The organism is Halopiger djelfimassiliensis (genome assembly GCF_000455365.1).
GTDB classification, from domain to species: domain Archaea; phylum Halobacteriota; class Halobacteria; order Halobacteriales; family Natrialbaceae; genus Halopiger_B; species Halopiger_B djelfimassiliensis.
In genome coordinates this window covers 175,514-230,170 of record NZ_HG315685.1, presented here as the reverse complement: position 1 = coordinate 230,170, position 54,657 = coordinate 175,514, and the positions used below count along the sequence as shown (strand labels likewise).

58 protein-coding genes, 5 tRNA genes, 1 other RNA gene and 2 pseudogenes are annotated in these 54,657 nt (G+C 64.8%); 28 read left to right on the top strand and 38 right to left on the bottom strand.

Going from position 1 to position 54,657, the window contains the following annotated elements; genetic code table 11:
• Positions 1–76: 76 nt before the first annotated feature.
• Both TX80_RS07020 and TX80_RS07015 read left to right on the top strand, forming a co-directional pair.
• Positions 77–619, top strand: coding sequence for a DUF5813 family protein (locus tag TX80_RS07020; RefSeq protein WP_049922409.1), 543 nt, complete (start codon positions 77–79; stop codon positions 617–619).
• Between the two features lie 157 nt (positions 620–776).
• Positions 777–1,589, top strand: coding sequence for a DUF4097 family beta strand repeat-containing protein (locus TX80_RS07015; protein ID WP_049922408.1), 813 nt, complete (start codon positions 777–779; stop codon positions 1,587–1,589).
• A 52-nt stretch (positions 1,590–1,641) separates the two neighbouring features.
• Here the strand turns inward: TX80_RS07015 and TX80_RS07010 are convergent, their stop codons facing one another.
• From TX80_RS07010 to TX80_RS06995, 4 genes are all read right to left on the bottom strand, one after another.
• Complete coding sequence (locus TX80_RS07010; protein ID WP_049922407.1) at positions 1,642–1,872, bottom strand: Lrp/AsnC family transcriptional regulator; 231 nt, start codon at positions 1,870–1,872, stop codon at positions 1,642–1,644.
• A complete protein-coding gene (locus TX80_RS07005) occupies positions 1,872–2,585 on the bottom strand; it encodes a potassium channel family protein (RefSeq protein WP_049922406.1) in 714 nt (237 codons plus the stop codon). The genes TX80_RS07010 and TX80_RS07005 overlap by 1 nt, the downstream gene beginning before the upstream one ends.
• 113 nt (positions 2,586–2,698) lie before the next feature.
• Positions 2,699–2,974 carry a helix-turn-helix transcriptional regulator gene (locus tag TX80_RS07000; RefSeq protein WP_049922405.1) on the bottom strand — a complete coding sequence of 92 codons (276 nt, stop codon included), beginning with the start codon at positions 2,972–2,974 and terminating at the stop codon, positions 2,699–2,701.
• Between the two features lie 218 nt (positions 2,975–3,192).
• Positions 3,193–3,387: a cold-shock protein gene (locus TX80_RS06995; RefSeq protein ID WP_049922404.1), complete on the bottom strand. Its 195-nt coding sequence runs from the start codon at positions 3,385–3,387 to the stop codon at positions 3,193–3,195.
• A 416-nt stretch (positions 3,388–3,803) separates the two neighbouring features.
• On the opposite strand from TX80_RS06995, the gene TX80_RS06990 reads away from it, so the two are divergent.
• From TX80_RS06990 to TX80_RS06980, 3 genes are all read left to right on the top strand, one after another.
• Entirely contained in the window at positions 3,804–4,526 is a 723-nt protein-coding gene (locus TX80_RS06990) for a queuosine precursor transporter (RefSeq protein WP_049922403.1), read from the top strand.
• Between the two features lie 63 nt (positions 4,527–4,589).
• On the top strand, positions 4,590–5,687 hold the full coding sequence (locus TX80_RS06985; RefSeq protein WP_049922402.1) for an aminopeptidase: 1,098 nt from the start codon (positions 4,590–4,592) through the stop codon (positions 5,685–5,687).
• 264 nt (positions 5,688–5,951) lie between these two features.
• Positions 5,952–6,584, top strand: coding sequence for a DUF309 domain-containing protein (locus TX80_RS06980; protein ID WP_049923183.1), 633 nt, complete (start codon positions 5,952–5,954; stop codon positions 6,582–6,584).
• A 197-nt stretch (positions 6,585–6,781) separates the two neighbouring features.
• Here TX80_RS06980 and azf read toward each other — a convergent pair whose 3' ends face one another.
• Positions 6,782–7,525: an NAD-dependent glucose-6-phosphate dehydrogenase Azf gene (azf, locus tag TX80_RS06975; protein WP_049922401.1), complete on the bottom strand. Its 744-nt coding sequence runs from the start codon at positions 7,523–7,525 to the stop codon at positions 6,782–6,784.
• Between the two features lie 149 nt (positions 7,526–7,674).
• Between azf and TX80_RS06970 the strand changes: the two genes are divergently transcribed.
• Positions 7,675–8,034 (top strand): dihydroneopterin aldolase family protein, encoded by a 360-nt coding sequence (locus TX80_RS06970; RefSeq protein WP_049922400.1) that lies wholly within the window; start codon positions 7,675–7,677, stop codon positions 8,032–8,034.
• Between the two features lie 223 nt (positions 8,035–8,257).
• Positions 8,258–8,704, top strand: a complete 447-nt coding sequence (locus TX80_RS06965; RefSeq protein ID WP_049922399.1) for a DUF5790 family protein — start codon at positions 8,258–8,260, stop codon at positions 8,702–8,704.
• 68 nt (positions 8,705–8,772) lie between these two features.
• On the opposite strand, the gene TX80_RS06960 is transcribed toward TX80_RS06965, so the two are convergent.
• The gene (locus tag TX80_RS06960; protein WP_049923182.1) at positions 8,773–9,513 is read right to left on the bottom strand and encodes a creatininase family protein; all 741 of its coding nucleotides are present in this window, start codon (positions 9,511–9,513) and stop codon (positions 8,773–8,775) included.
• Positions 9,514–9,630: 117 nt separating this feature from the next.
• Between TX80_RS06960 and TX80_RS06955 the strand changes: the two genes are divergently transcribed.
• Positions 9,631–9,975, top strand: coding sequence for a DUF5789 family protein (locus TX80_RS06955; RefSeq protein ID WP_049922398.1), 345 nt, complete (start codon positions 9,631–9,633; stop codon positions 9,973–9,975).
• Between the two features lie 24 nt (positions 9,976–9,999).
• Here the strand turns inward: TX80_RS06955 and TX80_RS06950 are convergent, their stop codons facing one another.
• Positions 10,000–11,949 carry an ABC transporter ATP-binding protein gene (locus TX80_RS06950; RefSeq protein WP_049923181.1) on the bottom strand — a complete coding sequence of 650 codons (1,950 nt, stop codon included), beginning with the start codon at positions 11,947–11,949 and terminating at the stop codon, positions 10,000–10,002.
• A gap of 54 nt (positions 11,950–12,003) precedes the next feature.
• Complete coding sequence (locus TX80_RS06945; RefSeq protein ID WP_081661484.1) at positions 12,004–12,573, bottom strand: DUF192 domain-containing protein; 570 nt, start codon at positions 12,571–12,573, stop codon at positions 12,004–12,006.
• Between the two features lie 62 nt (positions 12,574–12,635).
• On the opposite strand from TX80_RS06945, the gene TX80_RS06940 reads away from it, so the two are divergent.
• Positions 12,636–12,709 (top strand) — tRNA-Val (locus tag TX80_RS06940).
• 309 nt (positions 12,710–13,018) lie between these two features.
• Here the strand turns inward: TX80_RS06940 and TX80_RS06935 are convergent.
• Positions 13,019–13,465: a DUF7344 domain-containing protein gene (locus tag TX80_RS06935; RefSeq protein ID WP_049922397.1), complete on the bottom strand. Its 447-nt coding sequence runs from the start codon at positions 13,463–13,465 to the stop codon at positions 13,019–13,021.
• A 210-nt stretch (positions 13,466–13,675) separates the two neighbouring features.
• Here TX80_RS06935 and TX80_RS06930 point away from each other — a divergent pair.
• Positions 13,676–13,749, top strand: a tRNA-Phe gene (locus tag TX80_RS06930).
• Between the two features lie 247 nt (positions 13,750–13,996).
• Here the strand turns inward: TX80_RS06930 and TX80_RS06925 are convergent.
• From TX80_RS06925 to TX80_RS06910, 5 genes and pseudogenes are all read right to left on the bottom strand, one after another.
• Positions 13,997–14,218: a hypothetical protein gene (locus TX80_RS06925; protein ID WP_049922396.1), complete on the bottom strand. Its 222-nt coding sequence runs from the start codon at positions 14,216–14,218 to the stop codon at positions 13,997–13,999.
• 70 nt (positions 14,219–14,288) lie between these two features.
• Positions 14,289–15,278 (bottom strand): annotated as a pseudogene (locus TX80_RS06920) (RNA-guided endonuclease InsQ/TnpB family protein); the annotation flags it as partial.
• Positions 15,279–15,346: 68 nt separating this feature from the next.
• Entirely contained in the window at positions 15,347–16,666 is a 1,320-nt protein-coding gene (locus TX80_RS06915) for a hypothetical protein (RefSeq protein WP_049922394.1), read from the bottom strand.
• Positions 16,667–16,772: 106 nt separating this feature from the next.
• Positions 16,773–17,002 (bottom strand): annotated as a pseudogene (locus tag TX80_RS20090) (RNA-guided endonuclease TnpB family protein); the annotation flags it as partial.
• 278 nt (positions 17,003–17,280) lie between these two features.
• Positions 17,281–18,192: a universal stress protein gene (locus TX80_RS06910; RefSeq protein ID WP_049922393.1), complete on the bottom strand. Its 912-nt coding sequence runs from the start codon at positions 18,190–18,192 to the stop codon at positions 17,281–17,283.
• A gap of 210 nt (positions 18,193–18,402) precedes the next feature.
• On the opposite strand from TX80_RS06910, the gene TX80_RS06905 reads away from it, so the two are divergent.
• The 3 genes from TX80_RS06905 to TX80_RS06895 are packed head-to-tail and all read left to right on the top strand — an operon-like array spanning position 18,403 to position 21,461.
• A complete protein-coding gene (locus TX80_RS06905) occupies positions 18,403–19,518 on the top strand; it encodes an ABC transporter ATP-binding protein (RefSeq protein WP_049922392.1) in 1,116 nt (371 codons plus the stop codon).
• Positions 19,515–20,486 carry a carbohydrate ABC transporter permease gene (locus tag TX80_RS06900; RefSeq protein WP_049922391.1) on the top strand — a complete coding sequence of 324 codons (972 nt, stop codon included), beginning with the start codon at positions 19,515–19,517 and terminating at the stop codon, positions 20,484–20,486. The genes TX80_RS06905 and TX80_RS06900 overlap by 4 nt, the downstream gene beginning before the upstream one ends.
• 6 nt (positions 20,487–20,492) lie before the next feature.
• Positions 20,493–21,461: a carbohydrate ABC transporter permease gene (locus TX80_RS06895; RefSeq protein WP_049922390.1), complete on the top strand. Its 969-nt coding sequence runs from the start codon at positions 20,493–20,495 to the stop codon at positions 21,459–21,461.
• Positions 21,462–21,507: 46 nt separating this feature from the next.
• Here the strand turns inward: TX80_RS06895 and TX80_RS06890 are convergent, their stop codons facing one another.
• Both TX80_RS06890 and TX80_RS06885 read right to left on the bottom strand, forming a co-directional pair.
• Positions 21,508–21,819 carry a hypothetical protein gene (locus tag TX80_RS06890; protein ID WP_154658599.1) on the bottom strand — a complete coding sequence of 104 codons (312 nt, stop codon included), beginning with the start codon at positions 21,817–21,819 and terminating at the stop codon, positions 21,508–21,510.
• 1 nt (position 21,820) lies between these two features.
• Positions 21,821–23,092 (bottom strand): ABC transporter substrate-binding protein, encoded by a 1,272-nt coding sequence (locus tag TX80_RS06885; RefSeq protein WP_049922389.1) that lies wholly within the window; start codon positions 23,090–23,092, stop codon positions 21,821–21,823.
• A 155-nt stretch (positions 23,093–23,247) separates the two neighbouring features.
• Between TX80_RS06885 and TX80_RS06880 the strand changes: the two genes are divergently transcribed.
• Positions 23,248–23,745 carry a cupin domain-containing protein gene (locus TX80_RS06880; protein WP_049922388.1) on the top strand — a complete coding sequence of 166 codons (498 nt, stop codon included), beginning with the start codon at positions 23,248–23,250 and terminating at the stop codon, positions 23,743–23,745.
• A 35-nt stretch (positions 23,746–23,780) separates the two neighbouring features.
• Here the strand turns inward: TX80_RS06880 and TX80_RS06875 are convergent, their stop codons facing one another.
• Together TX80_RS06875 and TX80_RS06865 are read right to left on the bottom strand one after the other, a co-directional pair.
• Positions 23,781–24,947, bottom strand: coding sequence for a hypothetical protein (locus TX80_RS06875; RefSeq protein ID WP_049922387.1), 1,167 nt, complete (start codon positions 24,945–24,947; stop codon positions 23,781–23,783).
• A gap of 512 nt (positions 24,948–25,459) precedes the next feature.
• A tRNA-His gene (locus tag TX80_RS06865) sits at positions 25,460–25,531 on the bottom strand.
• Positions 25,532–25,692: 161 nt separating this feature from the next.
• Between TX80_RS06865 and TX80_RS06860 the strand changes: the two genes are divergently transcribed.
• Entirely contained in the window at positions 25,693–26,148 is a 456-nt protein-coding gene (locus TX80_RS06860) for a DUF5814 domain-containing protein (protein ID WP_049922385.1), read from the top strand.
• Between the two features lie 8 nt (positions 26,149–26,156).
• Here TX80_RS06860 and TX80_RS06855 read toward each other — a convergent pair whose 3' ends face one another.
• Positions 26,157–26,570, bottom strand: a complete 414-nt coding sequence (locus TX80_RS06855; RefSeq protein WP_049922384.1) for a ribbon-helix-helix protein, CopG family — start codon at positions 26,568–26,570, stop codon at positions 26,157–26,159.
• Between the two features lie 143 nt (positions 26,571–26,713).
• Between TX80_RS06855 and TX80_RS06850 the strand changes: the two genes are divergently transcribed.
• Positions 26,714–27,679: a VOC family protein gene (locus TX80_RS06850; RefSeq protein ID WP_049922383.1), complete on the top strand. Its 966-nt coding sequence runs from the start codon at positions 26,714–26,716 to the stop codon at positions 27,677–27,679.
• Positions 27,676–28,359 (top strand): alpha/beta hydrolase, encoded by a 684-nt coding sequence (locus TX80_RS06845; RefSeq protein ID WP_049922382.1) that lies wholly within the window; start codon positions 27,676–27,678, stop codon positions 28,357–28,359. The genes TX80_RS06850 and TX80_RS06845 overlap by 4 nt, the downstream gene beginning before the upstream one ends.
• Positions 28,360–28,429: 70 nt before the next feature.
• Here the strand turns inward: TX80_RS06845 and TX80_RS06840 are convergent, their stop codons facing one another.
• The 4 genes from TX80_RS06840 to TX80_RS06825 all read right to left on the bottom strand — a co-directional run bounded on the left by TX80_RS06840 (position 28,430) and on the right by TX80_RS06825 (position 30,880).
• On the bottom strand, positions 28,430–29,071 hold the full coding sequence (locus TX80_RS06840) for an RPA family protein (RefSeq protein WP_049922381.1): 642 nt from the start codon (positions 29,069–29,071) through the stop codon (positions 28,430–28,432).
• A gap of 1 nt (position 29,072) precedes the next feature.
• Positions 29,073–30,002: a replication factor A gene (locus TX80_RS06835; protein WP_049922380.1), complete on the bottom strand. Its 930-nt coding sequence runs from the start codon at positions 30,000–30,002 to the stop codon at positions 29,073–29,075.
• 137 nt (positions 30,003–30,139) lie between these two features.
• Positions 30,140–30,730: a MogA/MoaB family molybdenum cofactor biosynthesis protein gene (locus TX80_RS06830; protein ID WP_049922379.1), complete on the bottom strand. Its 591-nt coding sequence runs from the start codon at positions 30,728–30,730 to the stop codon at positions 30,140–30,142.
• A gap of 77 nt (positions 30,731–30,807) precedes the next feature.
• A tRNA-Asn gene (locus TX80_RS06825) sits at positions 30,808–30,880 on the bottom strand.
• A gap of 95 nt (positions 30,881–30,975) precedes the next feature.
• On the opposite strand from TX80_RS06825, the gene cca reads away from it, so the two are divergent.
• Complete coding sequence (gene cca, locus TX80_RS06820; RefSeq protein ID WP_049922378.1) at positions 30,976–32,379, top strand: CCA tRNA nucleotidyltransferase; 1,404 nt, start codon at positions 30,976–30,978, stop codon at positions 32,377–32,379.
• 47 nt (positions 32,380–32,426) lie between these two features.
• Here cca and TX80_RS06815 read toward each other — a convergent pair whose 3' ends face one another.
• From TX80_RS06815 to TX80_RS06805, 3 genes are all read right to left on the bottom strand, one after another.
• Positions 32,427–33,452 (bottom strand): histone deacetylase family protein, encoded by a 1,026-nt coding sequence (locus TX80_RS06815; RefSeq protein ID WP_049922377.1) that lies wholly within the window; start codon positions 33,450–33,452, stop codon positions 32,427–32,429.
• A 1-nt stretch (position 33,453) separates the two neighbouring features.
• Complete coding sequence (locus tag TX80_RS06810) at positions 33,454–33,885, bottom strand: histone (RefSeq protein WP_049922376.1); 432 nt, start codon at positions 33,883–33,885, stop codon at positions 33,454–33,456.
• 66 nt (positions 33,886–33,951) lie between these two features.
• Positions 33,952–35,391, bottom strand: coding sequence for a single-stranded DNA binding protein (locus tag TX80_RS06805; protein ID WP_049923179.1), 1,440 nt, complete (start codon positions 35,389–35,391; stop codon positions 33,952–33,954).
• A 280-nt stretch (positions 35,392–35,671) separates the two neighbouring features.
• On the opposite strand from TX80_RS06805, the gene TX80_RS06800 reads away from it, so the two are divergent.
• Positions 35,672–35,744, top strand: a tRNA-Arg gene (locus tag TX80_RS06800).
• Positions 35,745–36,108: 364 nt separating this feature from the next.
• On the top strand, positions 36,109–36,417 hold the full coding sequence (locus TX80_RS06795; protein ID WP_049922375.1) for a HalOD1 output domain-containing protein: 309 nt from the start codon (positions 36,109–36,111) through the stop codon (positions 36,415–36,417).
• 3 nt (positions 36,418–36,420) lie between these two features.
• Here TX80_RS06795 and TX80_RS06790 read toward each other — a convergent pair whose 3' ends face one another.
• Positions 36,421–36,798 carry a DUF7344 domain-containing protein gene (locus tag TX80_RS06790; RefSeq protein ID WP_049922374.1) on the bottom strand — a complete coding sequence of 126 codons (378 nt, stop codon included), beginning with the start codon at positions 36,796–36,798 and terminating at the stop codon, positions 36,421–36,423.
• Between the two features lie 133 nt (positions 36,799–36,931).
• Positions 36,932–37,320: RNase P RNA component (rnpB, locus tag TX80_RS11150), an RNA gene on the bottom strand.
• Positions 37,321–37,512: 192 nt separating this feature from the next.
• On the opposite strand from rnpB, the gene TX80_RS06785 reads away from it, so the two are divergent.
• Complete coding sequence (locus TX80_RS06785) at positions 37,513–38,403, top strand: alpha/beta hydrolase (protein ID WP_154658598.1); 891 nt, start codon at positions 37,513–37,515, stop codon at positions 38,401–38,403.
• Between the two features lie 189 nt (positions 38,404–38,592).
• Positions 38,593–39,192 carry a TIGR00296 family protein gene (locus tag TX80_RS06780; RefSeq protein ID WP_049923177.1) on the top strand — a complete coding sequence of 200 codons (600 nt, stop codon included), beginning with the start codon at positions 38,593–38,595 and terminating at the stop codon, positions 39,190–39,192.
• 64 nt (positions 39,193–39,256) lie between these two features.
• On the opposite strand, the gene TX80_RS06775 is transcribed toward TX80_RS06780, so the two are convergent.
• Both TX80_RS06775 and TX80_RS06770 read right to left on the bottom strand, forming a co-directional pair.
• On the bottom strand, positions 39,257–40,414 hold the full coding sequence (locus TX80_RS06775) for a nicotinate phosphoribosyltransferase (RefSeq protein ID WP_049922373.1): 1,158 nt from the start codon (positions 40,412–40,414) through the stop codon (positions 39,257–39,259).
• 30 nt (positions 40,415–40,444) lie between these two features.
• Positions 40,445–42,235 carry an Hvo_1808 family surface protein gene (locus TX80_RS06770; protein WP_195893050.1) on the bottom strand — a complete coding sequence of 597 codons (1,791 nt, stop codon included), beginning with the start codon at positions 42,233–42,235 and terminating at the stop codon, positions 40,445–40,447.
• A gap of 102 nt (positions 42,236–42,337) precedes the next feature.
• Here TX80_RS06770 and TX80_RS06765 point away from each other — a divergent pair, with 102 nt between their 5' ends.
• The 3 genes from TX80_RS06765 (at position 42,338) to TX80_RS19355 (ending at position 43,430) form a co-directional block, all read left to right on the top strand.
• On the top strand, positions 42,338–42,916 hold the full coding sequence (locus TX80_RS06765; protein WP_049922372.1) for a cysteine hydrolase family protein: 579 nt from the start codon (positions 42,338–42,340) through the stop codon (positions 42,914–42,916).
• A gap of 128 nt (positions 42,917–43,044) precedes the next feature.
• A complete protein-coding gene (locus TX80_RS18940) occupies positions 43,045–43,209 on the top strand; it encodes a hypothetical protein (RefSeq protein ID WP_154658597.1) in 165 nt (54 codons plus the stop codon).
• A gap of 59 nt (positions 43,210–43,268) precedes the next feature.
• Positions 43,269–43,430, top strand: a complete 162-nt coding sequence (locus tag TX80_RS19355; RefSeq protein WP_195893049.1) for a hypothetical protein — start codon at positions 43,269–43,271, stop codon at positions 43,428–43,430.
• Between the two features lie 4 nt (positions 43,431–43,434).
• Here the strand turns inward: TX80_RS19355 and TX80_RS06760 are convergent, their stop codons facing one another.
• From TX80_RS06760 to TX80_RS06730, 7 genes are all read right to left on the bottom strand, one after another.
• On the bottom strand, positions 43,435–44,049 hold the full coding sequence (locus TX80_RS06760; protein ID WP_326544628.1) for a nitrous oxide reductase accessory protein NosL: 615 nt from the start codon (positions 44,047–44,049) through the stop codon (positions 43,435–43,437).
• Positions 44,046–44,978, bottom strand: a complete 933-nt coding sequence (locus TX80_RS06755; protein WP_049922371.1) for an ABC transporter permease — start codon at positions 44,976–44,978, stop codon at positions 44,046–44,048. Before TX80_RS06755 ends, TX80_RS06760 begins: the two co-directional genes overlap by 4 nt.
• Positions 44,975–45,928: an ABC transporter ATP-binding protein gene (locus TX80_RS06750; RefSeq protein ID WP_049922370.1), complete on the bottom strand. Its 954-nt coding sequence runs from the start codon at positions 45,926–45,928 to the stop codon at positions 44,975–44,977. Before TX80_RS06750 ends, TX80_RS06755 begins: the two co-directional genes overlap by 4 nt.
• Positions 45,909–47,288, bottom strand: a complete 1,380-nt coding sequence (gene nosD, locus TX80_RS06745) for a nitrous oxide reductase family maturation protein NosD (protein WP_049922369.1) — start codon at positions 47,286–47,288, stop codon at positions 45,909–45,911. The genes TX80_RS06750 and nosD overlap by 20 nt, the downstream gene beginning before the upstream one ends.
• Complete coding sequence (locus TX80_RS06740; protein WP_049922368.1) at positions 47,285–48,145, bottom strand: hypothetical protein; 861 nt, start codon at positions 48,143–48,145, stop codon at positions 47,285–47,287. The genes nosD and TX80_RS06740 overlap by 4 nt, the downstream gene beginning before the upstream one ends.
• A gap of 7 nt (positions 48,146–48,152) precedes the next feature.
• Positions 48,153–50,075, bottom strand: a complete 1,923-nt coding sequence (gene nosZ, locus TX80_RS06735) for a TAT-dependent nitrous-oxide reductase (RefSeq protein WP_049922367.1) — start codon at positions 50,073–50,075, stop codon at positions 48,153–48,155.
• Positions 50,076–50,281: 206 nt separating this feature from the next.
• A complete protein-coding gene (locus tag TX80_RS06730; protein ID WP_049922366.1) occupies positions 50,282–50,767 on the bottom strand; it encodes a PaaI family thioesterase in 486 nt (161 codons plus the stop codon).
• A gap of 159 nt (positions 50,768–50,926) precedes the next feature.
• Here TX80_RS06730 and TX80_RS06725 point away from each other — a divergent pair, with 159 nt between their 5' ends.
• A complete protein-coding gene (locus tag TX80_RS06725; RefSeq protein WP_049922365.1) occupies positions 50,927–52,336 on the top strand; it encodes a serpin family protein in 1,410 nt (469 codons plus the stop codon).
• A gap of 4 nt (positions 52,337–52,340) precedes the next feature.
• Here TX80_RS06725 and TX80_RS06720 read toward each other — a convergent pair whose 3' ends face one another.
• Complete coding sequence (locus tag TX80_RS06720; protein ID WP_049922364.1) at positions 52,341–53,222, bottom strand: hypothetical protein; 882 nt, start codon at positions 53,220–53,222, stop codon at positions 52,341–52,343.
• A 65-nt stretch (positions 53,223–53,287) separates the two neighbouring features.
• Here TX80_RS06720 and TX80_RS06715 point away from each other — a divergent pair, with 65 nt between their 5' ends.
• Complete coding sequence (locus TX80_RS06715; protein WP_049922363.1) at positions 53,288–54,004, top strand: lipoate--protein ligase family protein; 717 nt, start codon at positions 53,288–53,290, stop codon at positions 54,002–54,004.
• 123 nt (positions 54,005–54,127) lie between these two features.
• Positions 54,128–54,657, top strand: a 530-nt coding sequence (locus tag TX80_RS19350) for a DUF7529 family protein (protein WP_081661560.1), incomplete at its 3' end; no start/stop codon positions are given.

Sequence of the window (54,657 nt, the reverse complement as noted above, 5' to 3'; positions counted from 1 at the left end):
CGGCCACCGGAATCGAACTCGATCGGCCGTCGAAACAACGTAACACCCTTTTCCGTCACGCCCGTTCCCGACGATAATGACCAACCTACCGGCCGCCGCTGAACGCGAACTCGAGACCCACGACGCGTTCGAACGCGGTGATGGTGGCTACGAACTCACCACGACCGTGTTCGACGCCACGGTAACCGCGGTCGACGCGGAGGATCCGCGCGACGTCTGGGTTACGGTTACCGTGTTCCTGCCCACGCTCGACGCCGCCGTCGCCGACGAGACCGTCGCTCCGGTCGTCGAGGACGGCTGGTTCGAGACCCTCGAGCGCCGCCTGCAGGACGTCTTCACCGTTGCCCACACGAGTACCCACGAAGAACCCGCCGTCGAACGCGGGGACGACACCGTCACCGTCACGCTCGAGTACCTCGCCTGGGACGCCGGCGAGGGCGTCGATGACGCCAAGGCGCTCATCGAGTACGTCGAAGGGACCTTCGCTCAGGGAATCATCCCGGGCTACGAGTACCGCGGCGAAGCCGCGACGCTGCTCGAGAACGCCCAGAACCGCGGCCAGCAGGCGGCCGAAGGGGAGACCAGCAGCGGCCCCGATGGAGGCGGCATGCCGATGTGAGTGTGCTCGGTCACGATTCCGCGCCCCTCCTGTTCGGATCGAACGAGGAGTGCCGGCTGAACGGTCCATCGGCTGGTACCGTCCGCGGTCGGGACGCAATCTTTGCTCGCTATAATCGACCCGGGAAGTTTTGGACAAGTAATACGAACGCCGAGGTATGGACCGACGGCACGTACTCGCCGGAACGGCAGGCGGGCTGCTGACCTCGCTAGCAGGTTGTCTCTTCGAGCTCGACCGCTTCGAGCACCAGCAGCGGAGTGAAGCGAAAACGTACGCCGTCGACGACGGAACGGAACTCTCCGTCGATAACCCGGACGGATCGATCACCGTGGAAGGGACCGACGAAGACGTCGTCGAGGCCGAGATCACGGTTCACGGCCCCTCGAACGACGACGTAGAGTCCGTCTCGATTGCGGCGACCGAGTCCGACGGAGAACTCCGTCTCGAACCCGACACCGACGGTGACGTCGATTTCGATCGGGTCACGGTCGGTTGGACGGTGACCTGTCCCCCGGACGTCGCGGTCGCCCGACTCGAGACGGGTTCCGGTTCCATCGAGGTACGCGACGTGAGCGGAGATCCGACCCTCGATACCGAATCCGGAAGTCTGACTGCGCAGAACGTAGCCGGTGCGGTGTCCCTGTCGACCGGTGACGGATCGATCACGGCTCGGAACGTCGACGAAATCGAACGGGCGACGACCGAAGACGGCTCGATCGAAGCTGACGTCGCGGCCGTCGACGGTACCGTCGAAATCAGTACCGAAGACGGCAGTATCGACGCCGCACTGGCACCGACACTCGACGCCACGGTCACGGCGACGACGGAGGATGGCTCCGTCGAGGTCGACGGACTCGAACTTCCGGAACCGACCGACTCGAGCGTCTCCGGAACGCTCGGCGACGGCACGCACTCGCTCTCACTGACGACCGGAGACGGGTCGATCGAACTCGGCGCGCTCTCGGCGTAACTGTAGCTGGAGGATTGGAAACTGCGGCCGGAGCTGGCGCTAGCGATCTGCCTTAATCCATCGCGATGTACGTCTGTGTGTCCTCGACGCCGTCGATCCCCTGAATGTGGGTTGCCGCGATCTCCTTGACCTCGGCGGGTGTATCCACCCGCGCTTTCGCGATGATGTCGACATCGCCCGCGACGATGTGAGCCGCTTGGACACCCTCGATCGTTTTGATGTCGTCTCGTAGTCGGTCCGCCTCGCCCGTGTTCGCCTTGACCATAACGAATGCTGTAACCATCAGTTGACACCTCCGGGACCCGAACCCGACCCCGCGTTCCGTGCCGCACGGCCCGCCGTCTCGCCGACAAGCAACTGTCTGACCTCGCTCAATACGTCGAAGTCCGCGAGCACGACGAGTCGATCGCCGTCCTCGAGCGAGAGATCCTCGGTGGGAATCTCGAGTGGCTGTCCCCGTTTGCCGAACGCGAGCATGGTCGCGTCGGCGGGCAGTTGCAGTTCGCTGATCGTGTATCCGTTGACGGGAGCCTCGTCGGTGAGTGTGAGTTCGACGATCTGCAGGTGCTGGGCGATGTCCGCGATCGCGCGGATCGTCCCGCCCAGCAGGGCGTTTTTCGCGCCGATCGCGCCCAGTCGTTCGGGGTAGATCACCTCGTCGACCTCGTCGGCGTACTTCCGGTAGATCCCTTCCCGGTAGGCCTCGTCGATGCGCATGATCGTCCGGCAGCCGTAGTGGTTGGCGATCATACAGGCAGTGAAGTTGACGTTCAGGTCGCCGGTCAACGCACCGAGCGCGTCGGCTTCCCTGATGCCGGCGTCCTCGAGTATCGTCTCGCGGGAGCCGTCGCCATCGACGACTGAAAACCCCTCGTTGCGGGCACGCCTGACCTTCGGTTCGTCGCGCTCGACGATCGTCACGTCGTGGTCCTCGTCGCGCAGGACGCGTGCCGTCCGCAGGCCAACCCGTCCGGCACCGATGATAACGAACCGCATGCACGGGAGTATGCCCGCCCCCGCCAATAAGGTTGTCCCAGACTAGCATGATACTCAGCCACACTCAGTGATGCCGAGCGACGGGCGGCGGTTCAGATCCGAACGGCGGCGATTCAGAATTCGACGTGCTGACGCTCCCACTCCCGGCGCTCTTCGATCTCCTGAAGCCCGTTCTCGCTGATCGCGTAGTAGTTCGTTCGGCGGTCGAGTTGCCCCTTCTCGACGAGTTCTTTGTTGACGAGCGTATCGAGGTTCGGATACAGCCGGCCGTGGTTGATATCGGCACTGTAGTAGGTCTCGATCTCGTCTTTCACGTCCTGGCCGGACGGTTGATCGGCCCCGGCGATCACGTACAGCAGATCCCGCTGGAACCCGGTCAGATCGTCCATGTTTCACCCATGTGATCACACCAAGCGTCCGACTATTTGTTATCTATCGCGTATCACACCCACGAGACCGGTTTCAGGCGAACTAATCCCGTATTGGCCGTCACACCGGTTTCGGTAGCGAAAACGGTCACGGAAGTCGATACTACCGACTCGTCGTCGAGTGACCGAAGAATTAATAGTCGAACTGTGAAACCCGTTACCGAACGCGAGATGCCGTCTTACAGGCGGGTGACGTTGGTGGCGCGGGGGCCCTTGGGGGCCTGTTCGATGTCGAATTCGATCTCTGTGCCTTCTTCGAGGTCCGGACCGCCAACGTCTTCCATGTGGAAGAATACGTCGTCGTCCGCGTCGTCCGTCGAAATGAAACCGTAACCGCCTGTGTCGTTGAAGAAATCAACGTTTCCTTTCGCCATTGCAACCGTACGGACTGCCGCTACACGTATAACAGTTGTGTTACAATTCCACTTTCGAAAATAAGATAATTGCCCCACATAGTTCCGTTACGTCGGTTTTGATTCCAGGATATCGGGGAGCAGGATTGGCTACCGATCCGAAACGACGGCGGTCTCCGTTCGAAGGGAGTTGCTCAACGCCTCCGAACGGAGCTGTTGCGATCGTTCGATCGGTCCCCACGAGACCAGCATCCCGCCATCGAGGGACACGGACGGACGACAGTCACGGATATCGGACATTCGAAAGCGCCCATCCGTCCAGAAGCGCCCCCGAGCTGCAACCGTCGATATCCGCTCATCGACTGTGATTCCTCAGTGCGTATTCGAATCCGTTTTGAATAGTACCGTTTAGGTAGATACGCTCGAGACGCGGCGGTATGAGCCACACTCGCGATACGTCCGCCCCCACGATCGCACAGGTATCGCTGATCGGACTGTTCGTCGCAGCGCTCGTGACCGCCCAGTTGACCGCCTCCAAAGTACTCGCGTTCGAACTCCCCGTGGCGTTGCCGATTACGGGAGCACAACTCCAGTTGCCGGGTGCGGCGCTTGCGTACGCGCTTACGTTTCTCGCAAGCGACTGTTACACGGAACTGTACGGCAAGCGCGCGGCCCAGATCGTCGTCAACGTCGGCTTCGCGTTGAACTTCGTCGTCCTCGCGCTCGTCTGGACGACGATCGCCGCGCCCGCCGCCGGGGCGGGCGTCGATCCCGACGCGTTCGCGACGGCGCTTGGCGCGTCGACGACCGTCGTTCTCGGCAGCCTGTTCGCGTACGTCGTCAGTCAGAACTGGGACGTCTGGCTCTTCCATCGTCTCCGCGATCGAACCGGTCCCGAACGGCTCTGGCTTCGCAACATCGCCTCGACCGGGACCAGCCAGGCCATCGACACCGTCATCTTCGTCTCGATCGCGTTTTTCGTCGGTCCCGCCGTCCTCGGCGTCGGCGAAGTGCCGCCGAACGAGGTGTTGCTCGGGTTGATCGTCGGTCAGTACCTGCTGAAACTCGCCATCGCCGTGCTCGATACGCCGGTCGTCTACGCCGTCGTCGCGCTCGTTCGCTCCCACACCGGAGCCGACGCGACGCAAACACCGGTCTGATCGACAGGGCCCCGTCCGGATCGACACGGAGAGGGTTTTGTGTGATCGTTCGTATGCACCGGTATGGACGAACGCGTCCGCGAACACGCGGCAGTACTGGTCGACTGGAGCGCTCGCGTCGAAGAGGGCGACAACGTCGTGCTCTCCGTCGGTCCCGAGGCTCACGAACTGGCGGTCGCAGTCGCCGAGAAACTCGGCGAACGCGGCGCGAACCTGCTTGCGACCTACCGTTCCGGCGAGGTTACGCGGGCCTACCTCCGCGCCCACGACGACGACTTCGATCGAAACCCCGACCACGAACTCGCCTTGCTCGAGGCGGCCGACGTCTTCCTTTCGCTTGGCGGCGGTCGAAACACCAGCGCGACCGCGGACGTCCCCGGCGAGACGCGCCGGGACTACCGCAGCGCTCGCTCCGAGATCCGAGAAGCGCGCTACGACACGCGCTGGGTCTCGACGGTCCATCCGACCCGCTCGCTGGCCCAGCAAGCCAACATGGCATACGAGGAGTACCGCGAGTTCGCCTACGACGCGATCCTCCGGGACTGGGAGTCCCTGGCCGAGGAGATGGACCGACTCAAAACGCGTCTCGATGACGGCTCGGAGGTTCGGCTCGTCTCGGGCGAGACCGACCTGACGATGCGAATCGACGACCGAACCGCCGTCAACAGCGCCGCCTCCGTCGCCTACGACTCGCACAACCTTCCCAGCGGCGAGGTCTTCACCGCGCCGTACGCCACCGACGGCGAGGTGGTTTTCGATGTCCCGATGACGCTGCGGGGCGAAGCCGTCCGGAACGTCCGCCTCGAGTTCGACGACGGCGAGGTCGTCGACTACGACGCCGATCAGGGCGCGTCGGTGATCGGCGAGATCCTCGAGACAGACGCGGGGGCCCGTCGGCTGGGCGAACTGGGGATCGGCATGAACCGCGGCATCGACCGCTACACGGACAACATCCTCTTCGACGAGAAGATGGGCGAGACGGTTCACCTGGCGCTCGGGCGGGCCTACGACGCGAACCACCCCGACGGCGAGTCGGGCAACGACTCCGCGGTCCACGTCGACATGATCACCGACGTCAGCGAGGACTCCCGGCTCGAGATCGACGGCGACGTGATCCAGCGCAACGGCCGGTTCCGGTGGGAAGACGGGTTCGACGAGTAACGGGTCCCCGTAGGATCGGCTTATCTCCCGAATAGCCGGCCACAAACGCAGGAACGCGGCGTATAATAATAGGGAGAGACGGCGACATCTCGAGTCCCGCCCGGACCGGTGGCGGCCAGTAACCGGCAGGGGCGCTCGCTCGGCGTCCCGTCTCCCGTTTCGACGGTTGTCTGCCCGCCCTGCCGGAGGCGGCACGTATCCGGCCTCACTGTTTCGCCGCGACCACTCCGACAGTATCTCGAGCCTCGATCCCTAATGGAACGTATGCGCGATCACCTCCGGGCCGGAGCCGCCATCTACAACGACGGCTACTACCACGCCGCCCACGACGCATGGGAAGGGCTCTGGCTCGATCTCGAGGACGGCACCGACGACGAGCGGTTGCTCCACGGGTTGATTCAGGCGACCGCCGCCGTCTATCACGCCCGCGAGCGAAACTGGGCGGGGGCCGTCGGGCTGGCCGAGAGCGCACGCGGCTACCTCGACGGCCTGCCGTCGACACACCGCGACGTCGACCTTCCGCCGCTTCGATCGTCCCTCGAGCGCCTCGCAGCCGACCCCGAACTCGTCGAGCGGCGACCGCCGGTTCCGATCGAACACGAGGGAGACACGCCGGCGCTCGCGACGCTCGGGTTCCGGCCGACGGCGATCGCGGCGGTCGTCCTCGGCGAAGCGCTGGGGTTCGACACGACCCCGCTCGAACGGGCGCGTCGCTACGCCGAGCAGGATCTCGAGGCGGGCGACGACGACAGCCGGTTTATCGCGTTGCTGTTTGACTTCGTCCGCGAGCGCGAGCACCGGGGGCTCGTCTACCAGCGGCTGACGGACCACGTCGGCCGACGTCGGTCACGGGAGGCGGACGTCGACGGCCTCTTCGAACCCACGGACGAATCGTGATCCAGTACGTTTTCGGACTCGAGACCGACTAGCTGGGACCGATGTCCGAGTTCGATACCGTCACGTGCGAGCAGTGTGGCGACGAATTCAAGGCATATCCCGACGCCAACGCGGCCGAAAACGAATTCTGCAGTCCCGCGTGTTCCCTCGAGTCGTCGTAAGCGCGCCGACTCGACGGGAGCCTTCCGAACCGGGAGTCAGTCGTGTCGCGCGGAGTTGTCACGCGGCTCGTACCCCAGCACTTCTCGAGCGCGATCGATCGAGTAGTACTTGCGGTCGTTGTCGGAGATTCCGTAGACGATCTCGTAGCCGTAGTCAGCGCGGATACAGCGGTCGAACAGGTGCGCACAGTCCCGGTAGGAGAGCCACATCGCCTGCCCGCGCTCGTAATCGATCGGCGGGTGGTCCTTCGTGAGGTTGCCGATGCGAACGCAGACGACCGACAGGCCGTACTCGTCGTGATAGTAGCGCCCGAGCGTTTCGCCGGCGGCCTTCGAGACGCCATAGAGGTTTCCCGGTCGGGGAAGCTCCGTCCCGTCGAGGCGATACTCGTCGTCTTCCCGATACATCTCGGGCGTTCGTTCTTCGGTTTCGTAGGCCCCGACCGCGTGGTTCGACGAAGCGAACGCGACTTTCTCGACGCCGGCGTCGACGGCAGCCTCGAAGACCGTTCGCGTGCCGTCGATGTTGTTCGTCAGAACGCTGTCCCAGGGCGCTTCCGGACGGGGATCGCCCGCGAGGTGTAACACGACGTCGACCCCCTCCATCGCCTCCCGGACCGCGTCGTCGTCGGTGATGTCCGCGACGACGAACTCGCCCGGTTGGTCCTCCGTCGGCGGGTCCCGATCCAACAAGCGCCACTCGTGCTCGTCCGCGAGGTCGTCGAGGATCGCCTCTCCCACACGCCCCGCAGCCCCCGTGAGCAGGACGGACTGAGCCATTCGTTCGGGTGGAGGGAAAGCGTCGATAAGTACCATGCGGTTCGGGTTCGGTGCGGCCGTCGGTGGCACACGCACGGCCGCGAGACAGCGTGGCTCGCGCGGGTCGGCGGATCGGAATCCCCTTCCCGACCGCACGCGAGGTCCCGCGTATGAGTTCCGACGACGACCCGACCGCCGCCGAGGCGGCCTGTTTCGAGGCCGGAATCAAGTTCGGGACGCTGTACCACCAGTTCGCCGGCACGCCGGTTTCGCCGGCGAGCGCGCCGAGTCTCGCGCAGGCGATGGAAGAGGCGATCGAGAACCAGCCCCACTGTCGCGCCGTCACGGTCGACGTTCGCACCGACGAACTCGAGGCCGCACTCGAGGGGGCGGCGGCCGACTACACCGAACTGACCGGGCGGTTCCTCGAGGTCGAAATCGTCGTCGACTACGAGGGCTGTGCGGTGGTGACGCGGATGGAAATGGAAGACGGTTACCCGCTGATGCGCGTCGAATCCGTCCGTAACTGATCGGTCGGAGCCGTCACATTGCGTTCGCCGGAGCCGGCGGATCCTCGCTCCACGGGGGACCCGCCCGGGCCGATCGAGTACCGAACCGGAACGGACCGCCACATCGCCGAGGACCTCCCTTTCGAAATGCCGCGGCCGATCGGGCGATACCGATCCGCTCGAGGGAATTTTCACTTTCACTTTCGGGCGACCTTTTAACCCCGGTGCCCGTGAAAGAGGTCACATGAGCCAAGCGACATTCGGCGACGACGAGGAACTGTTCGGCGAAGCCGCAAACGAGATGCGCGAGGACGTCGAGGCCTCGCTCGAGCAGGGGTGGGACGCGCTGCCGGCGGCCGACGACGTCTGGGAGACCGACGCCGACAACGTGTTGGGCGTGCTCAACGGACTCAACTCCGCGCTGGAAGCCGGCGATGCGGAGGACCACCTCCGGGACGCCAAGAAGTGGTTCACCATGGGCCAGCGGGCCGACGCCTTCGAGGACGCCGACGATCTCGAGGCGGAGATCGCCGATCTCGAGGACGCGATCGCGGACATCTCCGCGGCCGGCGACCAAGTGAGCGACCTCACCTCGACGATTCCGGCGCTTCGCGGCACGCTCGAGGACGCGGGTCCTGACGCCGACGAAAACGAGGAAACGGAAACCGAGACAGACGCCGACGACGAGTGATCGTTCCGTTGGCTGTCGGCCACGCCGAATTCGAAGTCCCCTCCTGAAAGCGGATCCCGTCCTCGTCACTACTCCCGTCGCTCGGGACGCGAAACGTCGCGCTCCGCGACGGCCTCGAGCAGTCGCGCCAGCGCATCGCCCGCCAGCTCGAGCAGTTCCTCCCCGCGGCGCTCGTCTCCCGCCTGCGGATCGCCGACGACGCCGTTTTCCGTAAACTCCGCCGCATCGTAGGCCAGATTTGAATAGCTCACCCAGTCGCCCCAGCCCTCGGCGCGCCCGGCGCGGGCCTCGTCGATCCGATCCTCGCGAACGAGCTCCGGCGCGCAGTGCCGGAGGAGAGCCGTCTCGAGGGGGCCGCCGTGGCCCATCTCCGCCGAGTGCTCCCCGACGGCCTCGAACCACGTGAACGGAACGGCGTAGGCGTCGCCGTCGCGCGTGATTCGCCCGCCGACCTCCCGCAGGGCGTCGACGTTGCCGCCGTGGCCGTTGACGAGGACGACGCGGTCGAGGCCGTGGTGGGCGAGGCTCTCGACGGCCTCGCGGACGTAGTTCCGGAAGGTCTCGGCCGAGACCCACATCGTACCGGGGAACTGCCGGTGCTCTTCGGCGACGCCGATCGGAATCACCGGTGCGCACGCGACCTCGTGATCGACGCGCTCGATCCCGGCGTCGGCGACCGCCTCCGCCGTCACGACATCGGTTCCGAGGGGAGCGTGCGGGCCGTGCTGTTCCGTGCTGCCGACGGGGACGACCGCGAGGTCCGTCTCGCAATCGCGGACGTCCGTCCACGTCGCATCGCGTAAGCGCATGCCCGAGTACTCCCGCGGGGCGGACATGAAACTTCCGCGCTTTCGGCGACGCAATCGACGCCAGCGGTGGCGAACGCAGGGCCAACCGGTTTCCGCTCACTGGGGCTACTGGCGCGTATGTCCGACGACGATCGCAAACTCGGCATCGAACTCGGCGACCTCGAGGACGACCTCGAGTCCGCGGACTATCCGCTGAGCGAGGACGAGTTATTCGAGGAGTACGGCGACCGAACGATCGGGATTAGCGACGGCGAAGCGACCCTCGAAGAACTCCTCGAGCCGTTGAACGAGGACGAGTATCAGGACGCAGACCAGGTCGAAGGGGCGATCATGAACATGGTCGGCGACGAAGCCATCGGTCGGAAAAACTACAGCGACCGCACGCCGCCCGCGGTCGGCGAGCAACGACAGGACGAGGGCGCACCCGGACAGGACGACCAGCAGGAACAACAGTCGTTCTGATCGGTCGCGTGTGCGCCGTGCGCTTCAGTCGTCATCGTCGCCGACGTCAATTTCCGTCCGCGCCTGTCGGCGCTGGGCGCGTTCGATAAACTCCTCGGGTAGTTCGTCGATTTCGCCGGCCTGAACCCCCCAGAGGTGTGAGTAAAGGCCGTCGTTGGCAAGCAGTTCCTCGTGGGTCCCGCGTTCGACGATTTCGCCGCCCTCGAGGACCAGTATCCGATCGGCGTCCTTGATCGTCGAGAGGCGATGGGCGATCGCGAACGTGGTCCGATCCTCGGCGAGGTCGTCGATCGAACGCTGGATCAACATCTCCGTCTCGGTGTCGACGTCGCTTGTCGCCTCGTCTAACACGAGGACGTCCGGATCCTCGAGGATGGCTCTGGCGATCGAAATCCGCTGTCGTTGCCCGCCCGAGAGTTTGACGCCGCGCTCGCCGACTTCGGTATCGTACCCGTCGGGCAAGTTCCGGATGAACTCGTGGGCTTCGGCCATCTTCGCCGCCTCGATCACGGCCTCGCGGTCGGCGTCGAAGTTCCCGTACCTGATGTTCTCCTCGACGGTGCCGTAAAACAGGAAGGTGTCCTGACTGACGTACCCCAGCGATCGGCGGAGGCTTCGAAGGGTTACGTTCCGGACGTCCTGTCCATCGATCCGAATCGCTCCGTCGTCGACGTCGTACATCCGGAGCAGGAGTTTGAGGACCGTCGACTTGCCGGCCCCGGTGGGACCGACCAGCGCGACCGTCTCGCCGCCCTCGGCGGTGAAATCGATGTCCTCGACGATGGGTTCGTCCTCGTCGTACCCGAACGTGACGTGATCGTACGCGACGCGGCCCTCGGAGACCTCGAGTTCCGTCGCCTCGGGATCCTCGCCGACGCGGTCCGGTTCGTCCATCAGCCCGAAAATGCGCGCCGAGGAAGCGCGAGCGCGCTGATACATGTTTATGATCTGTCCGAACTGCGCCATCGGCCAGATGAACCGCTGCGTGTAGAGAACGAACACGACGAACATCCCCTCGCTGAGCTCGCCCGTGAACGGCCCCGGCGGGCCGTCGACGACCCAGAGGCCCCCGACGACGAACGTGATGACGAACCCGAGACCCGCCAACACTCGCAGCGCGGGGAAGAACTTGATCCGCGTCCGAATCGCGTCCCAGTTGGCGTCGAAGTACTCCCGGGAGACGTCCTCGACGCGGTCGGACTCGTACTCCTCGGTCGTGCTCGATTTGATGACGGCGATCCCGCCGAGGTTGTTCTCGAGTCGCGAGTTGACCTTCCCGACCGTTGAGCGGACGGTCGCGTACTTGGGCTGGATGATCCTGATAAACAGCGCGGTAAAGGCCGCGATCAGCGGGACCGGAAACAGCGCCACGAGCGCGAGTTGCCAGTTGATCGCAAACAGGAGTGCGCCGATCCCGGCGACCATCACGACCATCCGGAACAGCGAGTTCATCCCGTCGTTGAGGAACTTCTCGAGGCGGTTGACGTCGTTCGAGAGGATCGACATCATCTCGCCGGTCTGCTTGTCGGCGAAAAACGACATGTTCAACCGCTGCATCTTGTCGTAGGTGTCGGTCCGGATGTCGTGCTGGATGTTCTGGGCAAAGGTGTTGAACCCCCAGTTTCGAGTCCAGTGAAAGACGGCGCTAAAGAGGAACGCGCCCGCGATGATGGCGATCGTCAGCCAGAACTGGGCCATCCGGTCGGCGGGGACGTACGGAGCCACGAGGCCCTCGCCGATCGGGAACGATTCCGCGTAGCCGACCTCCTGTCGGATCACCGCGTCGATCGCGATACCGAGCATGAGCGCCGGCAGCAGATCGAGGATGCGGGCGAAAACGCTCGCAATGACGCCGACGGCCGCAGCCCCCCAGTACTCCCGCCCGTATTCGAAAAACAGCCGCTTCATCGGGTTCTCGATCTCCTCCCGCTGTTCCTCGAACGGATCGTCTTTCTCCCAGTCGACGCCGCTCATCACGTCCGCCTCCGGGACCGCCGCCAATAAGCGTTTGCTACGAATCGAAACGATTCAGCCGGTACTCGCGGTCGCCGACTCCGCTTCCGGGGCAGCCTCGGACGCAACCGAAAGGCTGAGTCCGTCGCCCGAATCGAGATCGATCTCGACTTCGTCACCGGCCTCGATCCCCGTCTCGTTCGTGTAGCCACGCGGGACCTCGAGCACCCACTGTGCCCGGCCGGTATACCGGAGATCATCGCCGTCCTCACCGGGTTCGGGGGCCCGGGCGTGTTCGATCGACGTGATCTCGCGGTCGGCACCGATGAAGACGATGTCGATGTCGAACTCCATCTCGCGCATCACGTACGTCCGTTCGGCCTCGGTGGAGTGGACGAACAGCATACCCTCGCCGTCCTCGAGGGAGTCGTGATCGCTGAGCCCGGTGTACCGTTCGGACGCGGTGTCGGCGACGTCGACGGCGATCGTGGCCTTTGGATCGCGGTCGTCGTCCTCGTCGACGACCCGAACCGTCCCTTCGTCGCTGCCGACGACGGGAATGAGACCGGCCTGAACGAGCACTACTGCGAGAACCGCGAGGCCGACACCGGCGAGCAACCCCTTCCAGACGCGCTCGAAAGCCATGCGAAGCTAGTGTGAGACGAGAAAGTAAAGGTTATTCGGGCGGGGTGATTCAGTACGGATGCGGGCTCGTGGTCTAGCTGGTCATGACGCGGCCCTTACAAGGCCGAGGTCGGTGGTTCGAACCCGCCCGAGCCCATTTCTCCGGCGAATAACGTGAGCCAGAGACACGTCTCGAGGGCGAGTTTGAACCCGCCCTCGAGACGAGACGGCGGTCGGGACACCGATCCAACGGCTTCCGAGCAGTTCAGTCGGCGGTCGCCGAATCGTAACACCGGGATACGAAACGAGTACGGGCTTCGAAATCGGGAGAATCGATCCCGAACACTGGGAGCAACGTGGTGGGACCAGCGCAGACCGAACCGGATCGCATCCGCACACCGAGCCTCGAGTCGTCGTCGACTAATCACCCGTTATCAACGCCGTGCTTGCAACTGCCGGGGAGTAGTCATTGTTTGAGTCGGGCGACGTTCTCCCGGATCTGGCTGAAGAACCCCTCGCCGGATTCCGTCTCGAGCGCGGCGTGTAACGTCGAGTTTTCCGGTTCGTCCTGAACGACGATCCGGAGGTAGGGTTCGAGTTGCTCGAAGTTGTCCGAGAGGACGACGGTGTGATTGTCCTCGTCGTGGTCGACGACGCCCGCGTCGGCCAGTTTCGGGACGTGGCACTGTACCGACGAGACGTAGACGCTCTTGTACTCGTTTTTCGCGACTTCGTCCGGGTGAACGTCGTGTTCCCAGCCGGCGACCTGCTCGGCAAGCGAGGACAGCTCGATCGGTCCGTCCCGCCCCCGAAGTGCATAGAGGAGGTACCGCCGCCGTCGGTTCGCCAGCAACTCGAGGATGGTGTCCGCCGAGAGTTCCTGGTCTTGTTGACTCGAGGTAAGTGCTTCCATAACATGATGTTACTCACCGGAGCGGAAAAGCGTGTCTTGAATATCTACAAATCCAACAGGCAGTCGTTACCCGGGCTGTAGCCTCGGCATTCTTCCACGTGTATCGGCTTAACTGGGTATTCAGTTGACACGAACGGCATCGCTCGGCGGGGTCGCGCGGTCGATCCGATTCGAAATCCTTTTTTATATCATGGCCGGAGGTAGAGATGCGCCGCCTTAGCTCAGACTGGGAGAGCACTCGACTGAAGATCGAGCTGTCCCCGGTTCAAATCCGGGAGGCGGCATGTTTCTGCGGACGACATGCGAACGAGCGGAGCGAGTGAGCCGTCGTCCGCGAAACTGCTCTCGACCGGATTTGAACTAGACCGAGGTTCTGCGAGCAGAGCGAGCAGGTTCTCGGGCGTAGTTCACAATCCGGGAGGCGGCATACTTTTGCGGCGAGCAAACCCGTGAGTCGTCCCTCTGCGTTCTGACTGGATTTGAACCCTGCCAATCGTGCACAGCGGAGCAAGAGGGTTTTTGAGCCTGCACTCACAGTTCATTGTGGAGGACACCGACGCTTGTCCGATACATGAATGCGAGGCTGTCGCTCGAGCCGGACTCGAACAGTTTGAAGGCTTTTCCGACGGGATTAATCGTCACTTCCTCGTCCGCGTCGTCGGAGACTGTCAGGGCAACACCAGTACTCGAGACAGTCTGGTTCTCAGTCCAGGTGCTGTCGAACCCGTGCTCGTGCTCGATACCCCGACGCATAATCCGGCCAGCAAGCGTTCCGTTGACATCCTCCTCCGCCTGAAGGCGGAGGAATCCGGAGGTTGGGATATTAGGGTTTGCAGTCCACCACCTCTGTCTGCGGTTGGAATCCGCAGGAGAGGTCATACAAGTGGACTGCTGGCTGTGCCAACCAGCCGGTACTCCTATCTCCACCCAAACTGGGCGAAGACTCAGAGTTACTTTCGTCATTGATGTCAAGACGGATGTTCTCCGCCCCGTTCACGTCAGCGTTGAACGCCGCATCACACGACTTGCAGGCGTACAGGCCGCGTTCGACACGTTGACTCTCGTCTTCCGTCCCGCAGATGCAACATGTCTTGCTCGTGTCGCGTTCAGACACTTCCACGACCTCGATACCCTCGACCTTCGCTTTGTATTCGAGGATGTTGGTGAAGCGGTCGAATGCCCACTCGTGTAGGTCGAGGTTGCCGTGCTTGCCCCAGTTTTTCGACTCGCCGTTCTCGTCCTCGCGCACGCCTGCCAAGTCTCCGACGTTGATGCGGCCAACGCCCTTCTCAACACACCGTTCAACGATGTGTTTCGCTAAGGCGTGGAAGAAGTGGGTGCAGCGTTCTGACCACTTCGCGTGGAGACGTGTGGCTTGTTCACCACCGCTGTCGTCGCACTTGGCGATCTCTTTCGGGAAGTAGTACCCGTCCTGTTTCAGGCGGTTGCCGGGGTACAGGTCGGCGTCTTCGGTGCTGTAGGCGACGGCGGCGAAGTTGCTGATGCCGAGGTCAATACCTGCTGTCTCGTTACCGGGAGCGTCGGGCGTCTCGATCTCGTCATTGCAGACGAGGTGGAGTTCCCACCGCTCGTTCTGCTGATCGTAGACGGCACGGACTTGTTGCAGGTTCTCGACCGTGACTCCGGGGCGCGTCTCGTATTCGACGAGGATGTATTCCCGCGCTCGGGGGTGTTCCTTGTGGTTCGCGCCCTTGGAGAGTCGAACACGGTTGTTCTTGGTGTCGTGGCGGATACCGTTCTGTTTCCACGTCACTGTCGAACGAGGATGTTCTTCGTGGACGCGGCGACCTTGGTAACCGCCGGAACTGAGACCCGACCGATTGTATCCGTGTTCGACTCCGGGCGGAAACGTTCCACCCGTTACCCGCCGAGGCGGCTAGCGATCCGGCGCGAGACACCAGTGAGGTACACCGTTCCCCAGACCGAGACGACGACGGCACCAACGAGGTCGTAGAACAGGTCGCCGATCGTATCTCCGATCCCGCGCTGGGCGAGCAACGCCTCGCTCCCGAACCGGTGAGCGAGTAGTCCGAGGCCAAACTCCATGAGTTCCCAGATGACGCCAAAGGCGACGACGAACAGGAGGATGAAAACGATCAGCATCTTCGGCGGGAGGTAGATCTCATCGGTGTGGAGATCGATGGCGCGGACGGCCGCGTAGCCGGTGGCGGCGACGATGGACGCTGATACCGTGTGAGTCAGGCTATCCCACTGGCCGAGCAGGTCGTACAGCCCCGCCGATCCGAGCGCGTGGAGAAAGACCGCCCCGGTGATCCAGAGGACGAGTTCCGGTTCGAGGGGCAGACGGAAGTCGCGCTTGAGGAGTCCCGGGAGGAACGTGATCGAAAGCGCGATACCGGCGTTGGCGATGGTCGTCACGTCGAGCGTGAGGAGGCCGTACAGAAACAGCACGCCAAGGGCCAACTGGAGGACGCGAGAGATGCGCCCGACAGTCCGCTCGGAGGCGTTCAGCCGCCCGCGGATCAGCGACGGCGTGCTCTCGACGAGATCGTCGACGTCGGCCTCGTCGGGAGCATCGTGTTCGCCGGAACCGGACGTATCGGTTCTGTCGGACGGTTCGTACTCTTCCGACGTTCTCCCTGATCCGGCCATCACGTACCGATCGAAGAGGAAGCCGGCGAAAAGCCCCGCCACCGCTGCGTAGACGAAGTCGATCATCATCGCGTGATTCGCCGCGTCTTCGGAGTGGCCGGTGACGATATACGACGTCCCAAGCGCCGCGTCGGAGAGCCACAGAAGGACGTTCCACGTCGCGGCGACCGCGAGGGTCGTCATCACGACGAGAGCGGTTGCGAACGTGTGTGTCATTCGAACTGCCGTGAATCGGTGGATTTCGACGACGACGACGAGAGCCACGGTGGCGACGGCGACGTAGACGGCAATGGCGGTCACGAACGTCTCGCCGAGCATCGTCGCATCGACGACGGGAATCGAAACCAACACGAGCAGTTTCCAGGACGGCAATGCGAGCGGGTCGCGACGCGAAACCGTCGGAATGAGTACGATAACGACCGCGAGCGCCGTGAAGACGAACCACCGGTAGGATGCAGCTAGCGCGTGCACGATCGCCAGCACACTGAGAACGGTCACGAGAGCCCATCCGAGAATCGCGTTGCGACGGGAGGCGTCGAACGGTTCGCGGAGACGAGCCGCTTCCATGGACTCCGCTACGGGACGGAACCAAAAAACACGCCGTCCGGAATAGTAACGGACCGCCCCTCCGGTCTCGAGTGTGTGGTGATTTCGTCTCCGCTAATCCGGGCATTGTTCTCGGACTCGTCTCCCGATAGACTGTGGCGCTGTCACAGGCGCTTCCATCCTCTGGCGAGTCATCGCGTCCGGGTTCCCAACGGACGCTCTCTCCCCACGGGTCTACGCGACCGGCGATGTTCGCCGCCGCGTTACTATTGTGTGGAACTCCGATACGTGGCAGTCGTCGTGCGGACACACGAACTCCGCTTGTTCGTCCCACTGACCGAACCGCCCGCAAGCGTGGAGCCGTTTCGGAACACCGGAATTCGCTTCGATACTCGTCGCCATTGAGTTCTGCCCACAGCAGCGGATCGCCTCGCCGACTTCCCGATACATATTTATCTCATGTGTTGAAGTATGATATATGAATATCATTGAGATCATAACGGAGATGATCGAGGGATACGTTTCGGGTGGAACGGACGAAGCGCTCGCAGAAGGTGTCGAAGAGACCGCCGAAGAGGCGACCGGAAAGGACCTCTGAGGGAATCCGAAGTCGATCGGAAACAACGCGGTTTCGATCACCGCCACCAATCGAGTGCTCGCTCGAGGAGCGAGCCACTCGAGCCCCGTTTCGCGATGACGATCGGGACGGTCGCCCGCTGGCCGACCGTCGCCGCAACTGAGCCGACGGCGCGGCTTCGGAGCCGGTGTTCCCGCGTCGCGCCCAGAGTGATGAGGTCGTGTTCCGCACCGGCTGTCACGATGGCGTCGGCGACGTCGTCGGTTTCGAGCACATCGGCGTCGACGGGGACATCGGTGAGTCGGTCCGTCGCCAGTGCAACGTGGTCGCGAGCGGTTTCGCGTTCGGCGTCACCGGCCGTCGGTGAAACGTAGGAGACGACGGTCACGGTCGCGTCGTTGGCTCGTGCGACGGCTCCGGCGAGGTCGGTCGCCGGCTCGATGTGTGGGCCGCCGTCGGTCGGCAACAGGATCGTATCCATCCCGTCCGCGGTCGTACCGACCCGTTCGACGAAGACGTCACAGGACGCACGGCGGATCAGCGGATCGACGGTCGTCCCGAGGACGACGTCCGACGGACGGTCCCGTTCCTGCCAGCCGAGCAACAGCGCATCCGCATCGGTATCGTCAACCGCAGAGAGAAGCGCGTCTGAGACGTCGGTTCCGACGAGGAGGCTGCGCTGTACCGGGATCGAGGAATCCGAAGCGACCGCGAGCGCCTCGTCGAGGACCGCCTGCTGGCCGTCGGTAAACTCCCGTTTGATTCGCTCCTCCGAGAAGAGGATAAACGGCGACGTCACGGGCTTGTGGACGACGTTTACGACTCGGATCTGTCCGTCGCGATCCCCGGCGAGGTCGATCGCGGTCCGCATCAACTGGGTTACGTGGTCGGGGTTGGCGATAGCGACCAGGAGCGTGTACTGCTGATCGGGCGCGGAATCGTCCTCGATAACCGTCTGGACGTCCCCCATTGACCGCTAGTTCACTCCGTGAGAAAATAAGGACTATGTAGCGATTCGAAACTGTCTCGAACGCGAGAATTCGGTCCGACCGGGACCGAAAAAGCGATCCTCGACCGCAGGAAGGCCGCACTTCCCTCTCGAACGGCGACGGCCGGTTATATCAACAAAACTGGCGGTAGCGGTAGGATTAATGGGCGAATCCGTGTGATGAGGTGGTATATGACACACATCTCGCTGGAGGACGTGAGCAAGTACTTCGACGCCGGCGAGACGGTCGCCAACTACCGGGTGGACCTCGAGATCGACGACGGCGAGTTTCTCGTCCTGCTCGGGCCGTCGGGCTGTGGGAAGACGACGGCGCTTCGCCTCATTGCGGGGCTCGAGACCCCGTCGGAAGGGGCGATCTACTTCGATGCGGAGCGGGTCGACGAGCGCTCGCCGAGCGATCGGAACGTGGCGATGGTGTTTCAAAACTACGCGTTGTATCCGCATATGTCCGTTCAGGAGAACATCGCCTATCCGCTGAAGATTCGGGGGGTTCCGCCCGACGAACGGGATCGACGGATCGCGGCGGTCACGAAGCTGTTGCACATCGAGGATCAGGTCGAAAGCTCGCCGGCCGAACTGAGCGGGGGACAGCGACAGCGGGTCGCGCTGGCGCGTGCCATCGTCCGGGAACCGTCGGTGTTCTTGCTCGACGAACCGCTGTCGAACCTCGACGCCAAGCTTCGACAGGAGATGCGAAGCGAACTGAAGCGGTTACAGGACGAACTCGGGATTACGACGGTCTACGTGACCCACAATCAGGAGGAGGCCATGAGCATGGCCGACCGGGTCGCGGTCATGAACGAGGGAACGATCCGCCAGATCGCACCGCCGTCGGAACTGTACTCACGGCCGCGAACCGAATGGGTCGCCCGGTTTATCGGCTCGCCGCCGATGAACCTGCTCGGTGGCACCCGCCGGAACGGAGCGATCGACCTCGGCGACGCCGGGCGCGTCGAACTCGAGCGGACGGCGGCCGGTGATCCCGGTGGGGCACCGCCGGGTGACGTTTCCCTCGGCGTTCGTCCGGAGGATCTGTCGGTCGAAACCGAACGTCCGTCCGCCGGGTCCGCGATCGAGGGGACGGTAGACACCGTCGAGCCGCTTGGCGAGTACACTATCGTCAACGTCGCCGTCGGCGACCACCTCGTCAACGCGAAGGTGACCGAAACCGACGTCGAGCGTGACGACCGCGTCTATCTGACGTTCGGCGACGGCGATACGTATCTGTACGACGCGGACGGCATCCTGCACACCGAATCGCGGGCTCGAGAAGCGGCCGAACGATGAGTCTCCGTGAGTACGTCGGCGACCTCGAGATCGACCGCGTCCGTGACGTCCGGTCGAAACTGGATCCGAACGTCGACCGGGAGAAAGCGGTGGCGCTTGCGGTCTTTCTCGTCCCGGGGTTGACCCTGTTCGGGATCTTTTCGGTCGGTCCGATCGTCTACTCCACGGTCGGAAGCTTCTTCTCGTGGCAGGGGTTCGAAATGGGGCGGTTCGTCGGCCTGTCGAACTGGGTGGAGACGCTTCGCGATCCGTTGATTATCAACTGGGAGAACCTGCGTCGCTACCGGTTCCCGATGGGGGCGCTCACCCAGAACCTCCTGTGGATGGTCATTCACGTTCCCGCCAGTACCCTCCTCGGACTCGGGCTGGCCCTGCTGTTTGCCGACCTTCGCGGTCGCCGGATCCTCCGGTCGATGGTCTTTCTGGGGTTTACCACGCCGACGATCGTGATCGGTCTCGTCCTGCTGTTTATCTACGATCCGGAGGCCGGGGTTTTCAACGGGTTGCTCCGCATCCTCGGACAGGACCAACTGGTCCGAAACTGGGTTCAGGAACCACAGGTAGCGATTTACGCCCTCATCGTGGGCGGAATCTGGATCCAGACCGGGTTCAGCATGCTGCTGTACAGTTCGGCGCTGGCCGCCATCGATCCGGCGGTGCTCGAGTCGGCCAGAGTCGACGGCGCTGGACGGTACCGGCGGTTCAGGGACGTTATCTGGCCGCTGGTCAAGCCCGTGACTGCCGTCGTCGTCATCATGGGGATGATCTGGGTCCTTCGGATCTTCGCGATCGTCTACGCCGTCGGCGGCTCAGCCGGCGGGCCAAACCACGTGTTCTCGGTGCTCGGACTCGAGGTGTACAGGGCCGCGTTCGAGCCGCCGATCGAGTACGGGAACGCGATGGTCGTCGCGCTGATCGAACTCATCATCGTCGTTCCGCTGGCCGCGTACATCGCCAGAATGGAGTGATTTGACATGACAGAGGACGATCCGCTCACCCCGACGGAACCCGGAACCGAACCCGAAACCGACGGCGACCGGTATCTTGCCGCCGACGCGGTTCCCGAGACCGCACCGGAGCCGGACCTCGACCGGCGGGACCGAATCGCTGCCGCCGTCCCGTCGACCTCGAGAACGCTTGCGTACCTGCTGGCAATCGCGGTCGCGGTGCTGTGGATCGTGCCGTTTATCGGGCTGGTCATGGCGTCGTTTCGCCCCCTGTCGGAGATTCTGCAGGGGTGGTGGCATCTCGAGGGGATGACGATCACGCTCGAGAACTACCATCGTGCGTGGACGTATCGGACGGCACCGATGCGACGGGCGCTGTTCAACACCGTGATCGTCACCGTCCCCTCGGTGCTAGTGGTGATGTTGCTCGGCGCGATGGCGGCGTACCCGTTCGCCCGCTTCGAGTTCCCGCTGAAGAAATCGTTGTTTTTCGTGATCCTGCTCGTGATGGCGGCTCCGCCGGAGCTCGTCGCGATGGGCAACTACAACACCCTCCGTGAAGTCGGGTTGTTCGATACGTATCTGGGGTTGATCCTCGTCCACGTCGGCTGGGGACTGGGCTGGGTCGTGTTGTTCCTTCGGAACTTCCTGCTCGGGATTCCCGAGGAACTCGAGGAAGCGGCCCGCGTCGACGGCGCGTCGCGGTACCAGATCTTCCGGACGATCATCCTGCCGCTGTCGGCCCCGGCGCTGGTCTCGGTAGCGGTGATCCAGTTTACGTGGGTCTGGAACGCGTTTTTCTTCCCGCTCGTGTTCATGCGCTCCCCGGAGTTGTACGTCGCGCCGCAGGTACTCCCGCTGATGCGCGGGCGCATTCAGGTCGACTGGGGACTCGTGGCCGCCGGTTCGGTACTGACCATGGCTGCCCCCGTACTGCTGTTTCTGGTACTCGAGCGCTACTACAAACGCGGGATGGTCGCCGCCGTCGCGGACTGACGGGGCGAGGTCGCGGAAATTCGGCTGCAGGCGGGACCGGCGACGGTCAAAGCGGCAGGACGCCAGCGGTGGTCGCGACGACCGTCACTGCGATGACGACGAGTTGGACGACGAAGAACCCACGCGAGGACCGCCAGGCGAAAACGAGGAAGGCAGCCAGCGGGCCGGCAGCGATGACGGCCGGCCAGCGCCCCCTGATCGCCAGGGTAGCGAGAAACGCCGTCGTGAACGAGTACAGCAGGTCGATCGCGACCGCACTTGCGTTGCGACGACGGAGCTCCTCGATAGCAACGTCGACCCGTCGGCGAGCGGTTCGAACCCACGTCGCGATCCCGTCGTCCGCTCGATCCCCCGCCACGTTACTCGCCGCCGTCGTTCCCGGCGGTTTCCTGAAGGACGTCGTCGAGGCGCTCGCTCATCGACTCGACATCCGAATCCGGATCTGCCCAGAGACCGGTGAGTTGCGACCAGAACTCCGACTGGAAGGGGTCCCCCAGCGCGTCGTCGAGGTCGGGAACCAGTTCCACCTCGTCCGCCATCGCCGAGAGATCCCGCATCACGTCGAGTTCGTACGCATCGTCGGGAACGTCCAGGTTCGAGGCGATGAAGCCGCCCCGTTCGGCCCAGACCTGCTGGCCGTCGGCCGAAACGAATCCTTCGACGGCCGTCCGGGCCTCGTCTCGCCGGTCCGAATACTCGGGAACGGTAAACCAGTTCACGCTGGCCACCATCGCGTCTGTTTCCGGGAGCATGAAAACGTCGAGATCCGCTGGATCACCGATCGCCTCGAACCCCGGCGTCCACGAGCCCATGAAGTACAGCGGGAGCTGATTGTCCCAGAAGTACTCGTACTGGACGCCGAAGTCCCGGACGTCACTGAAGTATCCCTGTTGCAGGAGTTCCTGTACCCGCTCGAGCGCCGAGACCACGCGATCGTCGGTAAACGCCGCCTCGCCGGCGATGAGGTCCCGCTGGAGTTGTGCGCCGTCGTCCTGCTGGAGGAGAAACGCCTCGGTGACGTCGCTCAGGGGCCAACCGTCGCCGTTGCCCGACGCGAGGGGCGCGTCGACGCCGTCGATGCCGTCGATCCGATCGAGAAGGTCGAGGAACTCGTCGTAGCCCCTCGGTTCGGAGAGGTCGTGTTCGTCGAAAAACGACTGGCGGTACCAGAATCCGGGCTTGAGATCCATCTTGAAGGGGGCGGCGTAGACCTCGTCGTCGACCATCACCTGCTCCGGATCCGGGGCGAACCGGTCGGGATCCCAACTGTCCCCAAGCGGGGCCAGGTGACCGGCGTCCCCGTCCGAGCGGATCCGCGCCGGTGACGGCATCACCACGACGTCGGCGGTGGCAACGCCCGACTCGTAATCCATCAACGTCCCCGTCAGAATGGCTTCGGTATCCCGTGGTTCGTACTGGATCTCGAGGTCCGTTTCGTTCTCGACGTGGTCGACGACGGCCATGAAGTCCTCCTCTTCGCCCCCGGTCCAGACGCCGGTGACGGAGAGGGAGGATTCCCCCTCTCCCTCGCCGTCTTCCCCCAGACAGCCGGCGAGGCCGACGGCACCCACACCGAGACCACGAAGGACGGTACGACGATCCCAGTCGACGGGCCTGTTCCTGGTGCCCATAGTCACTCGTATGGTCGATTGAAACCTTAACGATTTATTCAACAGTACTGTAATGGACGGACGACTGACTTCCGGGTTTCCGGATAGGTACACGCGAAAGTCCGACCGGGTTCCGTTGCCGGACGACTATTACCGACGGTAGCATATCCGATACCATGGGTAGCATCAACGTAGACGAACTAGCGTGGACGAGCGTCGAGAACGAGGACGGGGAGACACAGTTCAAACGAAAGCAGTTAGGTGAGGCAGCTGGCAGCGACGAAATCGGCTGTAGCCTGTACGAACTCCCCGCGGGGAGCCGGTCGTGGCCGTATCACTACCACACCGGAAACGAGGAAGCGCTGTTCGTTCTCGAGGGAACCGGGACGCTCAGGCTCGACGGGGAGACACACCGCCTCACCGACGGCGAGTTCGTCGCACTCCCCGCGGACGAACGCGGGGCCCACCGCGTCGTCAACGACACCGAGGGTCCGCTCCGGTACGTAATGGTTTCGACGATGAACGAGCCGGATGTCACCGTCTATCCGGATTCCGAAAAGCTCGGGGTGTTCGTCGGGTCGCCGCCGGGGAGTTCCGATCCGCGGCACGTCCACGGCTACTATCGGCTCGCGGACGATGTCGAGTACTGGACCGACGAACCGAACGCCGAGTAGCGGACTCGACGGTCCGCTGACGTCCCGACGCGCCGTTAGGCCAGTACGGCCTCGAGACGAGTCGCGAGCCGCTCGAGGGTCGGTTCGTCGATCGACACCGAAAACGCCGCCGGGCGAAGCTCCGAGACCGACCCGCCGTCCTCGAGCAGTTCGAGCGCCTCGGCGACGACAGACCGGTTGCCAACCGCAGCCACGCGGTTGCGGGAGGTCCAGAGGTCGACGTGGTTCCGCCGCGCATCCCGGCGACTGACGCTGGGCAGAACGTAGTCCTCACAGCCGTCGATCGGGGCGAGTGGCTCCGACGCCGCACCGGAAACCGTCGTCCGGAGTTTGACGACCCTGCCGTTGGTCACGAACGTCTCCCAGTCGGAGCCGGTCTCCACGCGGGGAGGGTCGGGTAACGCGGACGGATCCCGGACGTCGATACGCACGAGATCACCCCGTCGCCAGTCGCTTATGACCGGGACGTCGCTGTGCTCGAGGACCGCCCGCTCGAACGGCGGCGTGTAGTAGACGAGGGCGTCGTCGTCGACCGAGAGCGACCCGACGTGGCGGATCGTGTCGAACAGCTCCGACCGTTGTGTCGCCGCCGCCGGGCGGACGAGTGGCGGAAACGTTGCGACGTAGATCCGCCCGTCGGCCGCGACGTGACGACAGGCGCTGGCGAGCCACGAGTGGGTGTGTTCCGGATACCACGGCGGATCCAGAAACACCACCGGAAACGCCGTTTCGGCGTCGATCGGTTCGGTAAGGTCCTGATTGACGAACGTCAGCGGTTCGGGAACGTCGTCGAGTCGCATCCGGAACAACGGGTTGCGGTCGACGAGCGTCACCGGGACGCCCGCCCGTGCGAGTCCGACGGCGACCGTCGGCGTCCCGAGACAGAGCACGCGATCGCCGGCGTCGCCCAGCGTCCGAACGAGCGAGCGCACGGTATCGTCGGTAAAGTACCACTCGAAATCCAGCGGGTGTAATTCGGGCTTCCCGATGGTGTCGGGCGGTTCGACCCGTGCCGGCTCGCCGTCCGGAAGCGATTCGGCGAGCCCGAGTGCCGTCAGCCGTTCGTGGACGAGCGTCGGGAACGCGCCGCGGGACCCCCGGACGACGCGCCTGATCGTCGCGCCCGGTCTATTCGCGAGTCGCTCGAGTCGCTCGTCGAGTCTGTGGCGGTACGTCGTTTCCGAGGCGGGCGTATCAGTCATCGGTACAAGGTATTCGAAGCTTTCTCGGGTCGAACAGCTGATTCACGGAACACTCCGCGCCTCGAGACGCCCGACCGTTCCGGCCGCGCTCGAGCACTGTCTTTACTGACAACACAATATACCCTATTATTAATCTTCCTCCAGAAGCAACGATGGCCGCGCGAACGAGTGCAGACGTTCGGCCTCAGCCGTCCTCGAAAACCGTCTTCAATCTGGCCCCACAGTGGGGACACCAGAGCGGTTGCCACTTCGTCGGATCGAGTCCCCGCCCATCGTCTTCGTCCGGATCGCATCGTCGCGTTCGACGACGGACGCACAGTTGTCACGCTCGAGTCGGTCGGTCCTGTCGGCCATCGAGACGTCGATACCGGAAGGGATCGACCGCGTTTCGGACGAGTTCGACCGACGCGTGGCTCACGTCTTCGTTCGCGACGGAACGTCCGGAGGCGAGAATCGAACCCGACTGCGGGGCTTCCGGCGTTTCCACTCCACCCTTCGGTCGTCGTGAAAAAGTCCGGGTGCGAGAATCGAACCCGCGTCTCAGCCTCCACAAGGCTGAAGGATAACCACTACCCCAACCCGGACACGCTTGCACACTGATTTAGGAGTGGTCGGCCTGAAATACGTTACGACTCGTCCACGGTGTGTGGATGAGTATACCGCTGAATTTCGCCGCGATCCCACAGTGACTCGCGACACGCGACCGAGACGTTTTTCGGCCACACGGTCGTAGCCTCGCCAACGCGTGGCCATCACCGACAAGATCTACGTCAAGAACCACCGCCAGCTCAGCTCCCAGCTCGAGACGAACATCCCCAAAGGAGCCTTCAAGGGAGCGACGCTTGACGTGCTCTTTCAGGGCGAGGGGCTCGAGAAACTCGACGACGCGACGCGGGACCGGGTCCTCGATTTCTCGCAGGACTTCCTCGACTGTGACTGTGATAACAACCCCTACTGTGGCTGTCCGGAACGGAAGTTTATCCAGTACCTGCTCGAACTCCGCGCTCAGGGACTGGGGCCGGACGCCATCGTCGACGTGATGACCGACGACTACATGGTCTATGCCTATCCCGGCGACATCCTGTCCTTTCTCGACGACGCCGTCCGGACGCTCGAAGCGGCCGAGGGGCTGGCACGGGTCGACGGAGCAGCCGAGAAACGGGACGAGATCCGGCAGTCGAAACAGGAGCTAGCGAGATAACGGTCCGGCTACCGCAACTGGTAGGACTCGTCTCCCTCGTCCAACTCGTCGAGCAACAGGACCTCGTCCTGCTCGTCCTCGAGCCGGTCTTGCAACTCGTTGACGTACGATTTGTACTCGTCGAGTTGCTCCCGGAGGTGTTCGGCTTCGAGTTCCAGCCGTTCGTGTTCGCGGATGAAGCTTTTGGGTACCTCGACGGTCGGCGGAAACGAGAGGTCCGTCTCGTCCCCTTGCTCGGCCGTTCCGACGTCGAGTTCGCGCTCGGGGACGACCGCGACCTGACCGTCGTGTTCGACGAGTTGGTCGACGTAATCCCGGAAGACCGCGGACAGCGAGATGTCGCGTTCCTCGGCGATGTCCTGAAGCGCCTCGAACGCGTCCTCGTTCACGCGAAACGAGATCGTCTTGTTCTTGTTGCCCATTCGTCCCTGTGTACATTTCCCAATCAACTTAAGCGTTCGTCAGACGGGCGTCCCGGCGTCGTCGTGAGCGGGTCCCCCGGGCCGCGACCTCGAGAGGGACACGGACCCGACAGGCTATCCGCATCGACGCCGTAGTTCGGACGATGCGTTCGGACACGCCGGGGCTACATCACGTCACGGGCATCGTCGGGGACGCCCAGACGGCCGTCGACTTCTACAGCGGCATGCTCGGATTGCGACTGGTCGTTCGGACGGTGAACTTCGAGGATATCCTCCAGCACCACCTCTACTTCGGCGATGCGGCAGGGACGCCGGGGACGGTGCTGACTCACTTCGCGGACCCATACGGCGAGTCGGGTCGCGTCGGGCATCCACAGATCGGGTCGGTCGCGTTCGTCGTTCCGGACGGGGCACTCGAGTACTGGCGCGACCGACTCGTGGCCCACGACGTGGCGGTTTCGGGGCCGGACGACCGGTTCGGCGAACGCGTCATCCGGTTTGCCGATCCCGCCGGGACCCGACTCGAACTCGTCGGCGGATCGTCCGAACGGATCGACGCGGCCGGAGTCGACCCGTGGATCGACGGCCCGGTCCCGGCGGCTAACGCGATCCGTGGCCTGTACGGCGTGTCCACCCTGTCGATCAACCCGTACGCGACAGCGAGCACGCTCGAGACGCTCGGATTCGAATACGTGACCGAACGCGACGATCGGGTTCGGTATCGAGCGTCGGGGGCGCGAGCGACCGTCGTCGACGTGCTCGACCGCGAGGCGTCGTTCGGTCGGGAGGGGACCGGGACGATACACCACGTCGCGGTGCGAGTCGACGCCGAAACCGACCTGTACGAGTGGCGAGAGCTGTTCGACGACCGCGGTTACGACGTCTCCCGCGTCAAGGACCGGCACTTCTTCCATTCGCTGTACGTCCGCGAGCCCGGGGGCATCCTCTTCGAACTCGCGACGGAGACCGACGGTCTCGCTTCAAGTCGGGGGTCGACACCAGCCGGCGACTCGCTGTTTCTTCCCGAGTGGTTCGAACGGGACCGCGACCTGATCGAGAGCCAGCTACCGGAACTGACACTCCCCGAGACCGATGTCGGCGATCGATGACCGGACCGAACGCGGGTCGTCGGATGGAAGGGGTAACGGGGCCACACGCCGGACAGCCGCTTCTGACGGCCGGTGCACCAGCGAAGGCGGCAAACGGGGCCCTCGTGTGCTGTCACGGCCGCGGCGCGACGGCGCAAGGAATTATCAACCTCCTGGAACCGGTCTCCGGACACGGGATCGCCGTGCTCGCGCCGCAGGCCCGACGGAACCGCTGGGTTCCGCGCCCGGCGACCGCACCGCAATCGGACAACGAGCCGTGGCTCTCATCGGGCGTCGACTGCGTGGCGGCCGCGCTCGAGCAGGCGCGATCGATCGCGGTTCCGCCCGAGCGAACCGTCGTCGTCGGCTTCTCGCAAGGGGCCTGTGTCGCCGCGGAGTACGTCCGACGCAATCCGACTCGCTACGGCGGGCTCGCCGTCCTCTCGGGGCTGCTTCCCGGATCGACCGACGAACTCGAGTCGACTGCGGTCGGCGGCTCCCTCGAGGGAACGCCGATCCTCATCGGCTACGGCGCGGACGATCCCCACATCGATTCCGCACACGTCAGGAAGACGGTCCAAACGTTCGAGCGCGCGGGTGGAGACGTCGACGAGCGACGCTATCCCGCGACGGGCCACGAGGTTACCGACGACGAGTTCGCGGCGATCGAGGCGATGCTCGAGGCCGCCCGCTCGGACTGAATCGGGTCACGGACGCGTCGCTCGGAAACGGTCGAATCGAGTTACGGACGCCGCCCGATGCCGAAGCGGTTCAGGCCGGCGCTTCGGTGTCGGCGTCCTCGAGGTCGTCGAGGCTCTCGAGCGCCTGAATGACGTCGCGGCGGTAGTTCTCGACGGGTGAGTCGTACCGTTCGCGGGCCATCTGGGCGTACTCGTTGGTCGGGGCGGTCGAGCCGCTTTCGGGCGCTTCCTGTTCGGCTTCCCACTCGTCGAAAGCTTCGATGCGCTCGAGCGTCCGTTCGGCGGTTTCGACGACCCAGCGGTCGCGGGTGTCCTCGTCGACGACCGCGATCGACTCGGGTCGAACGGAGACGTTGACGGTGCCGTCGTCGGTCTCGTAGGTGCGCGGTTTGCCGACGATGGCGACGTACGCCGGCGGTTCCGTGTCCCGGAGCACGGAGGCGGCCTCGGGCTGGTACTGTCCGGCGTAGACGAAAAACGTCCCCGTCGGATCGACGACGCGGCCGCGCCAGTACTCGCTGTCTTCGCCGACGTCCTCGGTCTCGGTGAGCGTGCCGACGATGAACACGCGGTTTGCGCGGTCGCCGGTCGGTAACAGCGCGTAGTTTGGCGCGCGCTCGTCGTCGCTTTCCTTGAACGTGTACGTCGAATCGTTGAATTCCGAGGCGAAGACGCGGCGGGCGACTTCGCGGGTGAGTTCTGCCTGACTCATGTTACATCGACCTCGCTTTGATCAGCAGCTGTTCCGCATCCGCCGGCCCGTCGAGTTCCTCGACGTCGTCGGCTAACACGTACCGGCCGAAGGTCGGTCCCTCGATGCGGTAGTAGGTGCCGACGATGTCGTCCGCGATCTCGTCGGCGACGACGGTCGTATCCAGCGCGTCCATCGCCATGTCCTTGGCCTCTTCGAGGCTCAATCCGGTCAGATCCTCCGTGGCGTCCTTGTCGAAGATGACCTCGTGGGCGTCGATCCCGTCGTCGACGACGGCCTTGATCCGGAGGTCGAACTCGCCTTCGACCTCGCCGTGTTCGTTACAGCGGCCGTTCTGGAGCACTCTCGTACAGTCGTCCTCCGGACAGCGCTTGATGAGCCCGCTGCCGCTTTGCATATCCACGAGTGCGCCTTCGATCTCGGAGGTGTCGTCGCCGACCTCGATGTCCTCGTCGCGTTCCTCGATCACCGTCGTCGAGTTGAGTTTGACCGAGTACCGGCCCTGATACTCGTCGGTGACGACGTTGCGAAGGTCGTAGACGCCGCCCTCCTCGAGCGACGGCAGGTCGGATTTGGCCCACTTGGTGAACTTGATCGTCCCCGTCGGATCGCCGAGCAGGCCGACCTGTGCGACGGCGTCGCTGCGGGGATCCCACAGCTCGATGACCTTGGCCGTGAGATCGATCCACTGTTCGGGTTCGTCGACGTCCTCGATGGAGACGTCCTCGCTAGAGCCCCGCGAGATGTCCTCGCGCTCGAGGTCGGCTTCCTCGAGATAGTGGTTGGTAACGCTTCGGCGCGCCTCGTCGATTGGTACCTTGTACTCGTCGACGAGCGTGCGCAGGCGCTCCTCGACGTCCTCGACGGTAACGTCGAGATGGTCCGAAAACTGGTCGTGTATGTCGTCCGCGTGCTGTCGTACGTCGCTCATTGTGTCACGCCTCCTCTTCGGTTTCACTGGGAGGCATACGCCCATTCGCGCCCAATAGTATTTAAACTGCCGCCACCGGAGCGGAAGTAAACGAGGGACAACGAATCGAACGGCGACAGCCGGATTCGAGAGAACGGTTACCCGCCCCCGTCGACCGACAGCGACTGCTCGGTCACGTCCGCTCGATGGCTGCTCGCGAGGCCGGCCAGGTGGGGCGTCTCGGGGACGATCAGTTCCTCACAGGCGGTTCGACACGCGTTCGTACTCCCGGGGAGACAGAAGACCGGCGTATCGACGGCGATTCCCGCCGTCGCGCGCGAGGCCATCGCACGGGTCCCGACCTCCTCCCACGAGAGCGATCGGAACAGTTCGCCGAACCCCGGCAACTCGCGTTCGAACAGCGACGAGGTCGCCTCCGGCGACACGTCGTCAGCGGTGACGCCCGTTCCGCCGGTCGTGACCACGACGTCGATATCCCGGCGCGCGACGAGTCCCCGGACGGCCGTCCGGATGGCGGCGTAGTCGTCCCTGACGAGCAGCCGTTCCCGGATCTCGTGTCCGTCGGCCTCGAAACACTCCTGAATCGTGTCCCCGCCCGGATCGTCCGGATCCTCGTCCGAAGCGTGTGCACGCGAACTCGAGACGGTAACGATCCCCACGTAGAGCGGATCGATGACATCGTGACCGTGTTTGTCAGTACTCCGTCGATCGTCGCTATCGATCGGCATAGTGGCATGTCGTCCCCGGAGGACGATAATTGCACCCCACGTACCGCCGGCTCTCCGACGGTCAGTGAATGGAAAAGCGCCGAAGCCAGGACTCGAACCTGGGACAACCTCGTTAACAGCGAGGTGCTCTACCATCTGAGCTACTTCGGCTCATCTTCGAGTAGTCGGGTACATTTGATAGGGCTTTCGTTTTCGCTTCCGGCGGTTCGATACCCTTTCACGCACCGCTCGAGTACCATCGAGCGATGAGCGAGGAGGACGCAGACAGCGACGAGCGCGACTCCGCCAACAGGGCCGCCGACGACCTCGAGTCGGTCGTCGAGACGGTCCGCGAGCGAATCGATCCCGACGAGAAGGAACGCGAACGGCTCCGCGACGCCGCCGAGACGCTGACCGAACGGGCCACCGCCGCCGCGACGGAGCTGTGTGCCGACGCCGACGTCTTGCAGGTGGGCTCGACCGCCCGAAACACCTGGATCAGCGGCGACCGCGACATCGACGTCTTCGTTCGGTTTCCGCCCGAGATCGACCGGGAAACGCTCGAGGAGTACGGGCTCGAGGTCGGCCACGCGACCCTTCCCGATGGCCACGAGGAGTACGCCGAACACCCCTACGTCACGGGCGAGATGGACGGGTTCGACGTCGACATCGTTCCCTGTTTCCGGCTCGGGTCGGCCACCGAAATCCGGTCGGCTGTCGATCGGACCCCGTTTCACACCCGGTATCTCGAAGCACGGCTCGACGACGACCTCGCGGCCGACGTTCGACTCGCCAAACGGTTCCTGAAAGGGATCGGCGCGTACGGCAGCGACCTCCGAACGCAAGGGTTCAGCGGTTACCTGACGGAACTTCTCGTGGTCGAATACGGCGGTTTTCGGCCGCTGCTCGAGGCTGCAGCCGACTGGCAGCCGCCGGTCGAACTCGACCCCGAAGCCCACGGACAGGCGAGTTTCGACGATCCGCTCGAGGTCATCGATCCCACGGATCCCGAGCGCAACGTCGCCGCCGTCTGTTCCGCGGAGAACGTCGCCCGATTTCAACACTACGCGCGCGCGTTTCTCGACGATCCCAGCCTCGAGCACTTCGAACCGGACGAGCCGACTTCGCTTTCCGAAGCCGAACTCCGAGCGCACCTCGAGCGACGCGGAACGACGCCCGTCGCCGTTCGGTTCGAGGCACCCGATGTCGTCGACGATCAACTCTATCCGCAACTCCGCAAGTCGCTTGCCGGCGTAACGAACGGGCTCGACGAGCGCGGGTTCGACGTGTTCCGCGCAACGACGGTCGCCGACGAGACGGCCGTCCTCTTCGTCGAACTCGCCGTCAGCGAACGGCCGGCGATCGAGCGCCACGAGGGACCGCCGGTCCACGTGCGCCAGCACGCCGAGGGGTTCTACGACACCTACGCGACCGATCCCGACGCCTACGGCCCCTTCATCGAGGGCGACCGATACGTCACCGAACGCGACCGCGAGTTCACCAGCGCCCGCGCGTTCCTCGAGAGCGATCGGCTCTTCGACGTCGGACTCGGATCCCACGTCGAAACGGCACTCCAGAACGGGTACGAGGTGCTGGTCGGCGACGAGGTGACGGCGCTGCTTGCCGAGTTCGGACAGGAGTACAGACGATACTTCGAACCAACGCCCTAACAGCCACCGACCGCCGCGGGCGGCCCTTCCCGGCGACGAGCGAGCGATTACGGCAGGTCGAGATCCAGTCCGTGGGCGTCGAGAACGTCCTCGAGGGTTGATTCGGCGGTGTCGTCGAGGTCGCCGCTTGGCTCGACGGGGTCCCGTCCGTCGAAGGTTTCGTGGACGATCGCGACGCTGTCGGCGAGCACGTCCAGTCCGTACCCTCCTTCCAGAACGAACGCCAGTGCCGCGTCGATCCCGTCGGCGAACGCCCGGAGCCGGTCGGTCATCAGGGCGTAGGCTTCGGTCGAGAGCCGGATCCGGGAGATCGGGTCGTGGCGGTGTGCGTCAAACCCAGCGCTGACGATCAGCACGTCGGGGTCGTAATCGGTGAGTGCGGCGGTGATCGGCCCGTCGATCGCCGCGAGATATCCCACGTCGTCCGTTCCGGCCGGCATCGGGACGTTCATCGTCGTTCCCGCACCGTCGCCCTCGCCGGTCTCGTCGACGGCACCGGTCCCGGGATACAATCCCTTCTCGTGGAGCGAGACGAAGAACACGTCGTCGCGCTCGTAGAAGATGTCCTGCGTTCCGTTCCCGTGATGGACGTCCCAGTCGACGATCGCAACCCGATCGACGTCGTAGTCCGGGTGATCGAGGGCCTGTTGGGCAGCCACTGCGGCGTTGTTGACGAAACAAAAGCCCATCGCGTCGTCCGGGACGGCGTGATGGCCCGGCGGACGGCCGATCGAGAACGGCGTCTCTCGGCCCGTCGCTCCCTCGAGAGCGGTTTCGACGGCCCAGCAGGCAAGGCCAGCGCTCTGTCGGAGCGCGTTCCACGTTTCCTCGACGGCGGTCGTATCGGGGTCCCAGTTGCCACCGCCGTCGGCGCAGAACTCCCGAACCGACTCGACGTACGCACGGTCGTGAACGGTCGATAGTTCGTCGACCGTACAGGGGTCGGACTCGGCGTATTCGACGCCGTGTTTTTTCTTCAGTCGTTCCCGGATCGCCCGGAGGCGGTCCGGCGACTCGGGGTGGCGCGATCCGGGGTCGTGTGCGAGACAGATCTCGCTGTAGCCAAACTGCATCTCACTCGAACAGCGAGAAGTACGTCTCGATGTCGTCGTCGGTGACGGTCCGACGATCGGCGTGGTGTGCGAGGATCGCCGCCGCCCGCGCGACGTTGTCCGCGTAGTCCTCGAGAATGTCGGCGAGGGCCACGCGGGCGTCCATCGAGACGCGGTATCGGTCGTCGATCTCGAGCCGAGCGATCCGGTCGACGGGAGCGACCGGCAACTCGAGGTCGTCCTTGTCGACGACCGTTTCGACCCCGAAATCCTCCGCCATGAGGGTCTTTCGCCCGTCTTCGGTCGCCCGCTCGGCAGCGTCGATCGCGAGTTCGCTCCCGTGTTCCTGAATCCGTGTTGCGAGTTCCTTCGACGCGTCGGCACTCACCCGAAGATCGCCCGCGTTCCGCCGGATGATCGTGTCCACCGGGGCGAACGGGAGTTCGACGTTCATATCATGATAGGCGAAGCTAACTCCCTTAACGCTTTTCCTAGACGCTCGATGAGGTTGCTCGCGCCGTCAGAACACGTCGTTAGCCTCGAGTCGACCGTCGCGAACGACCCCGCGGGCGGTTACCTCCTCGCCGAGACCGACGTCGGCGTCGGTGACGACGCTCATGGTCGTTTCGCCGTCGTCGAGGACGACCGGATCGCCCGCTTGGACGACGACGCCGGTGAACTCGAGTTCCTCGCCCTCGTCCGGATCGGTGGGTTCGTCGTCGGCCTCGGCCGTAGCGGCCGTCGCCGCGTCGGTCGAGGATTCGTCCGCCGTCTCGACGTCGCCACCGTCGTCGGAAAACGCCGACAGGCCGGCGCTTTCCGTTCCGTCGTCCTCGCTTGTCGCCTCGGTCCCGGAATCCGACTCGAGGACCGTAATCGTTGACTGCCAGCCCGCGGAGGCCTCGAGGTCGTCCTGCCAGCCGTCCTGAATCTCGACGTCCCCGAGAGCGAGTTCGTCACCCGGCCCGACGTCGATGTCGGCCTTCTCGCCCCAGAGGGCCACGCGGATGTCGCCGGTTGCGTCCTGAACGCGGACGTTCCGGACCTGTCCCTCGGAGCCGTCGTCGCGGTCGAAAGTCCGTTTCGGATCGGCCGAACGGACGACACCGGCGATGTCGACGGTCTGACCGATCTCGAGGTCCTCGATGGGCGTACTCTCGGGGACGTACTCGACGTCGGCGTCGACTTCCTCGACCGCCCCTCGGTTGCCGACGTGGAGTTCGAGCGTACCGTCGCGTTCGCGGACGTAGCCGTCGATCACCTCGACGGTGGTGCCAGCCTCGAGCTCCGTGGCCGTGTCGGCCTGCTCGTCCCACAGTGTTACGCGCACGCGTCCGGTCGAATCGCCGAGCACGAGGTTCGAGACTTTCCCTTCGGAGCCGTCGTCGCGGTCGAACGTACGCACGCTGTCGGTGTCGAGTACGAGACCGACGAGGTTGACGTTCGAGAGTCCGAGCGAGAGGTTCTCGACCGTATAGGTGTCCGATATCTGAACGTCGATCTCGGTGTCTTCGTCCGGTTCGACCTCGTCGACGCTGACCTCGACGCCGCTGTAGCCCTCCTTCGGACGGCCCTTGATCCGGAGGACCTGTCCCTCCTCGAGTTCCTCGACGGCGGCCTCGGCGTGGTCGTCCCAGAAGGCCGCCCTGACGGATCCCGTCTCGTCTGCTACCTCGACGTTGACGACGCGGCCGTCCTCGTCCTCGCCGTCGCGCTCGAACGTGCGAACGTCGCCGATCGAGACGACTTTGGCGACGAACTTCGCTTCCTCCATCCCGGGTTCGATGTCGGCGATCCCGCCGACCTCGCTCTCGCCGATCTCGTGAGCGACGAGCATCGCCGCCGTCTCCTCGTCCGCGAGTCCCCCCATCTGCTCGACTTTCGCCTCGACGGCCTCGCGAAACTCCTCGAGAGAAACGTCGGCCTCGAGGTCCTCGTAGACGCCCTCGATGTCGCTCATTCTATACTCGTGCATGAGTAGCCCGCGCATAAGCGTTGTCCATTCGGTGTCCTCGGACGGGACCGCGGGCGGTGCGAGCTATACGGGCAGACGGGAGATAGCCCCTCATGAGCCCTACTGGCCGACCGATGACGGATAAACGACAGGGTAGCTAGCCTGTCTTTCGGATTCGCCGAGCCGAGGTCTGCTCGACGAGCGATGGAATTCGAACGTGGGAACTGGAGCCATGACCGAATCCTTTCGAAAGTGCTTTAATGTCCACGCGGCTACTGAGAGATGAGTCCTGATAGGGTAGTGGACTATCCTCTTGGCTTGCGGAGCCAGGGACCGGAGTTCAAATCTCCGTCAGGACGTTTCTCTTCAGTACAACGCTGCGAGCACAGCTAGCACTATGTGTACCGACGGACACCCAAACGCGGTGCGTTGAGCCGTCGTCGAAAGGCGCTATATGGCTTTGAGCATCGCGAGAGAGCGAGGGTCTGTCGAACGACAGCGGTCGAGCGACGCGAGGCCATCGACTTCCCGTGTTCAGGTCTCCGTCGGGACGTTCACTCCTCCCGTCCATTTTACGATGGTTGACTATAGCCCCAGATACGTTCGGTTCCGTTAAGGTACAGTTTCGAACCCAATACCGAATTACGCACCAACCAGCGAATGGTTGCAACGGATTTAGACAGACTTTTATGAAATGGTGTTGCCGTTTTGGCAAGAACTCGTATGGATTCGGAACTACGCTCCACCGCAGACACGGACCTTCGCTCCGCCAGTACGTTTCGTTACGACGAAACGGATGGTCCCACAGCAACCGTTGCCGTGATCGATGCCGTAGCCGACGCCGCCGACACCGATCCGACCACACTCCCGCCGCTTTACCACGTCGTCGATCCGGACGCGCTCGATGCGTTGTTCGACGGCCGCAACGAGCGAGGAGCGGAATCGCCGCTTCGGATCGAGTTTTCGTACAACGGGTTCGACGTCGTCGTCCGCGACGGCCCCGAAGTCGTCGTCGAACCGGCATCGACGTAACCGTCACTCACTGGAGTCGTTTCGAACCAGTCTCGGGCTCCCGTCAGCTTCGCGTCCCCGACTGACGACTCGGGATACGTACGGCTCGAGCGTGGACGTATCGTCGAGTCGAACAGTACCGTTATGGCTGTCGTACTCGATTACGCCGTGGTCCGCAAGCCGCGGCAGGTGATTGTGAACGAGATCGATTTTAGTCCGTTCGGGAACCCCGAAAACGTCGGGTGACTCGGCGGTCGGACCCGGAGCCGCCCCGCGTTTCGTCGACGCGATTTCGACAGCAAGTTCTTCGATCGAGGAGCGACCGCCGTTCTCGAGAAGCGTTCGGATGAGGCGTCTGCGGTCGGCGTCGGCCAACGTGGCGATCGTCTCATCGGTGTACATCTAGCCCCTCGGTTTCGGCCCAACACGGAAAAACACCCGACCAAAATCATTTGGTTATTACCAATAGAAACAAGATTGACGGAGCCACGTACTGGGTGATACCACATTCGTCGCTCGCGGTCGAAAACTGGGCGAGAGGAGTAAGCCCCCTTCTGTTCGTCCCGGTATTCGGCTGAGCGTCCACGCCGTCCGCGGCAACGCCGCGGGGCGTTCGGGCTACCACGGCGCGGACTTGCACCGGTGAGGGTTCGCCGTTCCATCGATCCTCGGCCGTTCGTGCGGATCTCGACGGTTGCGGACGGCGGATACCCCGCCCGCTTGCTGTCGAACCCGCCACGTTCCCTCTGCGGGTTAGCTCCCGTTCCTTACGGTCGGGTTCGCACGCGTCATCGGTCGGGCCGAGACGTGTCGTTTCTGTTCCAGCGCCAGCGGTCTCCCGCTCCGGACTTGCGTCCGGTCACCTGCCCGAACAGGTGGGGGGACTTTCCTCGCGGGCGTGAGCCGTCCGATCGGACGACCCACGTTGGGTGGCCACACCGGTTTCGGTATGGCCATCGCGGCGACCGGGCTCTCTCTCCCAGTTCCCGTAGGGCCGTGGACCGAATAAGTCCCTCGGTCACGCGAGCCCGAACGCGACGGGCGGTGAGAAACGCCATCGTACGCACGCGGTAGTACGGCAATTATTTAGTTTATATGTGTGTTCGTGACACTGCCATGGTTGATGATACCAATCGATCGTCTTCCGGAGTCGACGAACGCGAATCGAGTGGACGGACGCGGCGACGAGTGCTCGAGACAACGGCAGCCACAACCACCGGGGCGGTCGGTCTGGCGGTCACAGGCGGGACCGTCTCCGCCGGCGAGGTCAAAGACTGCAAGGACTGGCAGGTCTCTCCGCGGGAGTATCCGACGATCGATCTGACACACGACGATCCCGCTCCGCCCGAACGATCCGAGGAGGAACTCTGCATTTACGTCCACGGCTGGAAGGGACAGAAACAACGCGGCGACCAGGCGTATACGCTCGATCAAGCGCTGCAGGAGGCCGGTTACGACGAACGAATCGTCGCTGCGTCGTGGGACTCCGATACGCTGAACTTCTGGGATGCCGAAAGCAACGCCGACACCGCAGGCGTTCGACTCGGTCGCTGTCTCCGACAGACGATGCAAGGAGAGACGAACGAGACCGTCCGCGCCGTCGGCCACTCGCTCGGGTCGCGGGTGGTACTCGCCGCACTGGCAGAGCTCGAGGGCGACGCAGCCCTCGAGACAGTCTCGCTGATCGGTGCGGCCGTCACGGATGATTCGGTCTGTACGGACGGGCGGTACGCGACGGGGATCAGAACGAGCGCCGAGAACGTCTACAGCTACCGTTCCGAACGTGACGAGACGGTCTGTACGCTCTACGATTTCAGCACGATCGGTGACGGTCTGGGCTGTGAGGGAGCGGATTGTGGGAGCTGGTGGTCGGACGGCGAGACGCCGAGCAACTACTTCGAAGTCGACGTCACGGAGTCCGTTCCCGGCCACTGTAAGTACTTCCAACACAACCGGTCGTACGGCTGTGCGGACCGGATCGTCGACGATTTCGACGGGTCCGGCTGAGGGACCTGTTAGGCCCGTGAACCGTCGCCGGTCGAATCGGCGAGCGATCGACAGGCCGGTGTCCGGAGACATCGCGACGGCTAACTAATTTCACGATCCGGGGACGCGAATCCCCTCACGGTCGCCGTTACGCCCGGGGCTCGAGACGAATGGAAGCGTTTTAGGACGACTGTTCCCATGTACATCTGTATGTCCCAGCGACAGGGCGTCGACCTCTCCTACGAAGACGGTGCACGCGCCGTCGAACTCGCGCGTGAAGCCGTCGAATCTTACGTCGAACACGGACAACGAGAACAACCGGGCAGTATGCGGGAAGCCTTCTACGAACGGACCGGCGCATTCGTCCGTCTCGAATCCACACGGGGCCGGGGCAGCCTACGGGGCTGTGCCGGCGGCTACCGATCGGGCGAACAGCTCGGTCACGTGATCGTCGACGCGGCGATCGAAGCCGCAAGCGAGGATTCCTGTGGCTCCGAGGTAAGCCCCTCCGAGTTGCCGAACCTCACCGTCTCCGTCTGTGCGGTCAAAAACGTCGTTCTCACCGACGATCCGCTGGCCGACCTGGAACTGGGCACCCACGGCGTCGCCATCGACGGCGGCGAAGGCGGCTGGCTCTATCCGACGGTACCGGTCGAAAACGGCTGGAGCGAACGGGAATACCTCGATCGAACCTGCCGGAAGGCAAAGCTCGCGCCAGGATCCTGGCAGGACGACGACGTCGTCGTCACGCTGTTTGAAGGGCAGGTCTTCCGCGAGCGGGAAGCCGACGGCAGTATCGAAGAGCTCTGAGAGCGGGCCGTCGCCTCGTCATCGATTTTCACGCGGTCGAGGAAGATCACAGCAGGACTGGAAGTCACGGAGCCGAGTCGAACCCGACCGCGTCGGCATCGGCCAGACACCGCTGGCTCGCCGCCTCGAGATCGAACTCCCGGACGGGTTCGCCGTCCCGGACGAGGGGCTCGAGCAAGGCGTCGGCGTCTTCGGGTCCGTCACGGTCGGCCAGAGCGACGTGGTGGCCGCCGTCGGCGGTTCGATAGACCTCCTTGACGCCGGAGAGTTTCCCGCGCTTGGAGATCGGTTCGCCGTCGATTTCGACGATGTCGAGGCTGAAATCGACCGGGTTCCGGTTTGTGATGTGGCTTCCGACGCCGAAACCGTCGGCGACGTCCCGTAGCTCCCGGAGTTGTTCGGGTCCGAGCCCGCCGCTACAGAAGACGTCGACGTCCTCGAGGCCGCGTGCGTCGAGTTCCCAGCGGACTTCGCGGATGATGTGTCGGAAATCGCCGCGGCGGGAGCTCGTGGTGTCGATGCGAACGCCGTCCAGATCCTCACCCAGCGTCTCGGCCGCGAGCAGACTCTCGCTGACCTCGTCCCAGAAGGTATCGACAAGCGCGATTCGAGGGACGTCCTCGGGGACCGCCTCGTCGAACGCCCGCCAGGCAGCGTCCTGATTCCCCTCGCCGAAACAGAACATGAGCGCGTGTGGCATCGTTCCACCCGGTTCCCGATCCAGAATCTCGCCCGCCGCGACGTGGGAGAACCCGTCGAGGCCGGCGAGCAACGAGGCCCGTTCGACCGTCGACGCGATCGACGGATGGACGTGTCGCGCACCGAACGACAGGACGAGCGACTCGGGGGCCGCCAGCCGCGCCTCGAGCGCGGCCGTCGCGAACCCGCTTGGCTGGGACAACAACCCGAGCAGGGCGGTCTCGAGTTCGGCGAACTCGAGGTACGGCCCCTCGATTCGCACGACCGGCCCGCCGTCGAACAGTTGGCCGTCCGGCAGTGCGTCGACGTCGACGGCGCGGCCGTCGAAGAGGGTTGCGACGTCCGCGATGCCGGTAACGACCTCGAAGGAGCCGGTGGGGAACTGATCCGCGGTTACCTCGGCGACCACGTGTGGGTTTGTTTCCGCGTGCTCGAGGGTCGCGCGGGTGCGCTCGAAGTACGCGTCCGTCGCGGTCCCATCGAGAATCGCCTCTGACGGGACGGTTCCGAACGGGTTTGACATATCGTCGATTTCCCGTGGGAGGCAAAAAAGCTACCCGTCTACGGCCGTGTTTCGCGTCCTCGCGGTCGAGTCGAACGGCGCTGGAGACGGCGGCCCGTCGGTTCCTGCCCGGTCGAGCGACGGAGTCCGAGCCACGGTGTCGACGGCACGGAACGTGTCGCGGCGCCGAACGGCGAAAATCAGGATCCCCGCTCCGAGAGCCGCGACTCCGACGCCGACGATCCCGGCCCCGTGGCCGGCGATCACGCCGCCGGCCTCGCTGTCGTCCTCGTCGGCCGTGCCCTCGATCTCGAGGGTGTCCTCACCCGCCGGTGGGGTACCGGCGTGGACGGCCCCGAGGTCGTCGACCGACGGTGCACGCACGATCGTCACCGTCTCGCCGTCGCGATCGAGGTAGTACGCGCCGGGATACTCGTCGTCGATCACGTACGTGTCCTGCTGGTCCGCCACGGGTTCGGCGCCGTAGGCCTCGAGCAACTGGAGGTAGCCGTCGACGAACTGCTGGGAGTCCTCGCTCGACTCCCACGCGGTCCGCCAGACGTAGCCGGTGTGATCGACCGCGTCGTACACCGCGGTCGCTTCATCGGCCTCGTCGCTAACGTAGGTGACGAGCCGGTCGCCAGCCCAGCCGTCCGTGTAGGGCTGATCGTAGTCCAGTCCCAGATCGGCCTCGATGAACTCGTCGGATTCGATCACCGACGGCCGGGAGGTATCACGAACGCCTGCGGCAAACATCGCAGCCATCCCCGCTTCGCCGACCGTCTCGCTTGCGACCTCGCCGTCGACCTCGTACTGTCGCCACGTGTCGTTCGAGCGATCCGGCACCTCGATGGGTTCGGGATCGCGGTCCGTACCCGGGTGGATCACCGCCGACGAACTCGCCGGCGGGTTCTCGTAGGCGTCGTTGACTGCCGTCCAGCCGCCGCGCTCGAGCAGGGAATCGACGTAGTCGGGACCGTCGTCGTAGGGCTGGTAGACGGCGAAGTACAGCCCCCAGTTGATGTCGGAAAACGGTGCTTGGCTCGACGATCCCGGGTCAAGACAGGCCCATTCGGCCTCACAGCGGCTGTCGTACTCGGCTTCGACCCACGACGCATCGCCCTCGATGAGCCCGTTTCTGGCGTTATCCTGATCGAACGTCTCCCGCTGGATACTCGCCAGATCGAACTGCTGGTCCTGCAGGGCGTGAACCAGTTCGTGGGCGAGAACCGTCTCGTCCAGTTCGGGCGATCCGGGCGTGTCGGAGACGAGAACGATCCGGTCGGTTCCGGGCTCGTAGTAGCCCTCGACGGCGCCGCCGTACAGGCCCTCGGCGGCGTCGGTGGCGTCGGTGTTTCGATCGACCATAAACAGCGCCTCGTAGTTGACGTTCTGGTGGAGCTGTTCGGTCTCGGTTATGTCGGTAAAGCGGTCCCCGCTGTCGGCTCGGTACTCCTCGCGGGAGACCACCTCGACGGATACCTCGTTCTCGTAGGTCAGGTTGCGGATCACCTCGACGCGAGCCATCGCCCGCGAGACGACCGGCTCGAGTTCGTCCGTCTCGAGGGTGGCGTCGGAGCGGTCGTCGACGGACAGTTCGTCGTCGTACCAGTAGCCGTCGACGTAGCCGAGAGTCTCGTTCGTCGAGGGATCGGTTGGGCGGTCGTCGGCCCGCGGGGCGTCGGTCGACTCCATCGACGAATCCTCCGTCGAATCGACCGACGAGTCGTCGGTCGGCGCATCCGAGACGGCCGGCAGGAAACCGCCGACTGCCGCGACCGAGAGCGCAACGACGACGACTGCAACGAGGGCGACGAGCAACCGCGTTCGCATCGAGTTCATGGGGACGGGATAGCGATCCGTACGAAAGCGAGTGTAAAAAGGACGACGATCGGATCGGTACGGGTCACGAACGTTTTTACCGCCGCCTTCGTAGCATCACGTATGCCCACCGAACTCGAGCCACAACGCACGGCGGTGGTCGTCGTCGACATGCAAAACGGCTTCTGTCACCCCGACGGTTCGCTGTACGCGCCGGGCAGCGAGGCGGTCATCGAACCGATCGGCGATCTGGTCGACCGGGCCACGGAAGCCGGGGCGACGATCGTCTATACGCGCGACGTTCACCCGCCCGAGCAGTTCGACGATGCCTACTACTACGACGAGTTCGAGCAGTGGGGCGAGCACGTTCTCGAGGGCTCGTGGGAGGCCGAGGTGGTCGACGAACTACCCGTCGACGAGGCCGACCACGTCGTCGAAAAACACACCTACGACGCGTTCCAGAAGACGGAGTTCGAGGGCTGGCTGAACGCCCGCGGGATCAACGATCTGGTATTCTGTGGCACGCTCGCGAACGTCTGTGTCCTGCATACGGCCGGAAGCGCCGGGCTTCGTGATTTCCGGCCGATCCTCGTCGAGGACTGCATCGGCTACATCGAACAGGACCACCGCGAGTACGCCCTCGAGCACGCCGAGTGGCTGTTCGGCGAGGTCACGACCGGCGACGACCTCGCGTTCGGGTGAGTCCGTCCGTGAGTTTTTATCGTCGCCGCCGAAAGGACCGGTATGGACGATCGCACGGAACGGACCGCGGACCGGTCCCGCGACGAACTCGAGCGAACTCCCGGGGCTTCGAACGGCGGTGACGACGGATGGCGCTGACGGAGCGACGGCTCCGGACGATGTACGCGGCCGGAATCGCGCTCAACGTCGTCGCACTGGTCGCCGCGGCCTCGAACGGGGCGACGCTGTACGCCGGGACCTTCGGTCTCGTCGTGGCGTACCTCGGGCTCCGGTACTGGATGGTCGCCCGGTAATAGAGGCCGGAGTCGTACAGGGGGAACGATATCCCCGCCGGGATCGACGAACATCGTAAATGGAACCGCTCCCGCCCGCCGTCGAACCAGTCATCTACTGTTACTTCCTGCTGGTCGCGGCCGTCGGGTGTTACCTCCATGCGCGGCTCTGGATCGGCGCTCGAGGCCCAGGCGGCGGTGACGGTGCGTCGAATCCGAACTCACCCGACCCCGAGACGTGACCGACTACGCGTCCGCATCGCGGAGTTCGTCCCACGTCCGGAGGTTCCCGCCGTGCTCGTCGACGAACCCCTCGGCATCCTCGCGATCGGAGAACGGGACGATGTCTTCGCCCATCGCGCCCTCGATGCCGCTGTCGACGACGAACTCGAGCGTCGTCGCGTCGGCAAAGGCCGCGGCGTTTGCATGCGTCGAGATGTAGGTCGTTCCCTCGCGCTCAAGCAACTCGTAGTCGACGCTCGAGTAGTCGGTGACGAACGCCGCACGAAGCTCCCAGCCGCGGGATCGGCGTTCGCGGTGGTAGACGAGGAGTTCGGCGATGCTGTCGAACCGGGCCGGCCCGTCGCGGTCGTCGGGCTTGCCGTCGGCGTAGTAGAGCTGTCCGGCCGGGCCGTAGTGGTCCGCGATCAGCATCCCGCAAACGTCGCATTCCTGCCCGTCGGTCAGTGCGATCGGGTCCGCCGACACCGGTTCGGAGTCGTCGTCGCCGCCCAGACACCCCGCGAGGGTGGCGGCGGCGAACGAGGCTGTCCCGGCGAGGAAACGCCGCCGGAGCCGATCCGGCATCGGTCGGTCGCTGTCGTGATCGTGGCGTCGTCTACGCGCGTCGTTTCGTATCATACCCGTCGCCTCCGTATCGCAAGCGCCGCAAGCACGATCGGCAGGGCCGCCCAGGCGAGCAGCGCGCCGACGAGAACGCCCGTCGTGAGTCCGGACTCGGCGAGGACGCTCGCGAACCCGGCGTCGCCGCTTGCTCCCAGCGAGCCGAGGACGAGCGCCCGGAAGACGCCGGTCGGGTTCGCGAGCAACAGCGCCGAAACGGCCGTCTCCGGGAGGTCGAACGCCGCGATCAGCCCCAGCCCGAGCAGGTCGTGGACGAGGACGAACCACGCCCAGACGAGCAGCGAAACCCCGAGCGCGTGGGTCTTCTCGCGGGCCAGCGTCGAGACGAGCACGCCGACCGCGAGAAAGGCGAGTCCGAGTCCGACGCTGGCAAGCAGGAAGATCACGTAGGCATCGACACCGCCGAGCCCGTGTTCCCGCACGAGGAAGCCGCCCGCGACGCCGAACCCGATGATCGTCGCGCTCGCGAAGACGACCGCCCGACCGAGCGCCGTCCCGACGACGAGCCAGGCGCGGTCGACCGGCAACGCAAACAGCGTCTGGAGCCAGCCGGTCTCCTCGCGGCCGACCACGGCGTCGTAGCTGACGGCGAGTGCGACGAGCGGGACGAGATAGACTGCGAGCACCGCCAGACTCGCGACCGTCCGCTCGAACCCCTCGGGGCTGACGCTCGAGCCGCTGAACGTCGTCAATCCGAGCGCGAAGGCGGCAAAGATAACCGTCAGCGCGATCGCCCACCGGCCCCGGACCGCGAGCCGGTACTCGGTCTCGGCGACGACCAGCAGTTGTCGGTACCAGTCGCCGGAGCCGGTTTCCCGTCCAGTCTTCCGATCGACCGCGGCGGCGGTCGCCGTATCGTAGCCGCCGTCCGGTTGTATCGACGAGTCGGCGGCCGCGTCCTCGATCCGACGGTCCGTGTCAGTCATGGCGCGGTCACCTCCGTACTCGCCTTTTGGTCGGCATCGGCATCCGCGAGCGCCTCGTGGAACGCCGCCTCAAGGCCCGGTTCCCGGACCTCGAACCGCTCTACAAGGTCTGACTCGAGCGTCGAGAGCCGTTCGAACGCGATCTCGCGATCGCAAACGACCTCGATCGCGTCGCCGGTGTCCGCCACGTCGCCCCAGTCCTGCACGGCTTCGAAGAGCCGGTCCCGAGATTCGCATCCGGGGTCTCCCGCTGGCTGGAGGGAGACGGTGACGCCGTCGCCGGCGTCGGCCCGCAGCTCGTCGACGTCGCCGACCGCACGCAACTGTCCGTCCTGCAGGATCGCGACCTCGTCACAGAGGCGTTCGACCTCCCCCAGCACGTGCGAGGAGAGGACGACTGTGGCGTCGGTCTCGCGACCGATGCGTTCGATGATCTCGTGGAACGCGGTGACGCCGCGGGGATCGAGCCCGGCAGTCGGTTCGTCGAGGACGAGCACCGGCGGTTCGGGAAGCAGCGTCGCCGCGAGTCCGAGCCGTCGACCCATCCCGTTGGAGTACCCCTCGACCGGGCGGTCGGCGGCGTCGCCCAGCCCCACCGTCTCGAGCACGTCGTCGATCCGCCGTGTTCGGGCCTCGAGCCCGCGGATGCGTGCGTGGACGTCGAGCACTTCCCGACCGGTCATCGACGGCGGGAAGCCGGCGTGTTCGGGCAGGAAGGCGACGCGTTCGCGGACCCGGTGGCCCGCCTGCTGAACGTCGAGGCCGCCGACCTCGATCCGACCCTCGTCGGGCCGGTCGTGGCCGACCAGCAACTCGAAGAGCGTCGTCTTTCCCGCGCCGTTCGTCCCGAGGACGCCGAACGTCGACCCGGACGGGATCGTAACCGAAGGCCCGTCGAGGGCGACGACGTCGCCGTATCGCTTGCGTACGTCAGTGATCGTGATCTGCATAGTAGTCCCTCCAGTTGTCGTGAGGTGGGTCGGCGAGCGGTCGCTGGTCGACGATGCCGGGCGATTCGAGGACCGGAAACGAGCTCTCGGCCATCCGGACCGCGTCGAACGCCGGACTTTCCGCGAAGGCCGCCGCCTGCGGGCGCTCGTGGACGAGGCGTTCGACGGTGCCGGCGGGCCGGTACCGGGTGTCGCCGATCCCGTCGCTGTCGACGTCGACCGTCCGTGCCTCGGCCCAGTAGTTGCCCCGCTCGGAGCCGTTCCAGTTCAGCTGGGAGTTCGTCTCCGCGAACGCGGCCTCGCCGTTTCGGATGAAGCTGTTGCCCGCTACCAGTTCGTTGCTGCTGCCGGCGGTGGTGTGGACGCCGACGTCGTTCTCGAGCAAGAGGTTGTCCACGAGTCGGTTCCCCAGGGCGTTGTAGACGAAGAGTCCGTTGTCGTTGCCGACGAGTTCGTTGCCGACGATCTCGCTGTCCTCGACGTCTTTCAGCAGGATACCGTGGCCGCTCGTGCCGTCGTTGTTGACCGCGACGTTGTCCCGCATCGTCAGTTCGGACGACACCATCAGCGCGAAGCCGACGTCGTTGTCGAAGGCGACGTTGTTCTCGAGGCGGTTGTCGTTCGAGTACATGTAGTGGACGCCGTAGCGCATGTTCCACATCGTGTTGCCCTCGGCGACGACACCCTCGGCCCACTGGTAGTAGATGCCGTCGCGGACGATCGTGATCGAGTTGTTCGTCAGTTCGGCGTCGGTCGTCTCCCAGAGGTGGATGCCGTTGCCCCGCTGGGCCGTCGGGACGTCCTCGCGGCCGGCGATGATCGTGTCCTCGACGGTCGCGCCGTCGACGCTCCCGATCCAGACGCCGAAGGCGACGTCGGTCACCCGAAGCGCCGACAGCGTCGCGTTCGACCCGTTGACGAAAACGCCGCTGTCGTCGACGTTTTTGTCGTAGCCGGAGTTGCGGATCCAGACGCCCTCGAGGGTCACGTCATCGGCGACGATCTCGACGACCGTTCCCCCCTCGCCGCCGTCGATCACCGCACCGTCACGCTCGAGCGCCTCGAGCGTAACGCCGGGCGTATCGACGGTGACACGCTCGTCGAATCGGCCCTCGAGAACGATCGTGTCGCCGGGACCGGCGGCGTCGACGGCCGCCTGCACGGAGTCGAACTCCCGGTCTCCGAGCGTCGCGACGCCGTCGTCGGGTGGCTCGGCCACGTCGTGAACGTCGGGAACGTCCGCGCTCCAGTCCGCGACGCTTTCGTCCTGCTGTGACTCGTCCGTCGCGGAGACGACCGCGCCGACCAGCGAGCAGGCGAGCACGATCGCGGCGACGACCGCGAAATAGCGTTCGTTCACGGCGGTTCACCGTCCGTCGAGTGCTTTCGATTGCGGCGGTCGGTCGAAGACGATCCGTCCCTCGCGGGGGCGGTTCCGCCGTCGGTCTCGAGGGGCGGCCGTCCGTCGGCACCCCGTCCGGACTCTCCGTCGCGGTCGGTCCGATCGTCTCCGCCTCCGGAGCGCCGAACGCGGTCCCGGAGCCGCCTCGAGCCGTCGCGGACCAGCGCCGGGAGGTCCGTGATCGTGGCCGTCGAGTCCCGCAGGCGGAACGCGACGGCAAGCAGGACGACGGCCAGGACGAGCATGTAACCGCCCGGGCCGAACCAGGCGTTGCCGCTGATGTTGGCGACCTCGTAGCTGCCGAGCAGCGGCGGGGTGAACCCGCTGACGCCGTTGAGCGGGGCGTCCGGATCGAGGGAGTGGCCGGCCTGGTAGAGCCGGTACTGAATGATCGCGGCCATCGTTCCGAAGACCACGACCGTCCCGGCGAACAGGGCGGTCACGCCGCGTTCGATCTTCCCGCGTGGCAGCAGCGAGACGACGACGGAGACCACGGCCATACCGACGAACGCCACCGGTCCGAGCACCCATTCGGGGACGTCGATGGCGTTCTCGTGGACGTCGTAGTTGGGGTCGACGTACACCGGATCCGGGTAGTAGAACCCGACGTACTTGTTGAGCGCGTGGACTTCCTGAAAGTCGCCGCCGATCCGCGGACGGGCGTACAGTTCGACGACGAGGGTCTCGACGTACTGGGGCGCATCGAACGTGATCCGCCACACCGGTACCGTCAGCGCGAGCAGGAACAGTCCCGCCGCTGTCAATGGCAGCGCGCGTCGGAGTTCGGTCAGCCGCGTGAGCCGGGACGTAGTCATGGTGGGATCACTCCGCTGGTTCGACGATCAGCCGCGAACGCATCTCCATGTGCAGTGCGCTACAGAAGAACGCACAGTACATCCAGTAGACGCCCGGTTCGTCGGCAGTGAACGTCACCTCGCGGGTGTCCTGCGGTGCGAGCTTGAGGTTGATATCGTACTCCGGAATCGCCAGCGAGTGGAGGATGTCCGGAGTCCGCTCGATGTTGGTGACGGTAAACGTCACCTCGTCACCCTCCTGAACGGTGACGTCCTCGAAGCCGAACTCGTTACGCATCGAGTACATCCGCACGTGGACGCGACCGTCCTCGCGAGTGATCTCGGAGTCCTCTCCCCCGACGAACTCCGCGTCGTAGTCGGCGGGGTCGTAGACGTCGGCAGGATTGATCTTGTCCGCGCTGACGATCGAGGCGTCGTGTGGCTCGGCGTAGGAGGGGGTGTCCTTTACGAGCTTCATTCCCTCGTCGTCGTCCCCGATGTAGATCAGCTGGTCGTTCTCCGGTTTCATCGGCCCCACGTTCAGGAACCGATCCTTCGAGAGCTTGTTCAGCGAAATCAGCCAGTCCCCCTGCGGGTCGGCCGTGTAGGACTCGGCGGCGATCAGGTGGCCGGGGTTGTAGTGAACGCTGATCCTCTCGACGACCGCCGGCGACTCCTTCTCATCGTCGGGGTCCGGTTCCTCCTCCGGATACGCCTCGACGGCCGCTTCGATGTCCCACTTGACGACCTCCGAGTCGATGAACAGCGTCGTGTAGGCGTGCCCGCGGCCGTCGTAGGCCGTATGCAGCGGCCCCATCCCGAGGTTCGGGCGAGCGACGATCGACTCGTTGGGGTCGTCAGCCTCGCCGAGGGTCTCGATGTCGATGACCGACGCCGTCGGATCGAGCTTCCCGCTGGCGATTGCGTACTTTCCGTCCGGCGTGACGCTGATCCCATGGGGGCTCTTGGCGACGTCGACGTAGCGGACGATCGGACGATCGCCGTCGTTCAGCGGGCTGTCTCGGGTACCGTCGACGACCGGAACGCCGCCGATCTCCTCGTACTCGCCGTTCTCGACGGCCTCCTCGATCGCGGGCACGTCGAAGGCCTTGACCCAGTCGGTGTCGGAAGCGGACATCTCGCTTTCGGAGACGCCGCTTTCGCTGTTGTACCCCGTCGCGAAGAACCAGCGGCCCTCCTTGCCGCTGTCGGCGTTGTCCATGTTCCCGTCGACTTCGACCTCCCACTCGACGTTCATCGTCTCGGGGTCGATCGCCGCGAGGACGGACGTGTATGCGTCGGGATCGTCGAGATCACGGCCGTCGTTGGGCATCGGGACGCGGAGTTCGCCGACCCCGAAGACGTACTTCGTATCCGGCAGCAGACAGCAGGCCCCGTGGGTCCCTTGCTGGTTTGGCACGTCAACGATGGCGTCCGTCTCGAAGTACTCCAGATCGACTCGAGCCATCCGTCCGTTCGCCTTGTCGTTGACGAACGCCCAGCGGCCGTCGTAGTCGTTGTCCGTCTGGCTCACGCGGGGATGGTGTGCGTCACCCCACGTATAGCCGCCCGCATCCTCGAGCATCTCACTGGTCCGGTTGTCGTAGCCGTACCCGCTCGCGCTGTCGGTCTGGAAGACGGGGATGCGCATCAACTGTCGCATCGACGGGACCCCGTAGACGCGGATCTCCCCCGATTGGCCCGCCCCGAGGAACGCGTAGTAGTCGTCGTGTTCCCCGGGCGGGACGTACGCGCCGACCTCCGAAGCCGACGCGAGGCTGTCGTCGTCGTCCTTGAGCAGACTCGTACAGCCGGCGAGCGATCCCATCGCACCGGCGGCTGCGCCGGCTTTCATGAAGTCGCGTCTCGGGATGCGGTCGAACAACGGCTCCCGGTCGGCCGCGTCGATCTCGTCGGTAGTCCGGTCGTCGGAAGGTGGCGTATCGGTCATGGTCCTGAACGGATGTCGAGTAGCGCCGGACGCTCGGCGCTCTCGATCATCACAGCAGACCGTCGGTACGCCGGGTTATTATAGCAAGAACGCGATTCCTACGGGACGAGAGCAATTCCTACCGGGTGGAAATACTCGCGAACTGGTTCGGCCCGGGATTGATACGAAGTCGGCCTTCGATGGCGATCGATCCGTCCACCGCCGCCTTACTCGTCGCGGAAGATCCGAAACGCACCCTGTCCCGTCGCGACCTCGCGCGTCTGCCCGTCGGGCGTCGTACTCTCGACCGTGACCTCGCTGACGCCGACGCTGCCCCCGACCCGGACGACCTCGGCCGTCGCCGACAGGTCGCCCGTCGCCGGCCGGAGGTAGTTGACGTTCAGGTTGATCGTCGCGATACTCGCACCGAAGGGATCCTCGAGTTCCGTCCGGAGCGAAAGACCGCCGACGGTGTCGATGAGCGTCGCGGCGACGCCGCCGTGGATGTCGGCCCGCCGGTCGGTAGCCGTGCTGGGGCGCGTGTTGGTCAGCTTCTCGTCGTACGGAATCGAGAGCGTCATCGTCCCGTCGCCGACGTCGTCGACGGTCGTTCCGAGCCACGAGAGGAACTCCTGATGCTCGTCGATGAAGTACTGGATGACCCCCCCGAAATCGTCGAACTCGTCGATCACCGCTTGCAGGTCGTCGGTCATGCCCTGTCGTCGGCGAGGCACTCCCTTTATCGCTGCGTTTCTCGGAGCACGCGTTGCAAACCGTTGTTACCCGTGGCGCATCGACGAGAGAGAAATCACGGTGAAAGAGCTATTGTAGCCTACCGAAAGGGTTTATCGACCCCGGACGATCCGTCGACCATGACAACCGAAAGACGGACCGTCCTTGCGCTCTCGGGAGCCTTTCTCGCGGGGCTTGCCGGCTGTGCGAGCGACGACGGCGACGATCCAACTGATGACGAACCCGACAGCGGCGACGAACCCGACGACAGCGCGTTCGACGAGTACGAAACGGACTTCCCGGAACTGGATCTCGTCACCGACCCCGGGATCGAATCGGACCTGCTGGCCGAACAGGTGCGTGGCAACGTCGCCGCTTCCCTCGCCGTTCTCGAGCAACTCCGCGAGGAGACCCCCGACGAGAACCTGTTTTTCTCGCCGTACAGCATCTCGGTCGCGCTGGCGATGACCTACGCCGGTGCGCGCGGCGAGACGGCCACGGAGATGGCCGAGACACTGCGGTACGAACTCGAGGGCGACGACCTTCACGCCGCCTTCGGCGCGCTCGAGCACGAGTTCGAGCGGCGAAACGAGGACGGGAAGACGGTCGAGACGCCGGAATGGGCCGGCGAGGAGACCGACGGAACCGAGGACGAACTCGGGTTCCAGCTCTCGAGTGCCAACACGGTCTGGCCCGAGGACGACTATCCCTTCGCCGAGGGCTACTTCGACCTGCTCGAGGCCTACTACGGGGCCGGCAAGCATCTGGTCGACTTCTCGGGGAGTCCGGAGGAGGCCCGCCAGGAGATCAACGAGTGGGTCGCCGATCGGACGAACGACCGGATCGAGGACCTCCTCCCGGAGGGATCGATCGACAGTTCGACGCGGCTCGTGTTGACCAACGCCGTCTACTTCCTCGCGGCCTGGGAGCACGACTTCGACCCCGCGGATACCGAGCCGGGGACGTTCACGAACCTCGACGGGAGCGAGACCGACCTCGACCTGATGTATCAGTCCGCGGAACTTCGGTACGCCGAAATCGACGGCCACCAGCTGGTCGAACTCCCCTACGCCAACGGGGACACGAGCATGGTCGTGATCCTCCCCGCGGCGGGCGAGTTCGAGTCCTTCGAGGAGACGTTCTCGGTCGACCGCCTCGGCGTCATGCTCGAGGAGATCGGTCGGCCGAAAGTCGATCTCACGTTCCCGAAGTTCGGCATCGAGTCCGAGTTCAGCCTCGTCGGAACGATGCAGAACCTCGGCATGACGCGGGCGTTCGACAATGGCAGTGCCGACTTCAGCGGGATGGTCGACGGGGATAGCAGCGGGTTGGCCATCGACGACATCCGGCACAAGAGCTTCATCGAGGTCGACGAGGAGGGAACCGAGGCGGCGGCCGCGACCGCAGTCGAAATGGATGAAGCCGCGCCGCCGGATCACGTCGAGATGACCGTCGACCGGCCGTTCCTCTTTTACATCCGGGATCGGCCCACGGAGACGCCGCTTTTCGTCGGCCGGGTCGTCGACGGCGAGTCCCTGCAATCCGAGTGATCCCCTAGGGCTCGCTCGAGCGGCTCCGGACGCGCACCCGTACCTCGTCGCCGACCGAGAACTCCCGGTCGGGACAGATCAGCTTCGCCCCGAAGTCGGCGTCCCGAGCGCAGAACGTCGAGAGACCCGTGATCGGCTCGCCGTTTGCCGTGACGACGATGTCGTCCCACGCGATCGTTCGGCCGTCGTCTCCGACGACGCCGAGCCGGTCGCCGTTCAGCGAGACGACGCCGGTCCCGCCGGAGCCGGCCAGCAGCCCACCCCCGTCGTAGTGTGGCAGGCCGCCGTCGAGGACGCCGCCGCTGTCGGCCCGAACGCCGACGAACGTCTCGCCCGGCGCGGGGTGAGAGGGTGCGTCGAGGACGGCGTAGGTCTCGCCGGTCGAGACGACCGTCCCGGTGCCGTCCCACGCGAGCGGCCGGATGTCGACGCCCAACTCGAGCGGGAGCGATCCCGACGCCCGGTACGGGTTCCGGTCGGAGGGTCGAACGCCGACGTGAAGGTGGTTGTCGACCCACGGGGCGAAAAACCCCGCCCGAACGAGTTCGCCAAGCGAGTCGCCCCGCTCGACGGAGTCGCCGGCCGTAACTGACGGTTCGACGTGGAGGATGCGGACCGTCATCCCTTCGAGCGCCGGGGGGCCGTCGGGTTCGATCAGGACGAGGTGATCGTGGTCGGGCGCGTACGGCTTCGACGGCGCGCGGACGGTGCTGGTCTCGGTGACGGTTCCCGAGACGGGACTGGGCGCGGCGGTCGTCCGGCCGTCCCCGAGCGTGCCGGGATAGAGGTCGATCGCGCAGCCGCCGTCGTGAGCCGGATACGGAGAATTGTAGAGCGAAAGCCGGTCGTACTGCCGGAGCACGGATGCTGGAACTGTGACGGCCATCGGTTCGTAACCCGGTTCGACTGGGTAGCGGGACGGTTTAGGTGCATCGCCACGAACCGCCGTGCATGCGAGTGTTCCGGGGTCGCGCGGAGACGGCTGCAGCCGACCGCGCGGTGAGCGACCGGCTCCTCTCGAGTGCCGCCGACGGCGAGTCGGCCGTCCGCGTCTGGGTACCCCACCGACAGGTCGCGTTCGGCCGCCGGGATAGCCGCTGTAAGGGGTATGATAACGCGCGCGAGGCCGCGCGCGAGCGAGGCTTTCCGCCGGTCGAACGCGGCGTCGGCGGTCGGGCCGTCGCCTACGACGGCGAGACGACGATCGCGTTCGCCCGCGCCGAACCGGTCGCGGACTTCAGGCGGGGGACCGGCGACCGCTACGAGCGGGTTACCGGCGCGATCGAACGCGCCCTGACGGAACTGGGGCTCGAAGTCGACCGCGGCGAACCCGACGACGCGTTCTGTCCCGGGACCCACTCGCTTTCGGTCGGCGGGTCGCGAGTTCGGCGAAAGGTCGTCGGCATCGCCCAGCGGGTCCGGCAAGACGCCGCGCTCACCGCCGGGATCGTCCTCGTCGACGGACGCGACGCGCTCGCTGCGGTCCTCGATGCCGTCTACGGCGCGCTCGACGTGCCGTTCGATCCCGATTCCGTGGGCACCGTCGCGGACGCCGGCGGCCCGTCCGACGCCGCGCTCGTCAGGGAGCGACTCGAGACGGCACTCGTCGGCGACGATCCGAACGTGACCCACGAGTCGATCGGCGATACTCCTACCGAGACGGAGTAGAAGGGCCGGTCCCGACTGGTGGGGACCGGGTGTCGGGACGTTGAGATGAGTAAGGTTTTCGGGTTCGACCGTGTTCGACTCGCGTATGGTCACACCATCGGACCGGACGGGGGCGGCGATTCGATGAGCGACGGGACGTCGACGCCGACGGCGGACCCGCGCTGGACCGAACTGCTCGAGGACACTGCGGAGATCGCCGACGAGTACCGAAACGCTGGCTGGGACGCCGTCGTCCTCGAGCCAAGCGACGTCTCGCCGAGCGAGCGGGCGGATCGGTTCGGGTTCGACGTCCGGGTCTCGGACGCGGAGTACGGTCTCGTCGAGACGCTCGTCGGCGGCGACGACGTCACCTTCGGGGACGCCGAGGTGTACTACCGACCGGCCGACGGCGAGGCCCGGCGGTTCGCCCTCGTCGTCGAACGCGACCGGGAAACCGAGACGGCAGTCTGTCTCCCGTTGACCTACTCGCTCGAGGAGTTTCGGCCGGTCTTCGAGACGGCGCTCCCGGCCGAGGAGTTGCTGGTGCACGTCCGCTCCGACAGGGACGCCGAAGCGGACGAAACCGACGATGCGAGCGACCGGTGGCTCACCTTCTCCCACGACGACCCGTCGCTGTTTCTCGAGGAGTCAGACGTTCGAAACTGGACAGGGGA

Coding starts and splice junctions, on each gene's coding strand:
- TX80_RS07020 (WP_049922409.1), top strand. CDS start 77: ATGACCAACCTACCGGCCGCCGCTGAACGCGAACTCGAGACCCACGAC.
- TX80_RS07015 (WP_049922408.1), top strand. CDS start 777: ATGGACCGACGGCACGTACTCGCCGGAACGGCAGGCGGGCTGCTGACC.
- TX80_RS07010 (WP_049922407.1), bottom strand. CDS start 1,872: ATGGTTACAGCATTCGTTATGGTCAAGGCGAACACGGGCGAGGCGGAC.
- TX80_RS07005 (WP_049922406.1), bottom strand. CDS start 2,585: ATGCGGTTCGTTATCATCGGTGCCGGACGGGTTGGCCTGCGGACGGCA.
- TX80_RS07000 (WP_049922405.1), bottom strand. CDS start 2,974: ATGGACGATCTGACCGGGTTCCAGCGGGATCTGCTGTACGTGATCGCC.
- TX80_RS06995 (WP_049922404.1), bottom strand. CDS start 3,387: ATGGCGAAAGGAAACGTTGATTTCTTCAACGACACAGGCGGTTACGGT.
- TX80_RS06990 (WP_049922403.1), top strand. CDS start 3,804: ATGAGCCACACTCGCGATACGTCCGCCCCCACGATCGCACAGGTATCG.
- TX80_RS06985 (WP_049922402.1), top strand. CDS start 4,590: ATGGACGAACGCGTCCGCGAACACGCGGCAGTACTGGTCGACTGGAGC.
- TX80_RS06980 (WP_049923183.1), top strand. CDS start 5,952: ATGCGCGATCACCTCCGGGCCGGAGCCGCCATCTACAACGACGGCTAC.
- azf (WP_049922401.1), bottom strand. CDS start 7,525: ATGGCTCAGTCCGTCCTGCTCACGGGGGCTGCGGGGCGTGTGGGAGAG.
- TX80_RS06970 (WP_049922400.1), top strand. CDS start 7,675: ATGAGTTCCGACGACGACCCGACCGCCGCCGAGGCGGCCTGTTTCGAG.
- TX80_RS06965 (WP_049922399.1), top strand. CDS start 8,258: ATGAGCCAAGCGACATTCGGCGACGACGAGGAACTGTTCGGCGAAGCC.
- TX80_RS06960 (WP_049923182.1), bottom strand. CDS start 9,513: ATGCGCTTACGCGATGCGACGTGGACGGACGTCCGCGATTGCGAGACG.
- TX80_RS06955 (WP_049922398.1), top strand. CDS start 9,631: ATGTCCGACGACGATCGCAAACTCGGCATCGAACTCGGCGACCTCGAG.
- TX80_RS06950 (WP_049923181.1), bottom strand. CDS start 11,949: ATGAGCGGCGTCGACTGGGAGAAAGACGATCCGTTCGAGGAACAGCGG.
- TX80_RS06945 (WP_081661484.1), bottom strand. CDS start 12,573: ATGGCTTTCGAGCGCGTCTGGAAGGGGTTGCTCGCCGGTGTCGGCCTC.
- TX80_RS06935 (WP_049922397.1), bottom strand. CDS start 13,465: ATGGAAGCACTTACCTCGAGTCAACAAGACCAGGAACTCTCGGCGGAC.
- TX80_RS06925 (WP_049922396.1), bottom strand. CDS start 14,218: ATGCGTCGGGGTATCGAGCACGAGCACGGGTTCGACAGCACCTGGACT.
- TX80_RS06915 (WP_049922394.1), bottom strand. CDS start 16,666: ATGGAAGCGGCTCGTCTCCGCGAACCGTTCGACGCCTCCCGTCGCAAC.
- TX80_RS06910 (WP_049922393.1), bottom strand. CDS start 18,192: ATGGGGGACGTCCAGACGGTTATCGAGGACGATTCCGCGCCCGATCAG.
- TX80_RS06905 (WP_049922392.1), top strand. CDS start 18,403: ATGACACACATCTCGCTGGAGGACGTGAGCAAGTACTTCGACGCCGGC.
- TX80_RS06900 (WP_049922391.1), top strand. CDS start 19,515: ATGAGTCTCCGTGAGTACGTCGGCGACCTCGAGATCGACCGCGTCCGT.
- TX80_RS06895 (WP_049922390.1), top strand. CDS start 20,493: ATGACAGAGGACGATCCGCTCACCCCGACGGAACCCGGAACCGAACCC.
- TX80_RS06885 (WP_049922389.1), bottom strand. CDS start 23,092: ATGGGCACCAGGAACAGGCCCGTCGACTGGGATCGTCGTACCGTCCTT.
- TX80_RS06880 (WP_049922388.1), top strand. CDS start 23,248: ATGGGTAGCATCAACGTAGACGAACTAGCGTGGACGAGCGTCGAGAAC.
- TX80_RS06875 (WP_049922387.1), bottom strand. CDS start 24,947: ATGACTGATACGCCCGCCTCGGAAACGACGTACCGCCACAGACTCGAC.
- TX80_RS06855 (WP_049922384.1), bottom strand. CDS start 26,570: ATGGGCAACAAGAACAAGACGATCTCGTTTCGCGTGAACGAGGACGCG.
- TX80_RS06850 (WP_049922383.1), top strand. CDS start 26,714: ATGCGTTCGGACACGCCGGGGCTACATCACGTCACGGGCATCGTCGGG.
- TX80_RS06845 (WP_049922382.1), top strand. CDS start 27,676: ATGACCGGACCGAACGCGGGTCGTCGGATGGAAGGGGTAACGGGGCCA.
- TX80_RS06840 (WP_049922381.1), bottom strand. CDS start 29,071: ATGAGTCAGGCAGAACTCACCCGCGAAGTCGCCCGCCGCGTCTTCGCC.
- TX80_RS06835 (WP_049922380.1), bottom strand. CDS start 30,002: ATGAGCGACGTACGACAGCACGCGGACGACATACACGACCAGTTTTCG.
- TX80_RS06830 (WP_049922379.1), bottom strand. CDS start 30,730: ATGCCGATCGATAGCGACGATCGACGGAGTACTGACAAACACGGTCAC.
- cca (WP_049922378.1), top strand. CDS start 30,976: ATGAGCGAGGAGGACGCAGACAGCGACGAGCGCGACTCCGCCAACAGG.
- TX80_RS06815 (WP_049922377.1), bottom strand. CDS start 33,452: ATGCAGTTTGGCTACAGCGAGATCTGTCTCGCACACGACCCCGGATCG.
- TX80_RS06810 (WP_049922376.1), bottom strand. CDS start 33,885: ATGAACGTCGAACTCCCGTTCGCCCCGGTGGACACGATCATCCGGCGG.
- TX80_RS06805 (WP_049923179.1), bottom strand. CDS start 35,391: ATGAGCGACATCGAGGGCGTCTACGAGGACCTCGAGGCCGACGTTTCT.
- TX80_RS06795 (WP_049922375.1), top strand. CDS start 36,109: ATGGATTCGGAACTACGCTCCACCGCAGACACGGACCTTCGCTCCGCC.
- TX80_RS06790 (WP_049922374.1), bottom strand. CDS start 36,798: ATGTACACCGATGAGACGATCGCCACGTTGGCCGACGCCGACCGCAGA.
- TX80_RS06785 (WP_154658598.1), top strand. CDS start 37,513: ATGGTTGATGATACCAATCGATCGTCTTCCGGAGTCGACGAACGCGAA.
- TX80_RS06780 (WP_049923177.1), top strand. CDS start 38,593: ATGTCCCAGCGACAGGGCGTCGACCTCTCCTACGAAGACGGTGCACGC.
- TX80_RS06775 (WP_049922373.1), bottom strand. CDS start 40,414: ATGTCAAACCCGTTCGGAACCGTCCCGTCAGAGGCGATTCTCGATGGG.
- TX80_RS06770 (WP_195893050.1), bottom strand. CDS start 42,235: ATGAACTCGATGCGAACGCGGTTGCTCGTCGCCCTCGTTGCAGTCGTC.
- TX80_RS06765 (WP_049922372.1), top strand. CDS start 42,338: ATGCCCACCGAACTCGAGCCACAACGCACGGCGGTGGTCGTCGTCGAC.
- TX80_RS18940 (WP_154658597.1), top strand. CDS start 43,045: ATGGCGCTGACGGAGCGACGGCTCCGGACGATGTACGCGGCCGGAATC.
- TX80_RS19355 (WP_195893049.1), top strand. CDS start 43,269: ATGGAACCGCTCCCGCCCGCCGTCGAACCAGTCATCTACTGTTACTTC.
- TX80_RS06760 (WP_326544628.1), bottom strand. CDS start 44,049: ATGATACGAAACGACGCGCGTAGACGACGCCACGATCACGACAGCGAC.
- TX80_RS06755 (WP_049922371.1), bottom strand. CDS start 44,978: ATGACTGACACGGACCGTCGGATCGAGGACGCGGCCGCCGACTCGTCG.
- TX80_RS06750 (WP_049922370.1), bottom strand. CDS start 45,928: ATGCAGATCACGATCACTGACGTACGCAAGCGATACGGCGACGTCGTC.
- TX80_RS06740 (WP_049922368.1), bottom strand. CDS start 48,145: ATGACTACGTCCCGGCTCACGCGGCTGACCGAACTCCGACGCGCGCTG.
- nosZ (WP_049922367.1), bottom strand. CDS start 50,075: ATGACCGATACGCCACCTTCCGACGACCGGACTACCGACGAGATCGAC.
- TX80_RS06730 (WP_049922366.1), bottom strand. CDS start 50,767: ATGACCGACGACCTGCAAGCGGTGATCGACGAGTTCGACGATTTCGGG.
- TX80_RS06725 (WP_049922365.1), top strand. CDS start 50,927: ATGACAACCGAAAGACGGACCGTCCTTGCGCTCTCGGGAGCCTTTCTC.
- TX80_RS06720 (WP_049922364.1), bottom strand. CDS start 53,222: ATGGCCGTCACAGTTCCAGCATCCGTGCTCCGGCAGTACGACCGGCTT.
- TX80_RS06715 (WP_049922363.1), top strand. CDS start 53,288: ATGCGAGTGTTCCGGGGTCGCGCGGAGACGGCTGCAGCCGACCGCGCG.